Here is a 57,671-nt window from a genome sequence, read left to right as displayed (position 1 = left end):
GTTACCGCTTTAACGAGTAATATCAAGCCACAATTTTCGGCGATATGGTACGAGGCTAGCTCACAGGTTTACCGTTACTGAAAGTAAACAGAGATTAATCTGTATTCAAGGATTATCTACCAAAATTTCCTAATTTGTTGTTAAATAAACCAATCAATATTATTCCTTTATAAAAATATGGTTATTTATAAATAACTTAGCACCTGTCAAGAGAACAAGCAAAAATTTATTCGTTGACCTTTTACCAAAAGCACACTATCTTGTAATTTTTTTATATAAAAACACAAGATGTTGTGTTTTGTAGGGTATTTTTAGAAGGGCTAATAATTATGAATAAGAGTTTAATGGTAAAAAAGCGTGATGGTACACGTGAGCAACTCAGCTTGGATAAAATTCATCGAGTGATCACTTGGGCAGCAGATGGATTAGAGAATGTCTCAGTTTCACAAGTAGAACTACGTTCTCACATTCAATTTTATGAAGGTATTCGAACCACTGATATTCACGAAACAATTATTAAGGCAGCAGCTGATTTAATCAGCAAGGAAACGCCAGATTACCAATATTTGGCAGCACGGTTGGCGATTTTTCATCTACGCAAAAAAGCTTATGGGCAGTTTGAACCACCGCATTTATATGCACACGTTAAAAAATTAGTTGCTCTAGGTAGATATGATGCGGATTTGCTGAGTGACTACACACCCGAAGAATGGGAGACAATGAATGGTTTTATTGATCATGGGCGGGATATGATGTTTTCCTATGCTGCTGTAAAACAGTTGGAAGGGAAGTATTTAGTACAGAACCGTGTTACTGGAGAGATCTACGAATCTGCTCAGTTCTTGTATTTATTGGTGGCCGCCTGTTTATTTTCCAAATATCCGACAGAAAGTAGATTAGATTATATTCGCCGTTTTTATGATGCGACTTCCACTTTTAAAATTTCTTTGCCAACACCGATTATGGCTGGGGTAAGAACACCTACCCGTCAATTTAGTTCCTGTGTATTGATTGAATGTGATGACAGTTTAGATTCTATCAATGCAACCTCTGCAGCAATCGTTAAATATGTTTCACAGCGTGCTGGGATCGGTGTTAATGCCGGTGCAATTCGGGCATTAGGTAGCCCAATCCGTGGTGGGGAAGCATTTCATACTGGTTGTATTCCCTTTTATAAACATTTTCAAACTGCGGTAAAATCTTGCTCTCAAGGTGGTGTTCGCGGTGGGGCTGCTACAGTGTATTTCCCAATTTGGCATTTGGAAGCAGAAAATTTAATGGTATTAAAAAATAACCGTGGTGTGGAAGAGAACCGTGCTCGCCATATGGATTACGGGGTACAGATTAATAAAATGATGTATCAACGTTTAATTAAAGGCGGTGAGATTAGCTTATTTAGCCCGTCAGATGTACCGGGGTTATATGAAGCGTTTTTTGCTGATCAAGCTAAATTTGAGCAACTTTATTTGCAATATGAGCAAGACCTGAGCATTCGGCAACGTAAAGTTAAAGCTGTAGAATTGTTTTCATTACTGATGCAAGAACGAGCTTCAACAGGACGAATTTATATTCAGAATGTTGATCACTGTAACACTCATAGTCCATTTGACCCTCGTGTTGCACCGATACGCCAATCGAATCTCTGCTTAGAAATTGCCTTGCCAACTAAGCCGCTCGCACATTTTTATGATGAACAAGGGGAAATCGCATTATGTACATTATCGGCATTTAATTTAGGTACACTCAGTGATTTAGATGAGTTAGAAGAATTGGCTGATTTGGTTGTTCGTGCACTAGATGCTCTATTAGATTATCAAGATTATCCGGTATTTGCTGCACGTAACAGCTCATTAAATCGTCGCGCATTAGGTGTAGGCGTGATTAACTATGCTTACTATTTAGCTAAAAATCAGGTGCGTTATTCCGATGGCAGTGCCAATAATTTAACTCACCGCACTTTTGAAGCGATTCAATATTATTTATTAAAAGCTTCAATGAATTTAGCCAAAGAACGGGGGCGTTGTAGCTATTTTGACCAAACCACCTACGCCAAAGGGCTGTTACCTATTGATACTTATAAGAAAGAACTAGATGAATTAACCCGAGAGCCGCTTCATTATGATTGGGATCAGCTACGTCAGGATATTCTGCAATTTGGTTTGCGCAATTCCACTTTAACTGCCTTAATGCCATCGGAAACTTCCTCGCAAATTTCAAATGCCACCAACGGGATTGAGCCACCTCGAGGCTATATTAGTGTTAAAGCTTCAAAAGACGGAATTTTAAAACAAGTAGTGCCGGAGTATGAACGTTTGAAAACACATTATGAACTGCTTTGGGATATTCCAAATATGGATGGCTATTTACATTTGGTTGGTATTATGCAGAAATTTGTTGACCAAGCGATTTCTGCGAATACTAATTATGACCCAACCCGTTTTGCAGATGGCAAAGTGCCGATGAAGGTATTATTAAAAGATCTATTAACAGCGTATAAATATGGATTAAAAACCCTTTATTACCAAAATACCCGTGATGGAGCAGAAGATGCACAAGACGATCTAGATGAAGGCTGTGCTGGTGGTGCTTGTAAAATTTAATAAGAATAGAAATAAAGGAGAATAGCATGGCATATACTACGTTTTCACAACATAAAAATGATCAACTAAAAGAACCCATGTTTTTTGGACAAAATGTGAATGTGGCACGTTATGATCAACAAAAATATGAAATTTTTGAAAAACTGATTGAGAAACAACTCTCATTTTTCTGGCGACCGGAAGAAGTAGATGTATCGCAAGACCGTATTGATTATGCCCAACTTCCTGAACATGAAAAGCACATTTTTATTAGCAATTTAAAATACCAAACTTTGTTAGATTCTATTCAAGGAAGAAGCCCGAATGTGGCGCTTTTGCCGTTAGTTTCTATTCCTGAGCTGGAAACTTGGATTGAAACTTGGACATTTAGCGAAACAATTCACAGCCGTTCTTATACTCATATTATCCGCAATATTGTAAATGACCCTTCGATAGTGTTTGATGATATTGTCACCAATGAAGAAATTATTAAGCGTGCGAAGGATATTTCTGCGTATTATGATGATTTGATTCGTGACAGCCAACTCTATAGCCTATATGGTGAAGGCCGTTATGAAGTAGATGGTAAAACTTGCGAGGTAAGTTTACGCAGCCTAAAAAAACAGCTTTATCTTTGTATGATGAGCGTGAATGCACTTGAAGCAATTCGTTTTTATGTCTCTTTTGCTTGCTCATTTGCCTTTGCAGAACGGCAATTAATGGAAGGGAATGCTAAAATTATCAAGTTTATCGCGCGTGATGAAGCTTTGCATCTTACCGGTACGCAGCATATTTTAAATATTATGGCGTATGGAAATGATGATCCGGAAATGGCAGAAATTGCACGCGAGTGCCGACAAGAGGCCTATGAGCTGTTTTTAAGCGCTGCAGAGCAAGAAAAAGCTTGGGCAGATTATCTGTTTAAAGATGGCTCGATGATTGGGCTGAATCGCGATATTTTGGTGCAATATGTTGAATATATCACCAATATTCGAATGCAAGCTGTTGGGCTACCGTTGCCATTTAAAGCACGCTCTAACCCCATTCCGTGGATCAATGCGTGGTTAGTTTCAGATAATGTACAAGTAGCAGCACAAGAAGTGGAAGTTAGCTCTTATTTGGTTGGTCAGATTGATGCTAAAGTAGATAGCAGTGATTTTGGCGATTTTGAACTCTAGATTATGAATAAACAAGCGGTTGATTTTAAGTAATTTTTTGCAAATTGCAAAAAATAGGCAAATATGACCGCTTGTTGCTTCTTTAAGAAGTTAGTAAACTACGCTGGATTATCAATATCAATAAATTCTACGTCTAATCCATATTGCTGAGCAAGCCATTCGCCGAGAGCTTTTACGCCGTCTCGTTCGGTTGCGTGGTGTCCACAAGCGAAATAGTAAATGCCTTGTTCACGGGCAGAATGGGTAGTCTGTTCGGAAATTTCACCGCTAATAAACGCATCGCAGCCTTTTTCAAAAGCGAGATCAATATAGCCTTGTCCGCCACCTGAACAGATACCGATTTTTTTAATCAATTTTTGTGGCGATGAAGTAAACTCATCACACAAAATAACGGTGCGTTGTAACGTTTTTTCAAGTTTCTGTTTTAGTTCTTCGGCAGAAATTGGTGTTTCTAATTCGCCACACATTGGAATAGAGTTTTGGTTCTCTTCTAAACCTTGTAAATTGATTACGCCCAGATGCTTCGCTAGCTGAGCGTTATTGCCTAATTCTGGGTGGATATCAAGTGGTAAATGGTAGCCGAATAAGTTAATTTCATTCACTAATAATTGTTTAATTCGCTTGCCTTTCATACCTCGAATGCACGGGTTTTCACTTTTCCAAAAATAACCGTGATGGACTAAAATTGCATCTGCATTTTTCTTAATCGCTTTTTCAATCAGAGGGAGTGAGGCAGTTACGCCGGTAATGATTTTTTTGATTTCTTTTTTGCCTTCAACTTGTAAGCCGTTTGGGGCGTAGTCATTAATTGCAGAGCTATTTAGTTTTGTGTTGAGAATGTGTTCTAGTTCAATGTTGGTTATTGTCATTGGTTTTTCCTTTTTATTCTGTAAATAAGCGGTAAAATTTTACAAAAATCTTACCGCTTGTGAAATTATTTATTACTCTTGAGCAAGAGCTGTAATCGGATTGAGCCTTGAAGCATTGCGAGCAGGAATATAGCCAAATACAATGCCGATAAGGGTCGAGCAGAGTACTGCAATAATAACGGATTCGGGTGAGAGAATCATTTTAAAGTTTGAGCCTAAACTATTGAATGCCCAAATAATGCCACCTGCCAATAAAATACCAATTACGCCACCAATCAAGCAAATTACTACGGCTTCAATTAAAAATTGTTGCAAAATATTGCGTTGTTTGGCTCCAATTGCCATTCTCACGCCGATTTCTCGGGTACGTTCCGTCACTGAGACTAACATAATATTCATTACACCAATACCGCCTACAATCAATGAAATAAGGGCAATAGAAGAAATCAGTAATGTCATCGTATTCGTGGTATCAGTAATGGTTTGTTTAATGCTATCACTGTTAATAATAAAGAAATCTTTTTTGCCATGTCGGGCTATGAGCAGTTCGGTAATGCTTTTTTCTGCGGTTTGGCTTTCGACATTATCTTTAATTTTAACCGTGAGAGAATCAATCTGCTTCGCCCCTGAAACACGTTGCATAATCGTACTATAAGGCGACCAAAGGGTCAGGCTGGTTTGATTCATTGCATTGGCTTGTTGAGCCACGCCAATAATCTGAAGCGGTTTTTTATCCACTAAAATAATTTCACCTTCCACCGGATTAGGTAAGCCTAAATCTTTTTGTGTGTTAGGGTCGATCACAATCACTTGAGCAACATTTTTCACCTCTTCAGCCGTGAAAAAACGCCCTGAAATAAGTTTCAGCCCTTTTACGTCCATAAACTCTTCACCAACACCTCGCACAGAGCCAGTTACCGCAGTATTGCCATAAATTAAGGTTGCATTCACATTACTTGATGGTGTTGTGCTTTCAACATAATTTTGTCGGCTTAATGCTAACGCATCACTAATCGTTAGGTTTTTAGTGAGATTTGCTCGTCGGTCGCCAAAGCCTGTGCCGTTGAGAATATCCATTGTATTTGTACCTAAATTATTGATATTCGCTAAAATTTGCTGCTGTGAGCCTTGCCCTAATGCAACAACGGAAATAACAGAGGCAATGCCGATAATAATGCCAAGCATTGTGAGCAACGCTCGCATTTTATGAGCTAAGATAGCACTGCTTGCCATTTTGAAAGACTCAATTAATTGGTCAAAAAAACGAGGCTGTTGATGGGGCGTTTTATTAAGTTTAAGCTCGGTTGAGTAAGGTTTTTGGCGTTCATCTCGAATAATTTCACCATCTTTAATTTCAACCACACGACTGGCTTGAGCGGCAATGTTAGGGTCGTGTGTAACCATAATAATGGTATGACCTTCTTGGTGCAGATCCCGTAAAATTTCCAGCACTGTTTCACCACTTTTGGAATCTAATGCTCCTGTAGGTTCATCGGCTAGAATAATTTCGCCACCGTTCATTAATGCACGGGCAATACTCACACGTTGCTGTTGTCCGCCTGATAGTTCATTGGGACGATTGCGTGTTTTATCATCTAATCCCAGTTTAGTGAGTAAATTATCGGCACGTTGTTTACGAGAGCTGGTATCCATTCCTGCATAAATGGCGGGTAGAGCTACATTTTCATTGGCTGTAAGAGCAGACAATAGATTATAGCGTTGGAAAATAAAACCGAATTTTCGTTGGCGTAAATCAGAGAGTTCATCAGCACTCATTTGCTGAGTTTCTTTACCATCAATACGGCAAATACCTGAACTTGCGGTATCTAAACAACCGATGATATTCATCAAAGTGGATTTGCCGGAGCCTGAAGCTCCAATAATTGCAATAAAATCGCCTTGTTCTATGGTTAGGTTGATATTTTTTAAAATATGGGCTTGGTTTTCCCCCAAGCCAAAATATTTATTTAGGTTTTCAATTTCAATTAATATCATACAAAAGGTCGTTTTCCCATTATTATTACAATTAATGATTAGTGGATTGAGGTATACCATAAAGGCAATTTCATCTCAACTTTTAGGCCTCCCATGTTGCTTTTACCTAACATAATTGTACCTTGATGTTGTTCTACTGCATTTTGTACAATGGCTAATCCTAACCCTGTACCACCTGTTTCTCTCGCTCTTGCCTCATCTATCCGGTAAAAAGGTTTTAGAATATTTTCATATTCATGTTCTGGCACACCTTTTCCATCATCCTCAACAATAAGTATTAGATGTTCTGCCTCAATATTCATTTCAACTGAGAGCATTGTTTGAGCATATTTTTGCCCGTTTCGAATTAAATTTTCTAAGGCACTAGCAAGTAAATCAATAGTACCATTGATAAAACAACTTTCTGGATTTTTTATATTTTGTTTAATTACCAAAATAATATCTTTTTGTGAAGTCTCAAATTTTGCATCTTCTAATACGGATGTCCAAATTTCAGATATAGCAAAGACTCTTTTATTGGTTTGATAATTTAACTGCTGGCGAGAAATAGTCAGTAAATCTTTAATCATTTGATTTAATTTCCCCACTTCTGCTTCAATACGATTAATTTCAGGGAATTCGCCTGTTTTTCTACGTAAAATCCCTGTGGCTAATTGAAGTCGTGCAAGAGGTGTTTTTAATTCATGAGAAATATCTGAAATCATTCGTTGTTGTTGTTGAGTTAAATCTTTCAGGCTTTTCACCATATGGTTAAAGCTTTTTCCTACCTCTCTAATTTCATAGATCCCTTCAGTTTCTAATTTAGGATTAGTCTCTAAATTACCTGTTGCTACTGAATTTGCGGAGATTGTAAGGGCTTCAATAGGACGGGTAATTGTAAGTGCTAACCAAATCAAAATTGGTGTTCCCATAAGCATAAGGATCAATATCATAAGAATAGGAGAATCCAAAATAGTATTTAGCCACTCATCCTGAGCATCTGTTGCCCTAATAAAATATTGATTATAAGTATTGATATCCGAATGAACTATGAAAGGACCATAAATTTGAATATTTTCAAATCTCTTCTGTAGTGGCTCTGTTGACTGTTGAGCCTGATAAATAAACACTTGTAATGCTTTCATATTACTTTGGTTCACACCACTTAGCATACCTGTGGATTTTTCTTCTAAAATGACATCATAACCATTAGAGGTTTCAACAGATAAATTTCTCTCGAAAATTTCATCAAGATTCAAACTTCTTTCTGTCGCTAAACTTTCCTCCTGGAAATAAGTCTGTTCTTTTAATGGAATAGGAGAAAACTTACGTGCATCGAATTTATCAAAATTAAATGCTAGAGCCATAAATAAAATAAATAGTAAGCCATAATAAACCATCAGTTTATAAGCTAAACGTTTTTTGATATCTAAATATTTTTGAAATAACTGTTTCATAGGTACTATAAATGTAAAAATCCCTAAAATATTTTTGCTATTTAGGGATTTGAGTAAATTATTCATCTGTTACTAATAAGTAACCTTTACCTCGTAAAGTTTTAAACCAGGGTAATCCGTCCTCTCGTTCAGGTAATTTTTTACGCAAGTTAGAAATATGCATATCAATAGCCCGATCATAAGGTGTTAACTGTTTCCCTAGAATCTCTAGGCTTAATAAGTCTCGAGATAAAACTTCACCGGGATTCCGCATTAATAAAAATAATAAAGCAAATTCTGTACCAGTTAAATCCAAAATATTACCTTGATAAGAAACCTCCTGCCTACCTGGATGCAGTTGTACTCCAGCAAAATTTAGTAACTTAGAAGAGTTTTCATTTTTGTTTAGTTTGGAATTTTTATTTATTGGGTCTGGTAATCTTGCAGTTCTTCTTAAAATAGCTTTAATTCTTGCAACTAACTCACGGTCATTAAATGGCTTAGGTAAATAATCGTCTGCACCTAGTTCTAATCCTAAAATACGATCGATTTGATCATCCCTAGCACTTAACATTAGTACTGGTACTAAATACTTTTGCCTTATCTGTTTTAAAGTTTCAAGACCATTTAATACAGGCATCATGACATCTAATAAAACTAGGTCATAGAAATTAGATTCTAGTTTATTTAGTCCTTCCTGCCCATTATGCACTACTGTTATATTAAATCCCTCTAGAGAAAGTAATTCAATTAGTAGTTCTGTAAATTCAACATCATCATCTATTAATAATATTTGGGGCATAATGTAATTCCTACATGAATTTTATACTTTCCATTTCGATTATATATCAAGCCCAATCAATTGAGCTACTTCCCATATTTTTGCTTATATTTATTTACTTGAGCCTAATTTACATTAATTTACAAAACGGAAAGAGCTTTTGACTATTTAGTATATAAATAAGGAGGGATTTCTAATACATAGATAAAATATGCAAATTTATAGTTTATCAACCCAAAAATAAATTTACATAAATTTACATATAGAGGTGGATTTTATTTGTGTAATTATAATTCAATGTAAGTCTTACGGTACTATCTTTTATATCTATCTAAATGATAGATATTATCTATTTTATTTTCTCCCATATTTTATTTAACTCTTTCAGAGTATAATCAGTTATAGTTTTATTATTACTTTTAGCTATATGTTCAACTCTTTTAAAACGTTTCTCAAATTTCAGATTGGCGTTTCGTAGGTTTTCCTCAGCATCTGTATGATAATGACGGCATAAATTTACAACTGCAAACAACAAATCGCCTAATTCTTCAGCAAGTTCAGCTGAACGCTCTGGATATAGAGCTATTTCTGCTTTCACTTCATCAAGTTCTTCTTCTACTTTAGCTAATACATCTTGTGGGTTATCCCAATCAAAACCGACTTTTGAACAACGCTTTTGTAATTTATTGGCACGAGTAAGAGCGGGTAAAGCAAAAGGGAGATCATCTAATATAGATTCTTGGTTACGATGTTTTTCATCATTCGCTTTTTGTGCTTCCCAGCTTTTTAACGCCTCTTCACTATTTTCTGCTTTTACATCACCAAAAACGTGAGGATGGCGGTAAATCAGTTTATCGTGAATATCGTTTACAACATCATCAAAGGTAAAAGAGCCTTCTTCTTTTGCTAGTTGGCTTAAGAAAACAACTTGCAGTAATAAATCGCCCAATTCTTCTCTTAGAGCAGAACGATCTTGAGTATGGATAGCTTCAGCAACTTCATAGGTTTCTTCTAATAAATGGGGAAGCATAGTGTCGAAGTTCTGCTTTAAATCCCACGGGCAGCCGTGTTCTGGGTGGCGAAGTTGGTTCACGACTTCAAGAAATTGTTCGATAGTAGCCATATTTTTCCTTATTACAAGCGATCGATTTTTACCCAAATTTTACAAATTCTAGCATAATAACCTTCTTTTCGCTTATAATATGACGATTTTTTAGCAACCAAGGATATAAAATGGCAGTGGAAAAATTAACCAAAAAACGTTTGATTCAAATTGTTATAATGCTTGTTATTCTTATGATTGCGTTTTTTTATCGTACTTATGCACACAGTTAGTGATCTGATATGTCAATAAAACATATCAAAAAGCCATAAATTGTGCTTTAATAGCAAGAATTTTATTTATCCCACAACTCAATCCAGAAGGACTAAAAATGAGCTGGTTAGACAGAATTTTAGGTAGAGATTCATCTTCATCAAGTACTGCAAAATCAAAGATCCCTGAAGGGGTTTGGACGAAATGTGCAAGTTGTGAACAGGTTCTCTATAGTGAAGAATTACAACGTAATCAATATGTATGTCCGAAATGTGATCATCATATGCGTATTGATGCACGCACCCGTTTATTGAATTTATTAGACAAAGATTCAGCAGTTGAACTTGCCGCCGATTTAGAACCGCAAGATGTGTTGAAGTTTAAAGATCTGAAAAAATATAAAGATCGTTTAACCGCTGCTCAAAAACAGACAGGCGAGAAAGACTCTTTCATCGTCCTTTCCGGCACGTTACACAATATGCCGGTGGTAACTGCGTCATTCAACTTTGAATTTATGGGTGGCTCAATGGGTTCTGTGGTTGGGGCGAAATTTGTGAAAGCGGCAGAAAAAGCGTTAGCGGAAAAAATTCCGTTTATCTGTTTCTCGGCATCTGGCGGTGCTCGTATGCAAGAGGCTTTGTTCTCGTTAATGCAAATGGCAAAAACCAGTGCGATTTTGGCAAAAATGAAAGAGCAGGGCGTGCCGTTTATTTCCGTATTAACCGACCCAACTTTAGGCGGTGTTTCTGCAAGTCTTGCAATGTTGGGCGATATTAATATCGCTGAGCCAAAAGCGTTAATCGGCTTTGCGGGCCCTCGTGTTATTGAGCAAACCGTGCGTGAAAAATTGCCGGAAGGCTTCCAACGTGCTGAGTTTTTATTAGAGCACGGAGCGATTGATATGATCGTACCTCGTAAAGAGATGCGTGATACCTTAGCTCGCCTTTGTGCGAAATTAACCAATCAACCAACACCGTTTAAAGTAGCGGAATTAGTGGTTGAAGACGTTGCATAACCTTGAATAATGAAGTTTTAATGAACACATTAATAACCCCTAAAGCCACGGATTCTTTGGAAACGTGGCTTTCCTATTTAGAAAATGCCCATTCCAAACCGATTGATATGGGCTTGGAACGCATCACCCAAGTGGCAAAAGAGCTAGACTTGCTTAATCCTGCCCCTTATGTCATCACAGTTGCCGGCACAAACGGCAAAGGTTCAACCTGCCGATTGCTGGAAGTGGCTCTGCTAAAAGCCGGTTTTAAAGTCGGCGTATTTTCCTCACCACATTTAATCCGCTACAACGAGCGTGTGCGAGTGAATGGCGAATTGTTACCTGATGCAGAGCACATTCGTTCATTTGCAAAAATTAACGAAAAAAAGACCGCTTCACTCAGCTATTTTGAGTTCAGCACGCTCTCAGGCTTGGATTTATTCAAGCAAAATAATCTTGATATTGTGATTTTGGAAGTGGGCTTAGGCGGTCGCTTAGATGCCACTAACATTGTTGAGCCAAACTTGGCGATTATTACCTCCATCGACATCGACCACGTCGCATTTCTTGGCGATAACCGTGAAGATATCGGGCGGGAAAAAGCAGGCATTTTCCGTGCGAATATTCCTGTCATTATCGGTGAACCGGATTGCCCAAATTCGATTAAAGAAATCGTCAATTCGTTAAATTGTCACGCTTTTTATCGAGGTAAGGATTGGTATTTTGACATTCAAAATAATCTGTTCCAATGGCGTTCTGAAGCCAAATCTTTCGTGGATTTACCGTTGCCGTTAATTCCGATTCCCAATGCTGGCACAGCATTGGCAGCGTTAATGCAACTGCCGTTTGAAATTGATGAGCAAATTATTCGAGAAGCCTTTCTTGAAGCTCAAATGACCGCTCGTTTCCAAACGCTAACAGACAAAGATTTTGCAAATTTTTCAAAAAATAGACCGCTTGCCAAAGTGATTATTGATGTGGGGCATAATCCGCACGCTGCACGTTATTTGGCGGAACGCTTAAATGAGTTAAAACGCCCAAATCAGCACATTTATGCGGTGTTTAGTGCCTTAGAAGATAAGGATTTATCCGGTATTGTGGTGCCGTTGGAAAGCGTGATTGATGAATGGCATTGTGCCGGTTTGGATTGTTGGCGAGGGCAGAGTGGCGAGGCTGTATTAGAAAAATTGGTAAAAGTTTTGCCAAATTCGACCGCTTGTAGTTATGAAACCGTATCTGAAGCCAGCCTTGTGTTGTTTGAAAAAGCAACCGAGCAAGATATTGTGCTGGTCTTTGGTTCATTCCATACTGTCGCGGATTTTATGCTTTGGTTAGACAAATAATCAAATTTGAAGCAAAAATAAAGGCGAACCGAATGTTCACCTTTTGTTTTTTACTCAATTAAAGCACTTTCACAATCGCATCTGCTAATGCTTCAATATTTTTGCTGGTGATGCCTGCCACGTTAATTCGACCTGAACGCACCGCATAAATTGCGAATTCATCTTTTAGTCTGTCCACTTGCTCCGGTGTTAAACCGCTGAAAGAGAACATACCGTTTTGTTCGTTGATGAATGAGAAATCTTTGTTTGCGCTTTTCTCTTTCAATAATTGCACCAACTTCGCACGCATCTCTTTAATGCGGTTACGCATTTCGTCTAACTCTCCAATCCATAATGCTTTCAGTTCAGGATCAGCTAACGCCACCGCAACCGCACTTGCACCGTGGGCAGATGGGTTAGAGTAAAGCACACGAATAATTGATTTAATTTGCGTAAATGCACGGTTTGCGTCATCCGCGTTATCTGCAATTAAGGTAAATGCCCCAACACGCTCGTTATATAAACCGAAGTTTTTCGAGAATGAGCTTGCCACCAATAATTCACGGTTGTTTTTCACGAATGCACGTAAGCCGTAAGCATCTTCTTCCAAACCGTTTGCGAAGCCTTGGTAAGCGAAGTCGAATAACGGTAACCAGCCTTTTTCTGCCGATAATGCGGCTAATTGCTCCCATTGTGCAGGGGTTGGGTCGATACCGGTCGGGTTGTGGCAGCAGCCGTGGAGTAATACCACATCGCCAGCTTCCGCTTGGCTTAAGTCTGCGATTAAGTTATCCCAATCTAAACCGTTGGTCTCTTTATCGTAGTAGCGGTAGCCTTTCACATCAATGCCGACCGCTTCAAAAATAGCGTTGTGGTTCGGCCACGTTGGGGTGGAGATCCAAACATTTTTCGCTGCCGTGTGACGTTTTACAAATTCTGCCGCAATACGTAATGCCCCTGTACCACCTAAACTTTGAGCGGTTTTCGCACGCCCAGAGGTAATGACTTCCGCATTTTCGCCGAATAATAACGCTTGTGTTGCGGCATTAAAGGCTTGCACACCGTCAATGGTTAGATAGGTTTTGGTGGTTTCGTTTTCTAATAAGCGTTTTTCTGCTTCTTTTACCGCTTTAACGATAGGGGTTTTTCCTTCATCGGTCATATAAACACCGATACCTAAATTAATTTTACCTTCGCGGGTATCTGCTTTGAAAGCCTCGCCTAAACCTAAAATCGGATCGGCAGGAGCTGCTTGAATATGGCTAAACATTGGCATAGGGAATCCTCCTTAAAATTTAAAAATAAACGGTGAATTTATAAGGCTAAATGGAAAAATTAGCAAGAGGTAAACATAAAAAATTTAATTTATTCGCATAAATTATTTTTATGGCTTTATATGCTCTCGCACAATTTGCCGGTATTTTGCAATTTCGGCTTTGTCGGCGTTAGCTTGTAGCGTAATTTCCGGCAAATTCAATCGTTTCAAACTGACATAAACTGCCGATAATGCACGTTTCCCTTCAGCAAAAGCGGTTAAGTTTTGCCAATCTTTTTCGTTTAATTTGCTCTCTGCAAGCGGTTGAAATTGGCGGAAATTTGGCAAATCTTCGCTGATTTCGGCAAAAAACGGCTGCAAGGCAAAATCTCGGGCAAAGGCGTGTTTCGCTTGTTCGCAGAACGCTTTGCCTTGTGCGGAAATTGGGTAAATCATCATCGCACTGCGATAGCCGCTGCTGGCTTCTTTGTTGGGGGTGATTTGCACCAGTTCAAAGCCGCAATCTGCCCAAAATTGATAGAGCGGAGCAGTGATCCCAAAGCTGACGGAAATAAAATCAAGCAGTGGATTTTGGGTAGAAATTTGCAAAATAAAACGAGAAATCAACCGCTTACCAATGCCTTGACGTTGCTTTTCAGCTGCCACCGCAATGCGAGAAATCCGCACGGAATGAAGCTCACAAGCCTGTGGCAAATTACCCTGAAAGCAGAGATATTGAGCCACCAAATTGCCCTGTGGACGGCGTTCACCACGCCAAATCGTTTGGGTAAGAGCCTCATCTAAACCACCCTCATTCACCGCCCAAATGCCAGCGATAAGTTGCTCGTTTTCGATATCGTGCAGGGTAATTTGCTGCTCGCCATCAAACAAACGGCGTAAATCGGTCGGCGTGGTTTTGTAATGGGCAGAGGCAAGTAGATGATAAAATTGCACCTGTAGGGGCGTATTGCATACACCCATTTTCGGTTGCAATAACAGCAATTCATTCACGAAATTTTCCAACGGATCATTCTCCCCCCAGCGTAACGGTTCGGACAACGTCCAATGCTTGAACGGTTTATTCAACATTTTCGGCAATTTCAGCCCAAACCCTCGCCCCGTGCCCTCGTAATTTTGCGTGGTGGTGGTTAAAACAACTTTGTCAAAATGCTCACAACATTGCTGCAACATTGGCAACGGCAAGCTCGCTGCTTCATCAATAAACAGCCAGGTTTTTGCAAATTTTTCGCCGTTTTCCACCGCTTGTATCAACCGATCTGGAGCAAAAAAACGGACATTCTCACCCTCCACTTGCTTCCAAAAATTAGGCAGAGCAGAGTGGGAACGAGCAGTAATCACAACAGGATTTGCTTGAGAAATGGTTTCTGCTAATTTGCCTTCAAGGGTTGATTTCCCACGCCCACGGGGGGCTGTGATAAGGTGGATAGATGCGGGATCAGATGGGAGGTTTTCAAAAATAAATTGCTGTTCCGCATTAAATTGTAGGGGCGTGCGTCGCACGCCCATTTCCATTTTGGGCGTATGACATACGCCCCTACATTCGAGGCAGATTTCAAAACCATATTTTCCAACCAATGCTTTGAAATATCGATAAAAATTCGGCGTTGCAACCGCTTTGCCATCATTCCAACGCAGGCTGTCAAAATCGGTTAGATGTTCCACATTTTCCCAATCAGAGCAAAGCAGATAGAGCGTACCGTTTTCTTGAATCGTACCGGCAACAATCGCAAAGGCATCAAGGTTGAAATTCACACCATTTTCCGCACGCATATCGTAAATGGCGAAAGGGTATTCATTGCCGAGTAGAGATTTGGCATTAGAAAAAGGGATAGGCTCAAAGGTCGGAGGAATGAGAATAGAGGGTTGTAGGAGCGTACTGCGTATGCCCATTTCTGCTAAAAATGAAGGCGTATGCAATACGCCCCTACAATTAATGATAGCTAATTTTCGCATTATTCAGGCAATTTCTCGCTTAAATATGGATCTTTATACCCCAACGCAATCATAATTTCCGTTTCAAGGCTTTCCATTTCCACCGCTTCTGCTTCTTCGATGTGGTCGTAGCCGAGCAGGTGTAGCGTGCCGTGGACGCTTAAATGAGCCCAGTGGCTTTCTTCACTGATTTGTTGCTCTTTGGCTTCTTTTTCCATCACCTGACGGCAGATCACCAAATCGCCCAATAGCGGTATTTCAATGCCTTCAGGCACTTCAAACGGGAAAGAAAGCACGTTGGTTGGTTTGTCTTTGCCACGGTAGGTTAAATTCAGCTCGTGGCTTTCCGCTTCATCTACAATGCGAATGGTGATTTCCGTTTCGGGGAAATCTTCGGTTTTTGCTTGCATCGCAAGGGCTTTGTGCACCCAAGTGTAGAATTGTGCTTCGCTCGGTAAGTTTTCGCTATTTTTGCAGGCGATTTGTAAGTCGATGTATAAATTTTCCATTGGGTTACCTTTTGCACATTATTTCCATTTTTCAGCCGCTTGTTGGTCGCTATCACGCCCTTCAATCCAGCGTTCGCCCTCTTGGGTCTGTTCTCGTTTCCAAAAAGGGGCTCGGGTTTTGAGGTAATCCATAATAAATTCGTTGGCGTGGTAGGCATCACCACGGTGGGCGGAGCTGACCCCAACCAGCACGATTTCATCACCTGTATTAAGCTGGCCAATTCGATGAACAACGGCAACACGTTGCAAATCCCAACGTTGGCGTGCTTCATCCACAATAGCTTGCAGGGCTTTTTTCGTCATTGCAGGGTAGTGTTCGAGGAACAAGCCAGAAACGTTATCACCCAAATTTATCTCACGTACTTTACCGATAAAAAGGGTCGTTGCCCCAACGCTATGGTATTCGCTTAACCAGCGGTAGATTTGGTTTTGGTCAAACTCCGCTTCTTGCACTTCAATCAACGTGGAACGCATTTAGCCCCCTGTTACCGGTGGGAAAAACGCCACTTCATCACCGTCTTTAATTTCGGTATCGAGCGGGCAAATAGTTTGGTTAATTGCCATCAACAGCTTGCCTTTTTCTAAGGCTAACTGCCATTTTTTCCCTTGCTGGCTCAAATGCTCACGCAGCTCTTCGGCGGTCGCAAAGGTTGGCTCAACTTCTAACATATCCGTTGCCACAAGTTCACGCACTTGGGCGAAAAATAAGACCTTAATCAACGTTGAAATCTCCCGATTTACCGCCGCTTTTGTGTAACAGGCGGACATTTTCAATAATCATATCTTTCTGCACTGCTTTGCACATATCGTAAATCGTCAGTGCAGCCACGCTTGCCGCCGTAAGGGCTTCCATTTCCACCCCGGTTTTGCCGGTGAGTTTGCAAAGGCTTTCGATACGAACCTGATTGGTTTCCGGCAAGGCTTCAAGCTGAACCTCCACCTTAGAAAGCAACAGAGGGTGGCAAAGCGGAATAAGCTCCCACGTTCTTTTCGCCGCTTGAATCCCAGCGATGCGAGCGGTGGCGAACACATCGCCTTTGTGGTGATTGCCGTTTACGATCATTTGCAGCGTTTCGGCATTCATACGCACAAACGCCTCAGCCCGAGCAATGCGGACGGTTTCTTGTTTCATTGAAACATCAACCATATTGGCTTCGCCGTGTTGGTTGATGTGGGTGAAGTTGGTCATTTATTTTGTCTCTTTAAATTTAGGTAAAAAATTAATATCGTAGGTTTTTCTGTTACTTTCTTTGGCGAAGCAAAGAAAGTAGGGTAATTTTACCCACCAATCGAAGAAAGATTATTCCTCACCCCACTATCCCCAATATGCAAATAGTGGTGTTCTCTCTTGCCTTGTAATGCCGCTTTTAATCTTGCTTCAAGTTGTAGCTGCTGTTCATCTGATTGCAGCAGATCCCGAATATCAATCCCTTCTTCGCCGAATAGGCATAAGTGCAGTTTGCCGAGGGCGGAAACACGTAGGCGGTTGCAGCTTTGGCAGAAGTTTTTTTCATAGGGCATAATCAAGCCGATTTCGCCTTGGTAATCAGGATGAGAAAGCACTTTTGCTGGGCCGTCTGACATCGCTTTTTGTTGGAGCTGCCAGCCCTCACGCATTAAACGCTCCATTATGGATTGCCCTGAAAGATGCTGAGCCTTGAAAAAATCGTCCATTTCGCCGGTTTCCATTAGCTCGATAAAACGCATTTGGATTGGCTTGTCTTTAATCCACGCTAAAAATTTGTCCAGCTCGTGGGCGGTGTATTGCTTCATCAGAACCGCATTCACTTTCACTTTTTTGTAACCGATTTCAAAGGCTTTATCAATGCCGTTTAAAATGGATTGCAGCTTGTTTTCGCCGGTAATTAGTTGGAATTGACGAGTATCGAGGCTATCCACGCTAACATTAATGTCGGTAATGCCGGCTTGTTGCCAGAGTTCGACATCACGCTCCATACGATAGCCGTTGGTTGTGAGAGCCACCTTGCGAATGCCTGCGGTTTGGGAAAGCGTGTGGGCAATTTCAACGAAATCTTTACGCAAAGTCGGCTCGCCGCCGGTAATGCGGATTTTTTCCGTGCCAAGATTAGCAAAGGCGTTGGCGATGCGTTGGATTTCGTCCACTTTGAGAAATGTCTGCTTGTGGGCAGGCGGTTTGTAGCCGTCCGGTAAGCAGTAATTACAACGGAAATTACAAACATCGGTAATGGAGAGCCGTAAATAGGTGTATTGACGTTGAAAACGATCAACCAACCCGGAAACGACATCATTACCCACGTTTTTCACTGGGATAATAGATTGCATTTGACACCTTTCTAAACACGAGAGGACAACCCATTTCTAAGTTATCCTTTGAACAGCTTTGCTGTTACTGGCATAAATTCCATATCAAAAATTTGTCTTTAATTTTTAGAGTTAGGAAATAATGCTCGGAGTCTTGTAAAAAATTAGTTTTATTTTAGGGGGAGAAAGCGGATTAAGCAAGAGGTAGATAATAGTATATTTAAAACGGAGGCCATAACTAAATTAGGTTGGTTTGATTTATATCATTTTTTTGAATAGGTAATTTTGTTATTTTAATTCTGATAATCTTTATATTTAGGGAAAAGAATGATTGAAAATAGTCAATGGTCTTGCTTAATTAATAAGCAAGGCGAGGTTTTAGAATGGGAAAATAAAACAGGGGCAGAGTATTTAACTCAGTTAAAACAACTCTGCCTCTATGCTCAAGCCTTTCTCTATTCAGATCAGACATCATCGTCTTTTTTCTATTGTTTGTCTAACCAGTATTGGCTGAAGGTTCTGTTAAAACGCCATCAAGAGTTCACATTAATACATGCAGAGCAGAGCAAATTACCATTTGAACTGAGCAAGCGAGAAATTGAGTTATTAACGTTAGTCAGCAGTGGGCTTAGCAATGAAGAAATTGCCAATGAACTGAATATTAGTAAGCGTACTGTTGATAAACATATTGAAAATATTTTCTCTAAAACGAAAACAGAAAGTCGAACTTTGCTGGCTGTTTTTGCCATTACAGAACACTTAATCTGCTTACCAACACCAGGCAAGCTAGAAAAATCTATTCTTGCTACCTTTAAAATCGAACAACTCGCCTTGCAAATTGCAAACGAAAAACGACCGCTTGTAATGGATGAACTTGCAACTTTTTCGATTAATCGTTATAACTATCGCCCTATTATTCTTGGTGTGCCTTATGTAGAACAGGGGATAGGTCAAATTGATACTAGAGAGTTGCTCAATGGTACGCAACTTGCGGTAGAAAATATAAATCGGCAAGGCGGTATTAATGGGCGAGAAGTGCAAATTGCCACAGCCGGTTTTTGTGTAGAGGATAAACCCAGCATATTAAATGCTTATAATGCGTTGTTGGATCAAGAAGTTGATGCGATTTCTACCGCCTATGCTTGTTATTTGCCCGAAGTTCACGAACTCATTGCAACCGAAAGCATCCCTTATTTACATATTGCCACTCATAGCGGTTCAAATAAACTTGCACAAAATTTGCCAAATAAGCGAATTGAAAATATGTTCCAAGTGTGTGCAAGTGATGTTACTTATAGCTTGGGTATTTTAAATTTTCTGCAATATTACCGTTATTATTATGCAGATTTTATGCAAAATAAAACGGTGATGATTGTAAGTGTAAAATGGCAAAAAGTGGATATTGGTATCGATAATTTATCGCACAATTTGCATAAACAAGGTTGGAATATTGAATATGTAGAGCTGGAACAAGAGCCGACGGCTTATCAACATTTGATGACGCAAATTCATAATGTGTCGCCCTCTATTATCGTACTTGCTTCTTATTTTGCGGAAGATATTGTTCATTTTCATCAAGCCTTTATTGAAAATCCGACTAATGCAATTATTTACAGTATTTATGCGCCTTCTGCATTTTTGCCACACGAACAACCTTGCGAAGGAGTATTGTGGAGTACCAATAGCGGCTTAAGCGATAACTTTTTAGGACGCCAATTTTGCCAGTGTTATGAGCAGTTATTCGAGCGAAAACCAACCTATTCACAAGCCAGTATTGCTTATGATCAAGTAAATATTTTAGCGAATGCTTGGAAACAAAGTGTTTCCCCTCGCCATTTTAAGGCGGTTTCAAATATTATTCGTCAGCAACCGCATTATGGTGTAAACGGTACTTATTATTTTAATACCGATAGCCAAATCGGTTTAACTTATCCAGAAACAAAAGACTTATCTATTAGCTTGCCACAGCTTATTTACCAAATCCAGCAAGGCAGAAGTGCGGTAATTGCACCAGAGTTATTTGCGGATTCGCAATTTGTATTACCTACGTGGTTTTCTTATAAATAATATTGAGGGAGAGTTTTCTCCCTTTTTTATTTGCTATTTTTTGCCTTAAATCAAACTTTATTAACTCTTTTGAGTTAATACGTATTTTTACTTATTGTTTATAACTCTAGTGAGTTAATAGAATGCCTTCGTCTTTAATTTTTAGCGTTTTTTAGTGGGGTAGTTATATGTCTAAGATGAAAAAAATAGCCGCTTTTATTGGCATTATGGGGCTCGGCGCTGCCGTTTTAGGTGGTTCACAATATGCGATGAAAACCACGAATTCAACTGATTTTTGTGTCAGCTGCCATTCAATGACTCACCCGCAAGCAGAATGGGAGGGAAGTGTGCATTTCTCCAACCGAAAAGGGATTCGTGCGGAGTGTTCAGATTGCCACGTACCGCAAGATGGCTTGCACTATTTCAAAGCAAAAGTGGTTGCTTTAAAAGATGTTTGGCATACCTTTGTTACCAACAAATTGCCTGACCAAGAAGCCTATGAGGCTCACCGTTTAGAGATGGCTCAACGTGTGTGGGAGGATATGAAAGAAACAGATTCCGCGACTTGCCGTTCTTGCCATAGTTTTGATGCAATGGTGCTTTCAGAGCAAAAAGAAGCCGCACAGAAAATGCATAAACTTGCTCAAGAAACAAATCAAACCTGTATTGATTGCCATAAAGGTATAGCTCATTTTATGCCAGACATTCAAGTGGACAATGCAGCTGCTGCAGGTGAATTAGCAAAACACGGTGCAGAGTTTACCGCAAATGATAAAAAGCTTTATTCTCTTGCAATGACAGCCGTTCAGCTAACACAAAGTGGCGAGATTCGCTTATTGCCTTATGCTGAATTGCATCAATGGAAAGAAGATGGCGAACAGGTAAAAGCAACTATTAATGGTTGGCAACAAGAAGGGGCAGAGTCTGTTGTGTATATGGATTTAGGCAAACGCATTATGGTTGCATTATTACCTGATGAAGCACAAAGTAAAGTTAATGTCGTAAAAACGGTTTTCGATAATGTAACTAACTCTAATTGGAAAGAAGTGAATTTTGAAGTTACTGTTCCAAAAAACGCAGTAACTGCAAATATTGCTGCCTTAAATCAATTTGGCAATAACTTAAACCAAACGCATTGTAGTGGTTGTCACGCAGCAATAGGAGCTGATCACTATACCGCTAACCAGTGGATCGGTGTAGTGAATTCAATGAAAGATCGTACTTCAATGTCTGCGGATGATGTACGTGCAGTAACAATTTATTTACAACGTAACGCCAAAGATATTGCAGGCAGTTCACATTAATTTTTAACTTAGAGGATACCGAGCTTGTGAACCTAAGTCTCTAGGTGAGATATGGTAGCAAGCCGTAAAGAAGCTGAACAAGCGGTCGTTTTTTGCGAAAATTTTGCAAAAAAACCGAGCAACTTTACCAATGGATAAGCGAGAAATGGTTTATCCACTCGACTTCAGAAAGGTGTCTATTTTTAACTTAACTTCAAATGAGGTTTATTATGAAAAAGCAAGACAATATTGACGTAAGTCGTCGTGGTTTTCTAAAAAAATCATCACTTAGCTTAGCTGCCGGTGCAGGTTTTTCAACCAGTAGCACAGGGGTAGTGGGTGCATTAGCATCAACCAGTGCAAAAGCTGCTGAAATGAATGCGGTTCTAACTGCCGCTCACTGGGGACCATTAGCCGTTGTGGTTGAGAATGGAAAAGTGGTTAAATCTGATTCGGCTATTGATATTTCTGTGCCAAATGAACTGCAGCACGTTGTGGCAGATCAAGTTCACGGCGAAGCTCGTGTGAAATATCCGATGGTGCGTAAAGGCTACTTAGAAGGTAATAAAGATACAACCTTACGTGGACGTGATGAATGGGTACGAGTTTCTTGGGAGAAAGCCTTTGAATTAGTTCACGGAGGAATAAAATCAGCCCGCGATACACACGGTGCAACCAGTATTTTTGCAGGTTCTTATGGTTGGTATAGCTCTGGTTCATTACACGCAGCTCGTACATTATTACATCGCTATATGAACTTAACCGGTGGTTTTGTTGGAGTAAAAGGAGATTATTCGACCGGTGCAGCTCAAGTTATTATGCCACACGTGCTTGGTACTATTGAGGTATATGAGCAACAAACCAGCTGGGAGGTTTTACTTGAAAGTAGCGATATTATCGTGCTTTGGTCAGCAAACCCATTAACAACACTACGCAATGCGTGGACATCAACCGATCAACAAGGTATTGAATATTTCAAAAAATTCAAAGAAACAGGTAAACGCATTATCTGTATTACCCCTGAACGTAATGAATCGGCTCAATATCTAAATGCAGAATGGATACCGGTGAATACAGGTACTGACGTTGCATTAATGTTAGGTATTGCACATACTTTAGTAAGTGAAGATAAACACGATAAAGCGTTTTTGAAAAAATACACTGCCGGCTATGATAAATTCGAAGAGTATTTACTAGGTAAAAACGATAACCAACCGAAAGATGCCGAATGGGCTGCCAAAATTTGTGGTGTATCCGCAGAAAAAATTAAACAATTAGCCACTGATTTCTCATCAAAACGCACGATGTTAATGGGTGGTTGGGGTATGCAACGCCAAAGACACGGTGAACAAACTCACTGGATGTTAGTTACTCTTGCTTCAATGTTAGGGCAAATCGGATTACCGGGAGGCGGTTTCGGTTTAAGTTACCACTATGCAAATGGCGGTGTGCCAACAGCAACCGGTGGTATTGTTGGGGCAATTTCAGCTAATGCAGGCGGCGATGTGGGCGAAAAAACGTGGTTAGATGATACTTCAAAAGCCTCTTTCCCATTAGCTCGTATTTCTGATGCGTTACTGAACCCGGGTAAAACCATTCAATATAACGGAACAGAAATTACTTATCCGGATATCAAAGTCATTTACTGGGCAGGTGGTAATCCATTAGTTCATCATCAAGATACGAATACGATGGTAAAAGCGTGGCAAAAACCGGATTTGATTGTCGTAAATGAATGTTATTGGACACCAACCGCTCGTATGGCAGATATCTTATTACCGGCAACAACAAGTTACGAACGTAATGACTTAACAATGTCGGGCGACTATTCAATGATGAATATTTTCCCAATGAAACAGGTGGTTGAACCACAATTTGAAGCGAAAAGTGATTACGATATTTTTGCAGAGCTTTCTAAACGTGCCGGTGTAGAAGATAAATTTACCGAAGGTAAATCGGAAATGGATTGGCTCAAAGGTTTCTACCAATCTGCCTTTGATGCAGCCCGCAAAAACAGAGTTATTATGCCGAATTTCGATAAATTCTGGACAGAAAATAAACCTGTTACCTTTAAAGTAAGTGATAAAGCGAAAAAATGGGTACGTTATGAAGAATTCCGCAACGATCCATTACTCAATCCACTCGGTACACCGTCAGGTAAAATTGAGATCTTCTCTGATGTTGTTGCAAAAATGAACTATGATGACTGTAAAGGACACCCAACTTGGATGGAACCGGAAGAGTATGCAGGTAATGTAACCGCTGAAGCACCGTTGGCGTTAGTTACACCACACCCATACTACCGTTTACACAGTCAGCTGGCTCATACCTCTCTGCGTAGTAAATATACGGTAAATGATCGTGAGCCTGTTTTAATTCACAAAGATGATGCAGCAGCTCGAGGCATTGCTGATGGCGATATTGTGCGTGTATTTAACGCTCGCGGTCAGGTTCTTGCCGGGGCAGTCGTAACCGACGGTATTATCAAAGGAACAGTTGCTATTCACGAAGGGGCTTGGTATGACCCGACAGATGCAGGTCAAAGCGAAAAACCATTATGTAAGTTTGGTTGCCCTAACGTGCTAACTCGTGATGAAGGCACATCAAAACTGGCACAGGGTAACTCTCCAAATACTGCAATAGTGCAAGTTGAGAAATTCACCGGCGAAGCACCGGAAGTAACAGTCTTTAAAGAGCCTAAATATACAGAGGCTTAATAGCGAAAAAAAGCACAGAGTTTAAACTCTGTGCTTTTTTGCTTACAAGCGGTGATATTTCTTCAATTTTTTGCAAATCTTTCTATTTTTTTGACCGCTTGTTACAATAATGCACTTTTATTTTTTCAGGTGTATTTTATGACAACCCTTACTTGGTACGGCAAAGAAGAAGCCGTAAAAAAAGCCAAACAAACCCCATATTGTCTATTGCGTGAGTTGCCGGATTTTTCGCATAATATTGCCCGACAGCCGACAGCCGACAGCCGACAGCCGACAGCCGACAGCCGACAGCCGACAGCCGACAGCCGACAGCCGACAGCCGACAGCTCAGCTTCTGCTGAAACCTTATCTAATGTCAAGCAAAATTTAATTATTCAAGGCGATAATTTATCGGCTTTGAAAGCCCTTTTGCCCTTTTATGCCGGGCAAGTCAAATGTATTTTTATTGATCCTCCCTATAATACAAAATCTGCCTTTACCCACTACGATGATAATTTAGAGCATTCCGTTTGGCTTTCAATGATGTATCCACGCCTTGAAATTCTGCGAGAGTTACTTGCCGAAGATGGCTCAATTTGGATCACCCTTGATGATAACGAAAGCCACTATTTAAAAATTATGCTTGATGAAATTTTTGGACGAAAAAATTTTGTAGCGAATGTGGTGTGGCAGAAGAAATCTTCTCCATCAAATGATGCAAGATGGATATCTGATAATCACGACCATATTTTATGCTTCGCTAAGAATAAAGAAAGATGGAGACCAATCAAACTGGAAAGAACTGAGGAGCAGAATTCTATTTATAATAAATCAGATGAATTTGACGGAATAGATAGCGATGGAAATATTTATGGTCGTGGAACGTGGTTTGCAGGAGATATGACTGTTAAAACGGTTAGTGAAAATTCTTTATATGAGATTACAACACCATCGGGTAAGAAAGTTAAACCTGCTGCAGGCAGAGCTTGGGTTTATTCGGAAGAAAAATTTTTAGAATTATTAGCTGATCATAGAATTACATTTGGTAAAAGTGGTAGTAATAAACCTTGTATCAAACGGTTTTTATGTGAAGTAGAGGAATCAAAAATTGTTCCAAAATCCGTTTGGTTATATGAAGAAGTAGGTGAAAATCGTAATGCTAGACAAGAAGTGAAGAAATTTAACCTTGAAGATCCGTTTTCTACCCCAAAACCTGAAGCACTCTTACAAAGAATCCTATATCTAGCCACTAACGAAAACGATCTCGTCCTCGATAGTTTTCTTGGCTCAGGTACAACCGCAGCGGTTGCTCATAAAATGAACCGTCGTTATATCGGTATTGAGATTGGCGAACACGCTAAAACCCACGTAGTACCTCGTTTGAAAAAAGTGATTGAGGGAGAACAAGGTGGTATTTCAAAAGCGGTAGGTTGGCAAGGTGGCGGATCGTTTCGCTTTTGTGAATTAGGCGAGGAAGTATTTGATGCATTCGGTTCACTTAATCCGAACATTCGTTTTGAAGATTTAGCTGCTCATATTTGGTACTTGGAAAATCATTTCCCTTTGCAAAAAAATACCGAAAAATCACCGCTTGTCGGTACTTTCAACGGTAAAGCCTACTATTTGTTATATAACGGAATTTTAGGCGATAAACGTCCGCAGAGCGGTAATGTGCTGACACGGAAATTAATGGCAGAGTTGCCATACTTTGCTGAATTTATGCAACAGGGAATGGATATTGTGGTATATGGTGAAGCGTGTCGTTTAGGAGAGGCACAGTTAGCTGAAAAGAAAATTACATTTAAACAAATTCCGTATGATGTAACGGCTCGTTAATAGTGGGAGAAAAAATGAAATTAAAAAATTACCAAAATGAGGCATTAAACCGTGTCAGCCACTATTTTTCGGCTTGCTTGCAATCTGATGCAAAAACTGCTTTTAGCCAAATCCAACCTGAATATAGTTATAAAATCCCAAGTGAGCACAATAATTTGCGTGATGTACCTTATGTTTGTGTACGAATTCCAACGGGTGGCGGTAAAACATTGTTAGCCTCGCATAGTATTGCCCGTATTGCAAAGCAGTATTTGGATTGCGATTTTCCTGTTACTTTGTGGCTAGTGCCTTCTCGCACCATTAAAACCCAAACTGCAGAAGCGTTGAAAAATCCGCAACACCCTTACCGTGCGGCACTTGATAAAACCTTTAACCGAGAAGTTATTGTTATTGAGTCTGAAGATTTTGATTTACTTCGCCCACAAGATTTTGGCAATAAGGCGATTGTAATCGTTTCTACTATTCAAAACTTTCGAGTAGAAAATCAAGATGGGCGAAAAATTTATGCCTTTAATGAAAAATTAACGGCTCATTTTGAGCGTTTACCAATCCATATTCAGACAAATTTAGAAAAAATTTCAATAACAGATCTACAAGAAAACGGTTTAACTGCCAAACAAGCGGGCAAAATTAAGTGTTCTTTTGCAAATTTGTTGCGAGCTTATCAACCTTTAGTCATTGTTGATGAAGCTCATAACGCTCGGACTTCGCTCTCTTTTGATGTGTTATCTCAACTTTCCCCGGCGGCTATTTTAGAATTTACTGCTACACCAAACACGGATAGAAAAACAGGGAGTAATGTGTTGTATCACGTTTCGGCAAGTCATCTAAAAGCAGAAGAGATGATCAAATTACCGATTGTGCTGACCGAACATCACAACTGGCAACAAGCAATAGATGGAGCAGTAATTAACAGAGGGGCATTAGCACAAAAAGCACAGTATGAGAGCGATTATGTTCGTCCGCTCGTGTTATTTCAAGCTGAGCCGAAAAACGGCAAAATGGGGTTTGAAGCATTAGAAGTAGCTGAAATGCTGCGGATTCCGCAACAAGAAAATTGGATTAGTGAAAATGAAGGGGATTTATTCTATACACCGACAACGGTTTTAGCATTAACGCAACTTCCTATAATGACGGATTTAAGTGAAGCAGAACGATCTCAACTCAAAATTACCGAGCAAGAAGGTAGCATTTTAGTGCAAGTAAAAGGTAATTTAAGTGAAAAGTTAGAAAAAGCGTTGATCCAAACTGCAACCGGTAAGAAAAAAGAACAAATTGAGCAACAATTACAAATTCACCAAAATAGAGTTGAAATATTGGCTTCTCCTGCCGAAAAAGGTGAAATATTTAAAGTAATACCTCAACTTTGTATGAATATTCAAGGCGAGTTAGATTTAGCTGATTCACAAGTTCTATTAGATTACCAAAGTTGGAATTTATTGGATTACCCAGCTAAACTTGATGGTTTTAGATTACAAGAGAATAGCCAAAGTTTTGAAATTGATGTGGAAGATAAACGGGTTTCTTACCATTTTAATCAACAACAACTTAGTTTTTCTGATGATTGGCTGGAACTAACCGAGCAAGATTTTATCCGTTGGTTGGATAAACAAGTGCGTTTAACTGATATTCCTCAACCTATAATGTTAAGATTTTTGCAATTATTGATTTCAGATTTACTGAAAAATGTAGAAATCACTTTAACTCAGTTAGTTCAACATAAATTTGCACTGGCTCGTGCGATTTCCGATTTGATTAATCGTTATCGGGCATTAGCTCAAAAAAATTGCTATCAACAAACGCTATTTGGTGATAATGAAGAAGTAGAAATCTGCTTAAATGAGCAGTATCAATTTAGTTTTACACCAGAAAAACTAGCACCACAACCGCCTTTTTATGTAGGACGTTACAAATTCAACAAACACTATTTTGCTCAAATTGAAGATTTGAAAGCAAGCGGGGAAGAATTTGATTGTGCTGTTGCAATTGACTCGTTGCCTCAAGTGAAATATTGGGTAAGAAATCCAGTAAAAAGAGGGTTTTCTTTACCATTAGCTCATCAGAATTTTTATCCTGATTTTATTGTAGAGCTTATTGATGGTCGAATTTTAATTGTGGAATATAAAGGGGAACAATTAAAAAGTAATGAAGATTCTAAAGAAAAAGCCTTAATTGGCAATCTTTGGGAGAAATTAAGTCAAAGAAAAGGCTTATTTATTATGGCTGTAAAAAGCGATGAAAATGGTCAAGATGTTAGAACACAGCTGCTAAATAAATTAGCCTGATTTGCAAATTTTATGCAAAATATAACCGCTTGTAGAAACAAGCGGTTAAAATTTCTCAATTTTTCGCAAATCTTATGATTTATCCATTGCTTCAAAATCACGTTTGGTTTCGCCTGTATAGATTTGGCGAGGGCGGACAATCTTGATATTGCCTTGTAGATACATCTCTTTCCAGTGAGCAATCCAACCAACGGTTCTTGCCAACGCAAACATTACGGTAAACATTGAGGTTGGAATACCGATTGCTTTGAGTACGATACCGGAGTAGAAGTCCACATTCGGATAAAGTTTATGTTCGATAAAGTACGGATCACTTAACGCAATACGCTCTAACTCCAATGCCACTTCAAACAATGGATTATCAATATTGAGTTCTTTCAATACTTCGTGGCAGGTTTCACGCATCACTTTCGCACGCGGGTCGTAGTTTTTATATACGCGATGCCCAAAGCCCATTAAACGGAATGGATCGTTTTTATCTTTCGCACGGGCAATAAATTCAGGAATACGATCAACTGTACCAATTTCTTCTAACATATTGATACAGGCTTCATTCGCCCCACCGTGTGCAGGTCCCCAAAGTGAAGCGATACCGGCTGCAATACAAGCAAACGGGTTTGCACCGGAAGATGCAGCGGTACGCACTGTAGAGGTAGATGCATTTTGTTCGTGGTCAGCATGTAAAATGAAAATTCGGTCTAACGCACGTTCTAATACAGGATTTACTTCATAAGGTTCACAAGGGGTTGCAAACATCATATATAAGAAGTTGCCTGCATAAGATAAGTGGTTTTGTGGGAACATAAACGGCTGACCGATGGAATATTTATAACACATCGCAGCAAGGGTTGGGATTTTAGCTAACAGACGAACTGCGGTGAGTTCACGGTGGGCTTGATTATTAACATCGATAGAGTCGTGGTAGAAGGCGGCTAATGCACCACTTACCCCGCACATGACGGCCATTGGGTGAGAATCTCGACGGAAACCTGAGAAGAATTTGGTAAGCTGCTCGTGTACCAGAGTATGTTTTTTGATAAGTTGAACAAAGTCTTTATATTCTTCTTTAGTTGGACGCTCGCCAAATAAGAGCATATAACCTACTTCTAAATAGTCAGAATGTTTTACCAGTTGGTCAATCGGGTAGCCTCGATAAAGTAAAACCCCTTCATCGCCATCTACATAGGTAATATTTGATTCACAAACGGCAGTTGAAACTAAACCAGGATCGTAAGCAAATAGTCTATGCTTTAAAAAAGGCTGAATATCAACGTTTTGATATCCCAGCGATCCTTTTTTCATCTCGAGTTCAATTTTTTCACCAGTCTCTAATGTTAATGTTGCTGTTGACATATATGCTCCTTTTTTATTTAGGTTTGCCAATAAACTAGATGATTTTTAACAGAATAACAATATTTTTTTATAATTCATTCACAAAATGTGCGTTGGATCACAAATCTTAATTTAGAGAAATTCTCTTTATTTACATTTATATATTTACTGTTTATAGTTGATTTGTTATTAAACTGTAAATTTCATTTTTCGTCATTCGAGGGGGAGAAAATGCCTACACAAGTCCAAATTCCACAAGGCGAAACCATTCAACTGAACCAAGACGGTTCTTTGCAAGTTCCTGATAATCCTATTATTCCTTTTATTGAAGGCGACGGCATTGGCATTGATGTTACCCCTGCAATGAAAGCTGTGTTAGATGCTGCGGTTGAAAAAGCCTATCAAGGCAAGCGTAAAATTTCATGGATGGAGATTTATGCAGGGGAAAAAGCAAACAAACTTTATGGCGAAAATACCTGGTTACCTGATGAAACAATGGAGTTGATCCGTGAATATCATGTCGCCATCAAAGGCCCACTAATGACCCCGGTTGGCGGTGGTATTCGTTCATTAAATGTGGCAATGCGTCAAGGTTTAGATTTATACAACTGCTTACGCCCAATTCGTTATTATGACGGCACGCCAAGCCCGGTGAAGCATCCAGAACTGATCGACATGGTGATTTTCCGTGAAAACTCGGAAGATATTTACGCTGGTGTTGAATGGAAAGCCGGTTCGCCTGAAGCTGAAAAAGTGATTCAATTCTTACAACAAGAAATGGGCGTGAAGAAAATCCGCTTTACCGAAGATTGTGGTATCGGCATCAAACCTGTTTCGAAAGAAGGCACGCAGCGTTTAGTGCGTGCAGCGTTGCAATATGTAATTGATAATAACCGTAAATCGCTCACCCTTGTGCATAAAGGTAACATTATGAAATTTACCGAAGGGGCATTTAAAGAGTGGGGTTATCAAGTGGCTCAAGAGTTTGGGGCAGAACTGATTGATAACGGCCCTTGGATGCGGTTAAAACACCCGAAAACAGGCGAAGAGATCATTATTAAAGATTCTATCGCAGACGCATTTTTACAAGAAATTTTATTACACCCGGCCGAATATGATGTGATTGCTACACTCAACTTAAACGGCGACTACATTTCAGACGCCTTAGCAGCACAAGTTGGCGGCATTGGGATTTCACCGGGGGCAAATATTGGTTTGGAAGCGGCAATTTTTGAGGCAACACACGGTACGGCTCCAAAAATCGCAGGTCAAAACAAAGGCAATCCGGGTTCTTTAATTTTAAGTGGGGAAATGATGTTACGTCATTTAGGTTGGACTGAAGCGGCAGACTTAGTGGTGAATGCGGTTTCCAAAACCATCGCTAACAAAACCGTCACCTTTGACTTTGCGGAAATGCTGGAGGGGGCCACCTTACGCTCAACTTCAGAATTTGCTCAAGACATTATTGCCAATATGTAAACACACAACTACAAAAGAGGCAAATTATGGCTGACTTTCTACAATCCTATCAACAACACGTTGATGAGCGTGCGGCACAAGGTGTCGCACCGCAACCGTTAAACGCAGAGCAGACCGCTCAACTGGTTGAATTATTAAAAAATCCGGCACCTGAACAAGCGGTCTTTTTATTGGAACTTTTTGAAAATCGTATTCCTGCAGGGGTAGATGAAGCGGCTTATGTAAAAGCGGCATTTCTTGCGGATCTCGCCAAAGGCAGCAGTTCATCACCGGTTATTTCAGCTGCTCACGCTGTGAAATTATTAGGCACAATGCAAGGCGGTTATAATATTGAACCGCTACTTGAAGCGTTAGATAACCCAGAGCTTGCCCCGATTGCGGTGGATGCCTTATCCAAAACTCTGTTAATGTTTGATAATTTCCACGATGTGAAAGAGCGGGCAGACAACGGAAACGCCTTTGCTAAACAGGTGTTGGAATCGTGGGCGAATGCCGAGTGGTTTATTTCTCGCCCGAAATTAGCGGAAAAAATTACGGTTACCGTATTTAAAGTGACCGGTGAAACTAACACAGATGACCTTTCTCCAGCCCAAGATGCTTGGTCTCGCCCAGACATTCCACTCCACGCCCTCGCAATGCTCAAAAATGAGCGTGAAGGCATCTCCCCAGACCAAAACGGTCATATTGGCCCGATTAAACAGCTTGAAGCATTAAAAGAAAAAGGTTTCCCATTAGCTTATGTGGGTGATGTAGTCGGCACTGGCTCGTCTCGAAAATCGGCAACCAACTCCGTGCTTTGGTTTATGGGCGAAGATATTCCATACATTCCAAACAAACGTGCTGGCGGTATTGTGTTAGGCGGAAAAATCGCACCGATTTTCTTCAACACCCTTGAAGATGCGGGTTCTTTGCCAATTGAAGTGGATGTGACCAACCTCAATATGGGCGATGTGATCGATATTTACCCATATCAAGGCAAAATTTGTAAGCACAATTCTGACGAAGTATTAGCGGAATTTAGCTTGAAAACCGATGTATTACTTGATGAAGTGCGAGCAGGCGGCCGTATTCCATTGATTATCGGGCGTGGTTTAACCCACAAAGCAAGAGTTGCACTAGGCTTGCCTGAAAGCGATGTATTTGTGAAACCGGTTTCCGTATCAGAAAGCGACAAAGGCTACACCTTGGCTCAAAAAATGGTAGGGCATGCGTGCGGCGTTGAGGGGGTTCGTCCGGGGCAATATTGCGAACCGATTATGACCTCTGTCGGCTCACAAGACACCACCGGCCCGATGACCCGTGATGAATTGAAAGATCTTGCCTGCTTGGGCTTCTCGGCAGATTTAGTCATGCAATCTTTCTGTCACACGGCGGCGTATCCAAAACCGATTGACGTTGTGACTCACCACACCTTGCCGGATTTCATTATGAACCGTGGCGGTATTTCGCTTCGTCCGGGCGATGGCGTAATCCACTCGTGGTTAAACCGTATGCTATTACCTGATACCGTTGGAACCGGTGGCGATTCCCACACTCGCTTCCCAATTGGTATTTCATTCCCGGCAGGTTCCGGCTTGGTTGCCTTTGCTGCGGCAACGGGCGTAATGCCGCTGGATATGCCGGAATCGGTGCTGGTTCGCTTCTCAGGTACAATGCAACCGGGCATTACCTTGCGTGATTTAGTCCACGCTATTCCTTATTATGCCATCCAACAAGGCTTATTAACCGTTGAGAAAAAAGGCAAGAAAAACATTTTCTCAGGGCGTATTTTAGAGATTGAAGGCTTAGAAAATCTCAAAATTGAACAAGCCTTTGAGCTTTCCGATGCCTCAGCTGAACGTTCTGCAGCGGCGTGTACGATTAAACTTAACAAAGAGCCGATTATTGAATACCTCAACTCAAACATTACCTTGTTGAAATGGATGATTGCAGAGGGCTATGGCGACAAACGTACTCTTGAACGCCGCATTAGCGGAATGCAAGCGTGGTTGGATAATCCACAATTGTTGGAAGCCGATGCAAATGCAGAATATGCAGCGGTGATCGACATCAATTTAGACGAGATCAAAGAGCCGATTTTATGTGCTCCGAACGACCCTGACGATGCCCGCTTACTTTCTGAAGTGCAAGGCGATAAAATCGATGAAGTCTTTATCGGTTCTTGTATGACCAACATCGGACATTTCCGTGCGGCAGGGAAATTATTAAGCCAAGCAAAAGGGGAGATTCCAACCAAATTATGGATTGCCCCACCAACCAAAATGGACGCAGGTTTGCTCACTGAAGAGGGCTACTACGGCATTTACGGCAAGAGCGGTGCAAGGGTAGAAATGCCGGGCTGCTCACTCTGTATGGGCAACCAAGCCCGAGTTGCAAACAACGCAACGGTGGTTTCAACTTCAACCCGAAACTTCCCGAACCGTTTAGGACAAGGGGCAAACGTCTATTTGGCTTCAGCCGAGTTAGCGGCAGTTTCTGCATTACTAGGCAAACTCCCAACACCGGCAGAATACCTCGAATATGCGAATAACCTGCAAGCTAACAAAGATGACATCTACCGCTATATGAACTTTGACCAAATCAACAGTTATGTGAAAAAAGCGGACAATGTGATTGTACAAACTGCGGTATAATCCCTTCATTAAAGTAATAATCCGACCCTATGGTCGGATTATTTTTACTTCCCAAACACCCTTTTGCAAAATTCCTCACAAATTTAACCGCTTGTCAGACCTCAACCCGTTTTCCGATGTCTTTTAGCTCGGAGAATTTTTCCACTAATCTTGGCATATCATCGAGTGAAAAGGCGAAAGCCCAAAGGTAAGTCAGCACCGCATAAATATGGCCTGCGGAGACATTTTCTCGCAAGCTGAGCATTGCCAGCGTTTAGCCAAAAGCACGCAAAGTGAAATGCCGATAAGCAGGAAACTCAAGGCTTCACGGTTAGAAATAGCGATGCGTAACTTTGCTAGCAAGCCGTAATGCTTGACGAGCCGTTGACTTTCTCCGTATTCAATCACGGCAACTTCATTTTCCAAGCGATTATTGAGCTTGAAATAGAGGTGGTCATTCATTCGCATATAGTGAGGCAGAATGGCAACCCAGCCAAGCAAAATGCCTAGAGCCAATAGCCCAGACCAAAATTCAATCACCAATAACATCACCACCGAACCGACAATATTAAAAACAGCGGTAATCAGCATTGGTAAATGTTCCTCAAAGAAATCGACAAATTGCCGTGCTAGAGCAGCGTGAGCCGTAGCAGAAGAGGTGCTGCCTTTTAAGTAGCGCATTCACCGCAAGATCGGCGTAAATCCGCACAAATACCCGAGTATCCACCGCTCGCCGAGCTGATCCCACCGACCAAATGGCAAACACCATCACCGCATAGAGCAACGCCAGCCAAACATTGTGGTTCATCACGGCATTTACCGCCAGCCCACCGACTAACGGATAGAGCAACAGCAGCAAATTCTCCACGCCCACAAGGGAAAAGTACCAGATAATTTTTTGCGATTTTCTAACGCAATTTGTTTTAATGTCCCGAATACGTTCTGGGAAAAAGAGTTTTCGGTTGTTATTTTTACTTTGTATGAGAAAAATAGCGAATTCTAATCACTTAAATAGAGAAGGCAAGACAAGCGGTCAAATTTTTGCAAAACATTGCAATTTTTCTACCGCTTGTCGTTGCAAGTTCTGCTGCAATCCAGTAAATTCCGCTCTAATTTAGCAAACACAAAGGCGATTTAAATGAATACACAATTTGAGAAAGGGAAGTTTGTTTTCCTTGATAAACCTGACAATACGATTACCACCGCAGCCCACTGGGGAGCGTTGAATGTGACGGTGGAAAACGGCAGAGTAACAAAATCGGAGGGCAGTTTAGCGAAAAATCATCAAAACGAACTGCAAGATGTGGTGGCGGATCAGCTTTATAGCTCGGTTCGAGTGAAGTATCCGATGGTGCGTAAAGGCTACTTAGAGGGCAACCCTGACACCACCTTGCGTGGGCGTGATGAGTGGGTGCGAATCTCTTGGAACAAAGCCTTTGATTTGGTTGCAAACGACATTCAGCGAATACGTGAGCAATATGGCAGCGAGGCGATTTTCGGTGGCTCTTACGGCTGGTATAGTTGTGGCTATCTGCACGCTTCTCGCACGCTTTTGCAACGCTATTTGAACGTGACCGGCGGTTTTATCAACACAAGAGGCGATTATTCCACCGGTGCGGTGCAGGTGATTATGCCGCACGTTTTGGGCAATATTGAGGTTTACTCCCAGCAAACCAGTTGGCACACCATTGTGGAAAGTACCGAATTGTTGGTGATTTGGTCATCTAATCCGCTCAATACGCTTCGTATTGCGTGGACTTCCGCCGACCCGGAAGGTATTGATTACCTCGCCAAGCTCAAAGCCAGCGGTAAACGCATTATCTGCATTGACCCGGTGAAGAGCGAAACCTGCCAATTTTTGGAAGCAGAGTGGTTGCCGATTAACACTGGCACGGACGTTGCCTTGATGTTGGGGATTGCCCATACATTAATTAGCGAAAACCTGCACGATCACGACTTTTTAGCGAAATATACTGTCGGTTTCGAGACATTTAGCGACTATGTGCTTGGTAAAACCGACAACCAGCCAAAAACGGCTGAATGGGCGAGCCAAATTTGCGGCATTTCAACAGACACAATCCAAGCATTAGCCCACGCTTTTGTGGCAAACCGCACAATGTTAATGTCAGGCTGGGGCTTGCAACGTTTACAACACGGTGAGCAGAGCCATTGGGCATTAGTGACGTTGGCCGCAATGCTTGGGCAAATCGGCTTACCGGGCGGTGGCTTTGGGCTGAATTATCGCTATTCCACGGACGGCTTAGATCTCAATTCAGGCGTGCGAATGGGGATGATCAACGCTGGTAAACCAAACCCCGCAATGCCGTTTTTTCCGGTAGCTCGCATTGCCGATGCCTTGCTCAAGCCAAATCAGCCGTTTGAATACAACGGACAGATGTTGCATTACCCGAACATAAAATTAGTCTATTGGGCGGGCGGTAATCCATTCGCCCACCACCCAGATACCAACTATTTAGTTAAAGCATGGCAGCAGCCTGAAACCGTAATCGTAAACGAATGTTTTTGGACGCCAACCGCCCGAATGGCGGATATTGTGTTGCCTGCGACCACAAGTTACGAACGTAACGATGTCACGGTTTCTGGCGATTATGTGGTGAAAAATATCATTCCGATGAAGCAAGTTGTGCCACCGCAATTTGAAGCGAAAAATGATTACGATATTTTTGCAGAACTGGCAAAACGAGCAGGCAAAGAAGCCGAATTTACCGAAAACAAAAGCGAAATGGATTGGTTGAAAGAGTTCTACCAAATCGGCTTTGAGGCAGGGCAGAAAGCCGGCACTCCATTACCGACTTTTGAGGAGTTTTGGGCGAAAAATAGCGTATTAGCCTTTAAAGCAGAAGGGGAGAACGGCAACAACTTCGTGCGTTATCAAGGCTACCGAGCAGACCCAATCACCCACAAACTGGCTACGCCATCGGGCAAAATCGAGATTTTCTCCGAAACCGTAGCGAAAATGGGTTATGACGACTGCAAAGGCCACCCAACGTGGTTCGAGCATCAGGAATATTCAGGCAAAACCACGGTAGCCGAACCTCTGGCGTTAGTCACTCCGCACATTAAATATCGTTTGCATAGCCAGCTTGCGTACTCTTCGCTTCGCCAATATTACGAGGTCAATGGCAGAGAACCGCTGCTTATTCACACCCAAGATGCCGCTGAACGTAGCATTACAAGCGGTGATATTGTGCGAATTTTTAACAAACGAGGGCAAGTGCTGGCAGGAGCAGTGGTAACAGAGGGTATTATTCAAGGCACGGTCGCCCTTTACGAAGGCGGTTGGTATGACCCACAAGATCTCGGTTCAGACTCACCGCTGTGCAAAAACGGCAACCCGAATGTGCTGACGAGAAACGAAGGTTCTTCCAAACTTGGACAAGGCAACGCCCCAAATACCACTACTGTACAAGTTGAAAAATTTGAGGGAGAAGCTCCTAAAGTGACGGTGTTTGAAGAGCCCGTATTTAGTAGGTGTTAATACTTTCAAGCGGTGATATTTTGTAAACTTTTTGCAAAATTCCACCGCTTGTTTGTTTACATATTGTGGTATAGTAAAGCCATTTTTAATTACATTCATTTTGTCTTATGAAAAACAAATTTATCACCATTGCCGCATTCAGTGGCTTATTTACTGTGGCATTTGGGGCATTTGCCAGCCACGCATTATCTCACCAGTTAGAACCTAAAGCCTTAGAGTGGATCGACATCGGCATTAAATACCAAATGTTCCACACCCTTGCTATTCTTGCTTTGGGCTTATTCCAAATTGTAAATTCGGTGCAAAATCCGCCCGCTTGCAGAGCAAAAGCGTTCGATATCATTGGCGGTAGCTGGGCGTTAGGCATTCTACTTTTCAGCGGAAATCTATATTTGAGAGCCTTAGATGTGCCGACAATTCATTGGCTAACTCCAATCGGTGGGCTGAGCTTTATGCTAGGCTGGGCAGCGTTAATTTATATCAGTGTGAGAAGTCGAAATGTTCAATAAATTAGCCTTATATTGCCGTGCCGGTTTTGAAAAAGAGGTGGCTGGCGAAATCAGCGATAAAGCCGCTCAACTTGGAATTTTTGGTTTTGCTAACCTCAAAGAAAACAGCGGTTATGTGATTTTTGAATGCTACCAAGCAGGGGAGGCGGATAAATTAGCCCAAGAGTTAAAATTTGAGCAGTTGATCTTTGTTCGCCAAATGGTTGTAGTAGGCGATTTGCTACAAAGTTTACCCGAAAATGACCGAATTTCGCCGATATTAGCACGATATGCCGAGTTAAACCCTCGCAACAGTTCAGACATTTTTGTGGAAACACCAGATACAAATGAAGCCAAAGAATTACTCACGTTCTGCCGAAAATTTACTGTTCCGCTGCGTTCTGCGTTGAAAAAGCAAGGTTGGCTAGGTAAATCTGAAACCGCAAAGGGCAGTGTGAGCTTGCATATTCTGTTTGTTCGCTCAGGGGCGTGCTATGTGGGTTACGCCTATAATCACAACAAATCGCCGTTTTTTATGGGAATCCCTCGTTTAAAATTCCCAGCAGAAGCCCCAAGCCGTTCAACCCTAAAACTGGAAGAAGCAATTTTGACCTTTATTCCGCAAGCAGAGGAGAAAAAACGCTTTAACGACACAATGACCGGTGTCGATCTCGGGGCTTGCCCGGGCGGTTGGACCTATCAGCTCGTGAAACGAGGCGTATTTGTGTATGCGGTCGATCACGGCAAAATGGCAGCGAGTTTGCACGATACCGGGCGAATTGAACATTGCCCCGAAGATGGTTTTAAATTCCAACCACCCAAACGCAAGCAAGTGGATTGGCTGGTGTGTGATATGGTAGAGCAGCCAATTCGTATTGCTAAATTAATCGCCAAATGGCTGATTAACGGCTGGTGTCGGGAAACGATTTTCAACCTAAAATTGCCGATGAAAAAGCGTTATCAAGAAGTGCAGTTGTGCTTAAATTTCTTAGAAGAAGAGCTGGCAAAACACGGTTTTTGGTTCAAAATTCAAGCTAAACATTTATACCACGATAGGGAAGAGATCACTGTACATATTGTAGTGATGGGAAAATCGGAAAAACATCATTAGAAAAATCACCTGACAAGCGGTAAAATTTGCACAATTTTTTGCAAATTTCTTGTAAAATCAGACCGCTTGTAGCAGTCACACAAACACAACAAAGGAAAAAATATGACATTAAAAATTGGAATCGTAGGGGCTGGTGGCAGAATGGGTCGCCAATTAATTCAAGCTGTGAATAATGCGGAAGGCGTTGAATTGGGGGCGGCGTTTGAGCGTAAAGGCTCATCATTGGTCGGTAGCGATGCCGGCGAATTAGCCGGTGTGGGGGCGTTGGGCGTGATCGTTTCTGACGATGTGGCGAAAAATGTAGCGAATTTCGATTTGTTAATTGATTTCACACGCCCTGAAGGCACGTTAGAGCATATTGCTATTTGTGTCGAGCATAAAAAACAGATGGTAATCGGCACAACAGGTTTTGGTGATGCTGGTAAAGCAGCGATTAAAGCGGCCTCTGAAAAAATCGGTATCGTGTTTGCTTCAAACTACAGCGTGGGCGTGAATTTGGTGTTCAAACTGTTAGAAAAAGCCGCGAAAGTGATGGGCGATTATTGCGATATCGAAGTGATTGAAGCTCACCATCGCTACAAAGTGGATGCCCCGTCCGGCACAGCGTTATCAATGGGCGAACATATTGCGAAAACCCTTGGGCGTGATCTGAAAACCCACGGCGTGTTTGAGCGTAACGGCATTACCGGCGAACGTAAACGTGATGAAATTGGCTTTGCCACCATTCGTGCCGGCGATGTGGTGGGCGAGCATAGTGTTTGGTTTGCCGATGAGGGCGAGCGTGTGGAGATTGCTCACAAAGCCTCTAGCCGTATGACGTTTGCCAACGGTGCCGTGCGTGCAGCGAAATGGCTCAACAGCAAGCAAAATGGCTTGTTTGATATGACGGATGTTTTAGATTTAAATAACTTATAATTGAAGGATAATAAAAATGACAAGATTCAATAATATCGAAACCACGTTAGTGCAAATTGGCAATCGTACCGATCCTCGCACCGGTGCAGTGGCAATGCCGATCATTTTATCGACCGCTTACGGGCGTGACGGTTTGGGCGAATCGACGGGTTGGGATTACACCCGCACCAAAAACCCAACCCGTGCCGTGTTAGAGCAGGGGATTGCGGACTTGGAGGGCGGTGATGCAGGGTTCGCAATGGCATCGGGAATGGCAGCAATTCAGCTTGTAATGTCGCTTTTCAAAGCTCCAGATGAGTGGATTATTTCTAGCGATGTGTACGGTGGTTCTTACCGTTTGTTTGATTTCAGCCACAAAAACCACAGCACATTAAAGCCTGTTTATGTGAATACCGCAGATTTAGCCGCAATTGAATCAGCAATTACTCCTAATACCAAAGCCATTTTTGTGGAAACACCATCTAATCCGTTAATGGAAGAGTGCGACGTGGCAGCCATTTCTAAAATTGCGAAAAAGCACAATTTAATGTTGATTGTGGATAATACGTTCTTAACGCCGGCCTTATTCCGCCCGATTGAACACGGTGCAGATATTGTGGTGCATAGTGCAACCAAATACCTTTCAGGACATAACGATGTGTTGGCAGGTTTGATTGTGGCGAAAGATTCGGAAGCGACCAAAGTAAACGGTCAGAACTTAACTGAGCGTCTGTTCTATTTCCAAAACTGTGCCGGAGCGGTACTTTCGCCGTTCGATTCTTACCTTGCGGTGCGTGGAATGAAAACTTTGGCGTTGCGTATGGAACGCCATCAACACAATGCAGCGGAATTAGCGAAATTCTTGGCAGAGCAGCCGGAAATCGACAGCGTGTTATATTCAGGCAAAAGCGGTATGTTGTCGTTCCGCTTACAAAAAGAAGAATGGGTGCCAAAATTCTTAAAAGCGATTAAATTAATTACCTTTGCGGAAAGTTTAGGCGGTGCAGAGAGTTTCATCACTTACCCGGCAACCCAAACCCATATGGATATTCCAGAAGCCGAACGTATCGCACGAGGCATTACTAATACCTTATTACGTTTTTCTGTTGGTTTAGAACACGTGGAAGATATTAAAGCCGATTTATTACAAGCTTTCAAACAGCTAGGTTAATAGATTGAAAACAAGCGGTCATATTCTTTGTAAAATTTGCAAATGAATATGACCGTTTTGTTTTTATGAATTCTGAAAAAATAAGGTAAGTGAGTTCACAGAGTTATAGATTTCGTTATTTTAATACTTTATTTAACATAATATACGTTATGCGAATTTATTACTAAAAATTATTATCTTTGATTTATTCTTGTTTTGTAATAAATACTTTCCATTTTCAACTATGTTATGTTAGTCTTTGGCAATTTAAAATAACATAAGGAATTTGCTAAATGAACAGCATATTAGATAAAAAAATCAAATCTACTGCAATCCCATCACTATTATGTGATTTTTATAAAACTTCTCATAGAATACAATACCCTGAAGGTTCTCAATTTTTATACAGTACCTTTACACCTCGCAGTAATGCAAAAGCACTTTTTCTTCATCGTGTTGTTTCATTTGGTTTCCAAGCTTTTATCATGAAATATCTAATCCATTATTTTAATGATAACTTTTTCTCTCGTTCAGAGTTCGAAGTTGTTACTGAATATACAAGATTTATTGCAGATACATTACAAATTGAAGATTCTGGCGAACATATTGCACAATTACATCAATTAGGCTATTTACCAATTAGAATTAAAGCTATCCCTGAAGGTAAATCGGTTGCAATCAAAGTGCCGATGATGACTATCGAAAACACGCATCCTGATTTTTTCTGGCTCACCAATTATTTGGAAACCTTGATTAATGTTTCTCTATGGCAACCTATAACATCGGCATCTATTGCTTTTGCTTATCGTAAAGCATTAATGCAGTTTTCTGAGCAAACTTGCGATGATAATAGCCATCTACCCTTCCAATCTCACGATTTTTCAATGCGTGGAATGGGTTCTTTAGAATCAGCTGAAACCTCTGGAGCCGGACATTTAACCTCATTTTTAGGCACAGATACTATTCCTGCTATTTCATTTGTGGAAGCCTATTATGGTTCGAAAAATCTCATCGGTACGTCTATTCCTGCCTCCGAACATTCTGTAATGAGTTCGCACGGGGTTGATGAATTACCAACATTTCGCTATTTAATGAGTAAATACCCGAATAATATGCTCTCTATTGTGGCAGATACCACCGATTTTTGGCATAACATCACGGTAAATTTACCATTGCTTAAGGCGGAAATTCTAGCTCGTCCAGAATCAGCAAAAATTGTCATTCGCCCTGATAGTGGTGACTTTTTTGCCATTATTTGTGGTGATGCAACAGCTGAAACCGAACACGAACGTAAAGGCTTAATTGAATGTTTATGGGATATTTTCGGTGGAAAAATCAATAACAAAGGCTATAAAGTCCTTAATCCGCATATTGGGGCTATTTATGGCGACGGTGTAACCTATGAAAAAATGGTTAAAATTTTAGGAGGGCTAGAAGCAAAAGGTTTTGCTTCTAGCAATATTGTGTTTGGTGTAGGGGCTCAAACCTATCAACGTAATACAAGAGATACGCTTGGTTTTGCAATTAAAGCCACTTCTATCACAATTAATGGCGTTGAGAAAGCCATTTTCAAAGCCCCAAAAACTGATGATGGTTTGAAAAAATCGCAAAAAGGTCGAGTAAAAGTGATTACTTTGGAGAATTATGTTGATGGCTTAACTGCCCTTGATGATTTTTCTGATGATCTTTTAGAGGTGGTTTTTGAAAACGGTAAATTGGTTAAAGAGACCAATTTTGATGAAATCCGTCAAAATATTTCTGTTCAATTTTAACTAAAGCAAGCGGTTGAATTTTTTAAATTTTTTGCAAAATTTCTATAAATTTCAACCGCTTGTTATTTACTATTTACTTAGTTAAATCAATACGATACACCGCAAAGCCGGTTTCATCGTTTTCGATATATTCCATCGGATATTGTGCATTGTCTTTAATAAAGGCTTTTGCTTTTTCCGTTGGAGACGTTTCAAAACGAATATCCATTTTTACTGTTGAATTGATTGGTGCAATTCTCCAGTTGTTATCAGCTTTTGGACTGACTTGTCCGTGGGCTTTACTTTCTGAGCTAATATAATTTGCTAACACTTGGCGATTTTCATCAGGGGCAGCAAACACAATATGTTTATCGCCTGTACCTGGAAACTTACCGCCATAAGCTCGGTAGTTGTTAGTTACAATCAAAAACTCTTGATTTGGTTCAACAGGTTTGCCTTCAAAAGTAAGATTTACTACACGGTGTGAATTTTCGTTGATTAACTTGCATTCACCGTCATAACGAGCAGGTTGGGTTAAATCAAATTGATAATTTACGCCATCAATTACATCAAAATTGTAGGTGCGGAAGCCTGTCCAATCAAGTAAAGATTGTGGCTTATCACTCGTTGTATCAATTTGTTTGAACATTCCTGCACTGCATTCTAACCACTCTTTTAATTCTGTACCGCTGGCTTTAACCACAACTAATGTGTTTGGATAAAGGTATAAATCTGCCGCATTACGGAATGTTAATTCGCCTTTATCAACTTCTGTATAGCCTGTTGGATCATTTTTACGACCTCCCACTTTAAATGGTGCACCGGCACTTAAAATCGGCAATCCAACAAATTCTGGCAAGCCTTTTACTACATTTTCAACATAGGATTTTTGAGCTTGGTTTACAATTTGAATGGTTGGATCATCTTGAACTAACGCAAGATAGCTGTACATATTATCTGTTGCTTTACCAATCGGTTGAGCCACAAATTTACGGGTTTCTTCGTGTGTTTCTTTTAATAACGCCGCAATTTCTGGGTGGTTTTCGACCGTCGCTTTTTTCACCTCGGCGTCATAAATCGGGCGTAACTCTGCTCTGCCGTCCACAACGTCCCATTTGCCATTATGTTGAGCTAAACTTAAATCAATTACACTGATATTATTTGCCCAATAGCCTGCCATACTTTGAGGAACATTTTTCATCGTACCTTTTTCAATGTCTGCATTCGGCGATTGTGCGAATTCTTTATTTGGGAATAAACGGTGTGAATGCCCGAAAATTACTGCATCAATACCTTTTACATCAGCAAGATAAAAGGCTGAATTTTCCGCACCTTCTTGATAAGGCTCATCAGATGGCCCCGTGTGAGCAAGAGCAATAATCACATCTGCACCAGCATCTTTTAATTGAGGGACATATTTTTGTGCGGTTTTAACAATATCTCTTGCCTCAACCTGCCCTTCCAAATTTGCTTTATCCCAAACCATTACTTGAGGTGGTACAAAACCGATATAGCCGATTTTGATAGTTTGTTCTTTACCATTTTCGTCAATGACTTTTTTCTCTTGAATAAGATAAGGTGTAAAAAATGGTGAGTCTGTACCAGGCTTAACAATATTGGCATTGATGATTGGAAATTTTGCTTGTTTAATTGCATTGTCTAAATAAGCAAGTCCGTAATTAAATTCATGATTGCCAAGTGTACCTGCGTCATATTGCATTGCATTTAATGCCATAATAGAAGGCTCTGCTCTGCCTTCTTTTGAACCTTTAGTAGATTGGTAATCTGCGATCGGATTGCCTTGAATCAAATCGCCATTATCCACCAGCACACTATTTTTCACTTCTTCTCTAGCTTGCTTAATTAAAGTTGCAGCTCGAGTAAAACCAAACTTTTCGGTTGGAGCATCCTTATAATAGTCAAAATCGGTTAAAAAACTGTGGATGTCTGTTGTTGCAATTACACGTAATGCAACTTTATTTTGCGCAGTTTTTGCAAGCGTAGAAGGTTGAGTACCTAAAATAAGCATTACGCTTGCACTAAGTTGAATAAACTTTCTTCTATTTAGCATAAATAAATCTCCAAAATGAAATAACACAAAAATGGCAAAACATTTTAAAAAAATAACCGCTTGATCGCTATCGCTTTTCAATTTTATGTCTTGTTATATCAAAATTTAGGCATATTTTTGTCTTTCTTTAAGTTCAAGCATTTATTTTAATGGCTGAAAGGTGTATCCTGTAGAGCTGTAAATACAGATGTAAAATTGTATTTTTTATTCAACGTCATTTCAAAAATAAGGTAATTTGACCATGTCTAAAAATTTAATCCTAATCCTTAACTGCGGTAGTTCATCTCTTAAATTCGCTATTTTAGATCCTAAAACTGGTGATGAGAAATTATCCGGACTTGCGGAAGCTTTTCATTTAGAAGATGCACGTATCAAATGGAAGTTAAACGGAGAAAAGGGTAATGCCGATTTAGGTGCTGGGGCAGCTCATAGCGAAGCACTTACATTTATTGCTGAAAAATTATTGTCTGATGAGTTAAAAGCAGGTATTGGCGCAATTGGCCACCGTATCGTTCACGGTGGTGAGAAATTTACATCTTCTGTTGTAATTACAGATGAAGTGATTAAAGGTATTGAAGAAGCTATTCAGTTCGCTCCATTACATAACCCGGCTCATTTAATCGGAATCAAAGAATCCTTCCGTATTTTCCCAGAATTGAAAGATAAGAATGTAGCTGTGTTTGATACAGCTTTCCACCAGACTATGCCAGAGCAAGCATATTTATATGCTCTTCCATATAATTTATATAAAGAAAATGGTATTCGCCGCTATGGTGCTCACGGTACTAGCCATTTATTTATTACATCACAAGTTGCAGAATTTGCAGGTAAATCTGTAGATGAAACTAATGTTATTGTTTGCCACTTAGGCAACGGTGGTTCAGTTTCTGTTGTGCGTAATGGTAAATGTATTGATACGTCAATGGGCTTAACGCCATTAGAAGGTTTAGTAATGGGAACTCGTTCTGGTGATCTTGATCCTGCTATTATCTTCTATCTATATAAAAATTTAGGTATGTCTATTGATCAAATTGAAGAGACGTTAGTGAAAAAATCAGGTCTTTTAGGTTTAACTCAAGTAACAAGTGATTGCCGTTACTCTGAAGACAGTTATTACGATGAGTCTAAACCTGAAGCAAAACGTGCTTTAGATGTTTATAGCTATCGTTTAGCGAAATATATCGGTTCGTATATGGCAATTTTAGGTGCAGATCACTTAGATGCTATCGCATTCACAGGTGGTATTGGCGAAAATTCAGGTCTAGTGCGTGAATTAACCTTAAATCACTTAAAATTATTTGGTATCAAATTGGATAAAGAGCGTAACCTAGCAGCTCGCTTTGGTAAAGATGGGGTAATTACAACTGATGACTCAGCATTCAAAGCTGTTGTAATCCCAACTAACGAAGAATTAGTCATTGCACAAGATACCGCTAAATTAGCACTATAATGATTTACAGGGGCAGAGTTTCTGCCCTTTCACTTTAATAAAACTGGAAATAATTATGTCTAGAACTATTATTCTTATTCCTATTTCAACAGGTGTAGGCTTAACCAGCGTCAGCTTGGGCTTAGTTCACGCACTAGAACAAAAAGGCTCTAAAGTCGGTTTCTTAAAACCTATTGCTCAGCCTATTAGTGGCGAAGATACTTTAGACCGCTCAACTACAATTATTCGGGCAGATCAAACCACTGAAGTTGGCGAACCATTTATGCTAAGCGAAGCAGAAGCATTGATTGGTCAGAACCAAACGGATGTGTTATTGGAAAAAGTAGTAGAACGCCATCAAAAACTGTCTAAAAATAATGAAATTATCATTATTGAAGGTTTAATTCCAACCCGGAAAAATTCCTATGCAAACAGCATTAACTATGAAATGGCACAAGCACTTGATGCCGAGATTGTATTAGTTGCAGCCCCAGCTTCAGATACTCCTTCACAATTAAAAGAGCGTGTTGAAGCAGCTGCATCATTATTTGGTGGTCGTAGCAATCCAAATCTACTTGGTGTTATTATCAATAAATTCAATGCACCAGTTGACGATTCTGGCAGAACTCGCCCAGATTTAACAGAAATCTTCGATTCATTCCAACATTCTAATAATAATGTTGCGGAAGTAGAAAATCTCTTTACAAAAAGCCCTATTAAATTATTAGGTTGTATTGGTTGGAAAGCAGAGCTTATTGCAACTCGTGCGATTGATGTTTCAAAACATCTAGGTGCATCCATCATTAATGAAGGTGAAATCAGAACTCGCCGTATTCGTGGTGTTACATTTTGCGCTCGTAGTCTACCAAATATGGTTGACCATTTTAAAGCAGGTAGCTTATTAGTTACTTCAGCAGACCGCCCGGAAGTATTAGTTGCTGCATCATTAGCCGTTATGAACGGTGTGAAAATCGGCGCAGTGTTATTAACTGGTGGCTATAAAATTGATAGTTCTATTGCAAAACTTTGCCAACAAGCCTTTGAAACAGGCGTGCCTGTCTTCCGCATTGAAGGTAATACTTGGCAAACAGCCCTTAGCTTACAAAGCTTTAGCCTAGAAGTGCCTGTGGACGATAAAGAGCGCATTGCCGCAATCAAAGAATATATGGCAAGCCAATTCAACACAGGCTTTATTGATGAAGTATCGAAAGCGGCAACTCGTGCACGACGCCTATCCCCTGCGGCATTCCGTTATCAATTAACTGAATACGCCCGCCAAGCGAAAAAACGCATTGTATTACCAGAAGGTGATGAACCTCGTACCGTAAAAGCAGCCGCATTATGTGCGGAGCGCGGTATCGCAGAATGTGTGCTTTTAGCGAATCCAACCGATGTACAACGTGTAGCAGAAGCCCAAGGCGTGGTATTAGGTAAAGGCGTTGTGGTGATTGACCCTGCAAGCATTCGTGACAACTATGTGGATCGCTTAGTTGAGCTACGTAAAGCGAAAGGTATGACGGAAGTCGTTGCTCGTGAGCAATTATTAGACACCGTTGTTCTTGGTACAATGATGTTAGAAGCAGGCGAAGTGGACGGCTTAGTTTCGGGTGCAGTTCACACGACGGCAAATACGATTCGTCCACCAATGCAGATCATCAAAACCGCACCGGGTAGCTCGATTGTATCTTCAATCTTCTTTATGCTATTACCAGACCAAGTGCTTGTGTACGGTGACTGTGCAGTAAACCCAGATCCAACCGCAGAACAATTAGCAGAAATTGCGATTCAATCGGCAGAATCAGCGAAAGCATTTGGCATTGAGCCTCGTGTTGCGATGATCTCTTACTCAACTGGTACTTCAGGTTCAGGGGCAGACGTTGAGAAAGTGAAGGAGGCAACTCGCATTGCTCAAGAAAAACGCCCAGACTTAATCATTGATGGTCCGTTACAATACGATGCGGCGGTAATGGAAGATGTGGCCCGCTCTAAAGCACCAAATTCCCCTGTTGCTGGTAAAGCGACCGTGTTCGTGTTCCCAGACTTAAATACTGGTAATACCACCTACAAAGCAGTACAACGTTCGGCGGATTTAGTCTCTATCGGTCCAATGCTACAAGGTATGCGTAAGCCAGTGAATGACTTATCTCGTGGGGCTTTAGTGGATGACATTGTTTACACAATCGCATTAACCGCAATCCAAGCAACACAATAATTCAATGAAATTTAAGAAAATGCCCTTTGTTAAGGGCATTTTTATTTTGGACGACTGCTCTATTTTCATCATATAATCGGCGTCTAGAAATTAAAAGGGAGAATCTATGCAACAAATCGAACGCCTGTTTGCGAATAACCACGCTTGGGCAACCAAGATGAAAGATGAGCAATCAGACTATTTCAAAGAGTTAGCCGAACACCAAAAACCGACCTATTTGTGGATTGGCTGTTCTGACAGCCGAGTGCCTGCCGAAAAATTAACTGGGCTAGGGCCGGGGGAACTTTTCGTACACCGAAACGTGGCAAATATGGTGATTCACACCGACTTAAACTGTATGTCTGTTGTGCAATATGCGGTTGAGGTGTTGGGCATTGAGCATATCATTATTTGCGGACACACCAACTGTGGTGGCATTAATGCGGCGATGGCAGAAACTGACCTTGGTTTAATCAATAACTGGCTGTTACACATTCGTGATATTTGGTTCAAGCACGGGCACCTGCTTGGTAAATTACCACAAGAAGAACGCTCCAGTGTCTTAACTCGCCTTAACGTTGCCGAACAGGTTTACAACTTAGGTCGTTCTTCTATCGTGAGAAGTGCGTGGGCAAACGGCAAAAACCTCTCACTCCACGGCTGGGTTTACGATGTGAAAGATGGATTTTTAAATGACCAAGGGGTAATCGCCACCAGCCGAGAAACCCTTGAAATCACCTACCGTAATGCGATTGCAAAAATCACAACTGAGGCTGATGAATGCTTTGCAGAAACTGAAGCTTTAACACTCTCAGAATAATGTAGAATGACAAGCGGTTAAATTTGATGATTTTTTTGCAAAAAATAAAAAATTTGATCGCTTGTATCTTTTTCTTTTCAAATAAAAAATCAAATTTATTTAAAAGTATAAAATATTCATTTTTCACTTTTAAAAATCAAATTTAACCAAAATCACTAAATTAAATTCTGATAAATTAAAAAATAACAGTATTTAAAACTAATTACGTTAAGATTTTGTCCAATTTTACCTATAGACAAGCAGAAAGATTTACTGCAAAATCCATTCATCTTTAAAAGAAATTGACTTTATGTTGTTGGAGGATTTAATGAAAAAACTTTCCGGTGCAGAAATGATCGTACAGTCCCTAAAAGACGAAGGCGTGGAATACGTTTTCGGCTACCCGGGCGGTTCGGTGCTTGATATTTATGATGCGATTCACACTCACGGTTTAAACCACGTTTTAGTCCGTCACGAGCAAGGCGCGGTGCACATGGCAGACGGCTATGCTCGCTCAACAGGTAAAGTAGGCTGCGTGCTGGTGACTTCCGGCCCGGGGGCAACCAATACCATTACTGGGATTTTAACGGCCTATACCGATTCCGTGCCACTTGTAATCCTATCAGGACAAGTTCCATCAAGCCTTATCGGTAGTGATGCATTCCAAGAGTGCGATATGATCGGCATCTCTCGCCCGGTGGTGAAACATAGCTTTTTGGTGAAACGAGCGGAAGATATTCCAGAAATCATCAAAAAAGCGTTCTATATTGCTTCAACTGGTCGCCCAGGCCCAGTGGTGATTGATATTCCAAAAGATGTGGTGAATCCGCTCAACAAATATCCGTATGAATACCCGAAAGCGGTTTCAATGCGTTCATACAGCCCAACCGTGCAAGGCCATAAAGGGCAAATCAAAAAAGCATTAAAAGCATTATTAGTGGCAAAACGCCCAGTGCTTTATGTGGGCGGTGGCGTAATCAGTGCCGAATGCTCTGCTGAAGTGACCGAATTTGCTCAAAAACTTAACCTACCGGTAACCACTTCATTAATGGGCTTAGGTGCCTACCCTGCTTCTGACAAGCAGTGCTTGGGAATGCTCGGAATGCACGGCACTTACGAAGCCAACAACGCAATGCACGAAAGTGATTTGATTTTAGGTATCGGCGTGCGTTTTGATGATCGTACCACCAATAATTTGGCGAAATATTGCCCGAATGCGAAGGTAATCCACGTGGATATTGACCCTGCTTCCATCTCAAAAACAGTTCCGGCGTATATTCCGATTGTGGGCAGTGCGAAAAATGTGGTGGACGAATTTTTATCGCTATTAGATGAAGAAAATCTTGCAAAAAGTCAGGTAGATCTAACCGCTTGGTGGCAACAAATTGATGCGTGGAAAGCTCGCAACTGCTTAGCATTTGAAGAAAGCACGGAAGTAATCAAGCCGCAACAAGTTATTAAGATGGTTCACAAACTCACGAATGGCGAGGCTTATGTAGCTTCTGATGTTGGACAACACCAAATGTTCGCCGCTCTTCACTACGGCTTTGACAAACCACGCCGCTGGATCAACTCAGGCGGCGCCGGCACAATGGGCTTCGGCTTACCGGCGGCTATGGGCGTGAAATTCGCTCACCCAGATGCAACTGTTGTGTGCGTAACCGGTGACGGCAGTATTCAGATGAATATTCAAGAGCTTTCAACAGCCAAACAGTACGACACCCCTGTTGTAATTATTAGCCTTAATAACCGCTTCTTGGGTATGGTGAAACAGTGGCAGGATATTATCTACTCAGGTCGCCATTCGCAGGTGTATATGAACTCGCTGCCGAATTTCGCTAAATTAGCGGAAGCTTATGGACACGTTGGGATTCAAATCGACCACCCCTCTGAGTTGGAAGAGAAACTGACCCAAGCCTTTGCGATTAAAGACAAATTAGTGTTTGTGGACATTCTGGTTGATGAAACCGAGCACGTTTACCCAATGCAAGTGCGTGGCGGTGCGATGAATGAAATGATGTTAAGTAAAACGGAGAGAACAGATGCGTAGAACATTATCAGTATTATTAGAGAATGAATCCGGTGCGTTATCCCGTGTGGTGGCACTCTTCTCACAACGTGGCTTTAACATCGAAAGTTTAACCGTTGCCCCAACCGATGATGCCAGCCTCTCTCGTATGACCATTGTGGCACAAGGCGAAGAACAGGTTTTAGAGCAGATTGAAAAACAGCTGCACAAACTGATTGATGTGTTCAAAGTCAGCAATTTAAGTGCTTACGAACACGTTGAGCGTGAAGTGCTTTTAGTAAAAGTGCGTGCGACAGGTTCATCTCGTGATGAATTAAAACGAATGGTCGATATTTACCGTGGACAAATCGTGGATCTCACCCCGAAACTCTACACCATTCAACTTTCCGGCTCGAGCGAAAAACTCAACGCTTTTATCGAAGCCGTGAAAGAAGAAACTAGCATCGTTGAAATCGTCCGCTCAGGCGTCATCAGCCTCTCGCGTGGTGACAAAAATACGCTGTAAGTAGTCAGGTTTTTCTAAAAATTTGCAAAATGAAAAAACCTTTATTGAAAGATAAAGGTTTTTTCTATTTAAAGTATCACAACGGCAATATCAACACCTTTGACCTGCGTTGGTAGTTATAATTCTCTCGCTTATAACTTGGAAGATCTTGTGCATCAGCTAATCTAAAGCCTCGCTCTTGAAACCATTGAGTGGTTCGGGTGGTAAGTACAAAGAGCTTTTCTATACCTAACTGCTCTGCCCGTTTACGGATATTTTCTAATAAAATATCGCCTCTTGAGGAGTCTCGATAGTCAGGATGAACCGCTACGCAGGCCATTTCTGCCATTTTTTCTTCTGGATAGACATTCAATGCCGCACAAGCAATAACCACTCCATCACGCTCAATAATGGTATAGTTAGCAATTTCCATCTCTAACTGTTCACGAGAGCGTTTAACCAGAATGCCCTGTTGTTCAAGTGGGCGAATTAAATCAAGTAATCCTGGAATATCACTTGAGTTTGCAATACGAATATTTTCAGAGCTTTCCATTGAGAACTGTGTACCAATACCGTCACGAGAGAATAATTCTTGTAGTAGCGAACCATCTGCTTTGTAGCTCAGTAAATGTGAACGTTTTACCCCTTCTCGGCAAACACTAATTGCTGCATGTAAAAAGCGGGCTTTTGCCGTATGATATTGCCCTTGCTCAATTAAATTATTCAGTACTTTTTGTGCATCTTGTGGCAAGATATCAGAAATAACATTGCCTGTTTCATCTAAAATACCCTGTTCTTCACAAAAGCCAATTAATTTATCCGCTCGTAGTTTAATTGATACTTGGGTGGCAATATCTTCAAACGGCAAATTAAACATCTCGCCCGTTACTGAAGGAGCGATAGGCCCTAGCAATACAATGGAATTTTGTGCAAGCTGTTGCTTAATACTTTCTACATTAATACGACGAATTTTGCCACTTAAGGCATAGTCTACGCCATCAACCACGCCGATTGGCTGAGCTAAAATCATATTACCGCTGACAACATTAATCACTTCTGAATGTGGTAAACGCAGAGAAAGACGGGCGAATAAGTCGTAATGGACTTTCCCTACCGCTTGCTTAACGTATTCTAGCGATTGCGGATTTGTAATTCGGATATTGTTGTAATACTCCGGTTCAATGTTATTTTGAGTTAAAAGCTGATTAATTTGCGGTCTTGCTCCAAATACAATCACTAACTTGATATTCAAACTATGTAATAAGCTAATATCATTGATAATATTGACGAAATTGGAGCTTTCAATCACATCCCCGTCAAGCATTATGACAAAGGTTTTTCCTCTGTGCATATTGACATACGGTGTAGATTGTCTAAACCATTGGGCTAAAGCTAATTCTGTGTTGTGCATAATTTCCTCGTAATAATAGCCACTATATTAGCTTTTTTAGAAAAATCCGCAACTATTAAATGAATAGTTAATCATTTTTTTTGCATAAATAACAAAGCCCTAATGTTCAAAATATTAGGGCTTTATTTATTATGCTTCTGCTTTAGTTAAATCTTTAACTTCTGTTTCTGCAGTTACTTTTTTAACGGCCTCAATACCTTTTTGGCAACCCTGTTTGGTTTTATACGCTTCGCCTGTTGCAACTACTTCGTGGTTAGCTGCTTTTAAACGCCAGCGGTATTCGCCTTTAGCATCTTGATAAATTTCAAAATACATATATTACTCCTTAATGTGCTAACCCCAAACACTGTGTTTGGTTAAGTTAGCTTAAGCGAAATTCAGAAAAATATCAAAGCAAGCGGTCATTTCTTTACAAAAAATTGCAAATTTATTGTGTCGATTGCATCAACTGCTCAATATCAGCAATTTCTTTCGGGCAACCACTGGTTAAATTTTTATTACCATAATCGGTAATCAGCAGGTTATCTTCAATACGGATTCCAATGCCTTTATATTGCTCCGGTACATCTGCTTCTTTCGGAATATAGATACCCGGCTCAACTGTCAGCACCATACCAATTTGTAATGGACGATCCCGCTCTGTGTCATAATCGCCAACATCGTGCACATCTAATCCTAACCAATGCCCTAAGCCGTGCATATAAAATTGACGATATGCCTTTTGCTCAATCAATTCGTCCACATTTCCAGTCAAAATACCTAAACGAACCAAACCTTCGGTGAGAATTTGCACTGCTTTGTCGTTAGCGATTTTAATCGAGCTATTCGGTACCAGTAATGCGGCTGCCTCTTTAAGCATCGTTAGTGTTAATTCATACAGCTCTTTTTGCGGCTCGGAAAATTTGCCGTTAATGGGGAAAGTACGAGTAATGTCGCCAGCGTAATAAGCAAATTCCGCACCGGCATCAATCAGTAATAAATCACCCTCTTTTAGCACCTGATCGTTTTCGTTGTAGTGCAAAATGCAAGCATTTTCACCACCGGCGACAATCGAGTTGTAAGCCGGAAATCTCGCCCCAAAACGGCTAAATTCATGCTGAATTTCACCCTCAATTTCCAGTTCATAACGATTTGGGCGAGTTTGCTTCATCGCCCGAATATGAGCCATTGCCGAAATATGACAAGCCTGTTGAATTAACGCCACCTCGAGATCGGATTTAATCAAACGCATTTCAGACAGCATTGGCTGCCAGTCAATTAATGTCGGCGGTGTTTTTTGGCGAGCCGCTTTGATTTTGTCAAATACAGAGAACAGTAGCGTGTCACCCCATTCCTGCCAGCCCATTGCGTAGTAACAAGCGGTCAAATTTGCCAATTTTTTTACAAGAATGGCTTCAATTTCTTCAATATCGAAGGCTTCGTTAAACTGTAACGTTTTTGGAGCATTTTCAACGCCTAATCGTCTGCCATTCCAAGTTTCCATCAGCGGGTCTTTTTTCCGCAGGAAAATAATGCTCTCTTGCTTACCCTCTTTTTTAATTAGCAATGCGGCCGATTTTGGCTCGGCAAAGCCGGACAAATACCAAAAGTAGCTGTCCGGTCTGAATAGATATTCAGAGTCGCTATTTCGGCGTTTTTCGGTTTCAGTAAAAATCAACAATGCGGAATTGTCCTGCATTTGCTCAAACACTCGCTCACGACGAGCGGTAAATTCTTCTTGTGGCATTTTAGCTAAATAAGCGAGATCCATAACTTCCTTCTTTCTCTGTTCGTTTTAATTACCGCTATTTTAGCATAGATAACCTTGCCTAACTGATTTTTAAGGTGGTTTATATTTGAGTTCTTGAATATCACAACAAAAGCCATTAAGATTAAATATAATCTTTGAGGTTTATTTTTAATCCTTAAAAAGAAAAATAGAAACCAGAAAGCTCAAAAATAAAAATAGGAAGCAAAAAATGAAAATCTCAGCCGAATTACAAAATCAAATAAATCAGCTTAATCAGCTCAGAAAACTAGCCTTAAAACAGGAACAAGAAGAACAGAAATTATTTGAACGGAACAAAATTAGCGAGTTGAGTGAGTTTGGAAAACAGTTGAATGCTCAGCGGAAAGCATTAGGAATTGAATTAACCACGTTAGAAATGCAAACCGGCATTTCCAGCTCTACCCTTAAACGCCTGTTTAAACACCCAAGCCAAGTGAAATTTCAGACTATCTGCACCGTGGCAGAAACATTAGGCTTTAATTTGTGTGCAATAAATACGCACAAACCAGAATAAACGTGACAATGTTGCGTAAAATGAAGGAAAGCATAAAAAAATCGGGCAATTTTGCCCGATTTGTACGATGAAATAGAAATTATAAATCCATTAACGACAGCAATTCGTTATCTTTGCGGTCAATATAATGTTCTGATTGGATTTTACGAATGGTACGAGACTTGCCACGAATGAGCAATGTTTCGGTGCTAGCAATATTGCCCTTGCGGCGGATACCTTTCAATAAATCCCCGGTTGTAATGCCGGTTGCCACAAAAACAAGGTTGTCATCACGTACCAAATCTTCTAATTTCAGTACCGTATTTACCGGCACATTCATTTCATTACAACGAGAAAGCTCTTTTTCGGTCGCGGTTAGATTTTCAGGACTGTTGCCTTTTACTTGATTGCGAGGAATCAGGCGAGCGTTCATATCACCGCCCAAAGCACGCACCGCAGCCCCTGCCACGACACCTTCCGGAGCTCCGCCAATGCCATAAAGCAGATCTAATTCGCTCTCAGGCAAACAACACTGCACTGCCGCAGCCACATCGCCGTCAGGAATGGCAATCACTCTAACACCAAGTTTTTGCACTTCCGCAATAATCTGCTCGTGGCGAGGTTTGGCAAGAATGGCAATGGTAAGCTGCGAAAGCAACTTCCCTTTTTTTGAGGCAACTCGGCGAAGATTCTGCTCCAAAGGCAAATTCAGGTCGATCATTCCCTTACACTCTGCCCCAACCACCAATTTTTCCATATACATATCAGGGGCTTTTAAAAAGGTATCTTTACCACCTGCCGCCAACACCGACAACGCATTTGCCTGCCCCATTGCGGTCATTCTTGTGCCGTCAATCGGATCAACCGCAATGCTGATTTCTTCATCTTCAAGGCGAGATAGTCCAATTTTTTCGCCGATATACAGCATTGGGGCTTCATCAATTTCGCCTTCACCAATCACGACTTCACCACGGATTTCCATTTGATTCAGCATAAAACGCATAGCTTTTACAGCGGCATCATCGGCGGCATTTTTATCGCCACGACCAAGCCAAGAATAGGCAGCCAACGCAGCAGCCTCAGTGACACGAGAAAATTCAAAAGAGAGGGTTCGTTTCATTTTTTGTTCCTTAGTTTCTTGAAAGAAAAACTTTAAAAGAAGTAAGGCTATATTTTAACAGTAACTTTCGGGCGGTGTTACTAAAAAATCAGCATTTGCATAAAAATTCAAAAATAAGCAAACTTTTTTGTGAAAATGAAGTCAGATTTAGAGTATAATCTTTGCCAGTTTTACACCATTTTAGAGGGAATTTATTATGTCATTATCGGTTTTAGACCAATTAGAAGAAAAAATTAAACAAGCTGTTGAAACTATTCAATTACTTCAATTAGAAGTTGAAGAATTAAAAGGCAAAAACGATGCAGCAAAACAAGAAAACGAAACGTTACGCAACGAATACGAACAATTAAAAGTGGAACAACAAAACTTCCAAGAGCGTTTACGTTCACTTTTAGGTCAAATCGACAACGTTTAATCCTAAACCCAAACGGCTAATTTGTTAGCCGTTTTTATTTTATTTCAAATATGGCAAAGCTCTATTTTTATTACTCTTCAATGAATGCAGGGAAATCGACGACTCTACTGCAATCTTCCTACAACTACCACGAACGTGGAATGAATACGCTGGTTTACACAGCGGCAATTGATGACCGTTTTGGTGTAGGGAAAGTCAGCTCTCGCATCGGCATTTCACAAACGGCTCAATTATTCAATGCAGAAACCGATTTATTTACGGAAATCCAATCTGCGCATGGCGAAAAAGCGTTACACTGCATCCTTATTGACGAAGCCCAATTCCTCACTAAAGCCCAAGTTTATCAATTAAGCGATGTGGTGGATAAACTCAAAATCCCCGTGCTATGCTACGGACTGCGCACCGATTTCCAAGCAGAACTTTTTGAAGGTAGCCAATATTTATTGGCGTGGGCAGATGAATTGGAAGAGCTCAAAACCATCTGCGACTGTGGCAGAAAAGCCCACTTCGTGGTTCGCCTAAACGAAAAAGGTGAAGCGATCAAAGACGGC

The 57,671-nt window shown here is 40.7% G+C and carries 43 protein-coding genes, 2 pseudogenes and 2 riboswitches (2 of these 47 only partly in view); of the genes and pseudogenes, 26 read left to right on the top strand and 19 right to left on the bottom strand.

From position 1 onward, the window contains the following. The 3 genes and pseudogenes from A6B40_RS10170 to nrdB all read left to right on the top strand — a co-directional run. Positions 1 to 95: pseudogene (locus tag A6B40_RS10170) on the top strand (TonB-dependent receptor); its annotated part reaches 306 nt to the left of the window's first position; the annotation flags it as partial. A 234-nt stretch (positions 96 to 329) separates the two neighbouring features. Then, complete coding sequence (gene nrdA / locus A6B40_RS01470) at positions 330 to 2,600, top strand: class 1a ribonucleoside-diphosphate reductase subunit alpha (RefSeq protein WP_176671342.1); 2,271 nt, start codon at positions 330 to 332, stop codon at positions 2,598 to 2,600. 26 nt (positions 2,601 to 2,626) lie between these two features. Next, positions 2,627 to 3,757 (top strand): class Ia ribonucleoside-diphosphate reductase subunit beta, encoded by a 1,131-nt coding sequence (gene nrdB, locus A6B40_RS01465; RefSeq protein WP_176671341.1) that lies wholly within the window; start codon positions 2,627 to 2,629, stop codon positions 3,755 to 3,757. A 98-nt stretch (positions 3,758 to 3,855) separates the two neighbouring features. On the opposite strand, the gene A6B40_RS01460 is transcribed toward nrdB, so the two are convergent. The 5 genes from A6B40_RS01460 to mazG form a co-directional block, all read right to left on the bottom strand. Then, the gene (locus A6B40_RS01460; RefSeq protein WP_176671340.1) at positions 3,856 to 4,626 is read right to left on the bottom strand and encodes a Nif3-like dinuclear metal center hexameric protein; all 771 of its coding nucleotides are present in this window, start codon (positions 4,624 to 4,626) and stop codon (positions 3,856 to 3,858) included. 72 nt (positions 4,627 to 4,698) lie between these two features. Further along, the gene (locus A6B40_RS01455; protein ID WP_176671339.1) at positions 4,699 to 6,621 is read right to left on the bottom strand and encodes a MacB family efflux pump subunit; all 1,923 of its coding nucleotides are present in this window, start codon (positions 6,619 to 6,621) and stop codon (positions 4,699 to 4,701) included. 38 nt (positions 6,622 to 6,659) lie between these two features. Then, positions 6,660 to 8,123 (bottom strand): envelope stress sensor histidine kinase CpxA, encoded by a 1,464-nt coding sequence (cpxA, locus tag A6B40_RS01450; protein WP_236966872.1) that lies wholly within the window; start codon positions 8,121 to 8,123, stop codon positions 6,660 to 6,662. Continuing rightward, positions 8,116 to 8,838: a response regulator gene (locus A6B40_RS01445; protein ID WP_025217322.1), complete on the bottom strand. Its 723-nt coding sequence runs from the start codon at positions 8,836 to 8,838 to the stop codon at positions 8,116 to 8,118. The genes cpxA and A6B40_RS01445 overlap by 8 nt, the downstream gene beginning before the upstream one ends. Before the next feature lie 328 nt (positions 8,839 to 9,166). Then, on the bottom strand, positions 9,167 to 9,940 hold the full coding sequence (gene mazG / locus A6B40_RS01440; RefSeq protein WP_112110958.1) for a nucleoside triphosphate pyrophosphohydrolase: 774 nt from the start codon (positions 9,938 to 9,940) through the stop codon (positions 9,167 to 9,169). 310 nt (positions 9,941 to 10,250) lie between these two features. Here mazG and accD point away from each other — a divergent pair, with 310 nt between their 5' ends. Both accD and folC read left to right on the top strand, forming a co-directional pair. After that, positions 10,251 to 11,147, top strand: coding sequence for an acetyl-CoA carboxylase, carboxyltransferase subunit beta (gene accD, locus A6B40_RS01435; RefSeq protein WP_025217321.1), 897 nt, complete (start codon positions 10,251 to 10,253; stop codon positions 11,145 to 11,147). A gap of 20 nt (positions 11,148 to 11,167) precedes the next feature. Beyond that, entirely contained in the window at positions 11,168 to 12,469 is a 1,302-nt protein-coding gene (folC, locus tag A6B40_RS01430; protein ID WP_176671338.1) for a bifunctional tetrahydrofolate synthase/dihydrofolate synthase, read from the top strand. 58 nt (positions 12,470 to 12,527) lie between these two features. On the opposite strand, the gene A6B40_RS01425 is transcribed toward folC, so the two are convergent. From A6B40_RS01425 to moaA, 7 genes are all read right to left on the bottom strand, one after another. Continuing rightward, on the bottom strand, positions 12,528 to 13,724 hold the full coding sequence (locus tag A6B40_RS01425) for an amino acid aminotransferase (RefSeq protein ID WP_269467700.1): 1,197 nt from the start codon (positions 13,722 to 13,724) through the stop codon (positions 12,528 to 12,530). A gap of 108 nt (positions 13,725 to 13,832) precedes the next feature. After that, complete coding sequence (locus tag A6B40_RS01420; protein ID WP_176672300.1) at positions 13,833 to 15,614, bottom strand: tRNA(Met) cytidine acetyltransferase TmcA domain-containing protein; 1,782 nt, start codon at positions 15,612 to 15,614, stop codon at positions 13,833 to 13,835. A gap of 62 nt (positions 15,615 to 15,676) precedes the next feature. Beyond that, complete coding sequence (ybeY, locus tag A6B40_RS01415) at positions 15,677 to 16,165, bottom strand: rRNA maturation RNase YbeY (RefSeq protein WP_176671337.1); 489 nt, start codon at positions 16,163 to 16,165, stop codon at positions 15,677 to 15,679. Between the two features lie 18 nt (positions 16,166 to 16,183). Continuing rightward, a complete protein-coding gene (gene moaE, locus A6B40_RS01410; RefSeq protein WP_025217316.1) occupies positions 16,184 to 16,639 on the bottom strand; it encodes a molybdopterin synthase catalytic subunit MoaE in 456 nt (151 codons plus the stop codon). Beyond that, positions 16,640 to 16,885, bottom strand: a complete 246-nt coding sequence (gene moaD / locus A6B40_RS01405; protein ID WP_176671336.1) for a molybdopterin synthase sulfur carrier subunit — start codon at positions 16,883 to 16,885, stop codon at positions 16,640 to 16,642. Beyond that, on the bottom strand, positions 16,878 to 17,354 hold the full coding sequence (moaC, locus tag A6B40_RS01400; protein ID WP_025247708.1) for a cyclic pyranopterin monophosphate synthase MoaC: 477 nt from the start codon (positions 17,352 to 17,354) through the stop codon (positions 16,878 to 16,880). Before moaC ends, moaD begins: the two co-directional genes overlap by 8 nt. Positions 17,355 to 17,443: 89 nt before the next feature. Beyond that, complete coding sequence (moaA, locus tag A6B40_RS01395) at positions 17,444 to 18,469, bottom strand: GTP 3',8-cyclase MoaA (RefSeq protein ID WP_176671335.1); 1,026 nt, start codon at positions 18,467 to 18,469, stop codon at positions 17,444 to 17,446. Beyond that, positions 18,458 to 18,612, bottom strand: a riboswitch (molybdenum cofactor riboswitch). It overlaps the preceding gene by 12 nt. A 163-nt stretch (positions 18,613 to 18,775) precedes the next feature. On the opposite strand from moaA, the gene A6B40_RS01390 reads away from it, so the two are divergent. From A6B40_RS01390 to A6B40_RS10125, 5 genes are all read left to right on the top strand, one after another. After that, positions 18,776 to 20,515 (top strand): LuxR C-terminal-related transcriptional regulator, encoded by a 1,740-nt coding sequence (locus A6B40_RS01390; protein ID WP_176671334.1) that lies wholly within the window; start codon positions 18,776 to 18,778, stop codon positions 20,513 to 20,515. A 167-nt stretch (positions 20,516 to 20,682) separates the two neighbouring features. Then, complete coding sequence (locus A6B40_RS01385) at positions 20,683 to 21,798, top strand: NapC/NirT family cytochrome c (RefSeq protein ID WP_176671333.1); 1,116 nt, start codon at positions 20,683 to 20,685, stop codon at positions 21,796 to 21,798. Between the two features lie 4 nt (positions 21,799 to 21,802). Further along, a riboswitch (molybdenum cofactor riboswitch) is annotated at positions 21,803 to 21,989 on the top strand. An 18-nt stretch (positions 21,990 to 22,007) separates the two neighbouring features. Continuing rightward, positions 22,008 to 24,494, top strand: coding sequence for a trimethylamine-N-oxide reductase TorA (gene torA / locus A6B40_RS01380; protein WP_176671332.1), 2,487 nt, complete (start codon positions 22,008 to 22,010; stop codon positions 24,492 to 24,494). Positions 24,495 to 24,632: 138 nt separating this feature from the next. Next, complete coding sequence (locus A6B40_RS01375) at positions 24,633 to 26,309, top strand: site-specific DNA-methyltransferase (protein ID WP_218064530.1); 1,677 nt, start codon at positions 24,633 to 24,635, stop codon at positions 26,307 to 26,309. Between the two features lie 14 nt (positions 26,310 to 26,323). Then, positions 26,324 to 28,594, top strand: coding sequence for a DEAD/DEAH box helicase family protein (locus A6B40_RS10125; protein ID WP_176671331.1), 2,271 nt, complete (start codon positions 26,324 to 26,326; stop codon positions 28,592 to 28,594). Positions 28,595 to 28,666: 72 nt separating this feature from the next. Here the strand turns inward: A6B40_RS10125 and A6B40_RS01365 are convergent, their stop codons facing one another. After that, positions 28,667 to 29,947, bottom strand: coding sequence for a citrate synthase (locus A6B40_RS01365; RefSeq protein ID WP_176671330.1), 1,281 nt, complete (start codon positions 29,945 to 29,947; stop codon positions 28,667 to 28,669). 210 nt (positions 29,948 to 30,157) lie between these two features. Between A6B40_RS01365 and icd the strand changes: the two genes are divergently transcribed. Together icd and acnB are read left to right on the top strand one after the other, a co-directional pair. After that, complete coding sequence (icd, locus tag A6B40_RS01360) at positions 30,158 to 31,405, top strand: NADP-dependent isocitrate dehydrogenase (RefSeq protein WP_176671329.1); 1,248 nt, start codon at positions 30,158 to 30,160, stop codon at positions 31,403 to 31,405. 26 nt (positions 31,406 to 31,431) lie between these two features. After that, positions 31,432 to 34,038, top strand: coding sequence for a bifunctional aconitate hydratase 2/2-methylisocitrate dehydratase (acnB, locus tag A6B40_RS01355; protein ID WP_176671328.1), 2,607 nt, complete (start codon positions 31,432 to 31,434; stop codon positions 34,036 to 34,038). Between the two features lie 192 nt (positions 34,039 to 34,230). Here the strand turns inward: acnB and A6B40_RS01350 are convergent. Beyond that, positions 34,231 to 34,885: pseudogene (locus A6B40_RS01350) on the bottom strand (ABC transporter six-transmembrane domain-containing protein). 270 nt (positions 34,886 to 35,155) lie between these two features. On the opposite strand from A6B40_RS01350, the gene A6B40_RS01345 reads away from it, so the two are divergent. The 6 genes from A6B40_RS01345 to A6B40_RS01320 all read left to right on the top strand — a co-directional run bounded on the left by A6B40_RS01345 (position 35,156) and on the right by A6B40_RS01320 (position 42,931). After that, positions 35,156 to 37,516, top strand: coding sequence for a molybdopterin guanine dinucleotide-containing S/N-oxide reductase (locus A6B40_RS01345; RefSeq protein ID WP_176671327.1), 2,361 nt, complete (start codon positions 35,156 to 35,158; stop codon positions 37,514 to 37,516). A 107-nt stretch (positions 37,517 to 37,623) separates the two neighbouring features. Further along, positions 37,624 to 38,025, top strand: a complete 402-nt coding sequence (locus A6B40_RS01340) for a DUF423 domain-containing protein (RefSeq protein WP_176671326.1) — start codon at positions 37,624 to 37,626, stop codon at positions 38,023 to 38,025. Further along, entirely contained in the window at positions 38,015 to 39,115 is a 1,101-nt protein-coding gene (gene rlmM, locus A6B40_RS01335; RefSeq protein WP_176671325.1) for a 23S rRNA (cytidine(2498)-2'-O)-methyltransferase RlmM, read from the top strand. Before A6B40_RS01340 ends, rlmM begins: the two co-directional genes overlap by 11 nt. A 102-nt stretch (positions 39,116 to 39,217) precedes the next feature. Beyond that, complete coding sequence (dapB, locus tag A6B40_RS01330; protein WP_176671324.1) at positions 39,218 to 40,030, top strand: 4-hydroxy-tetrahydrodipicolinate reductase; 813 nt, start codon at positions 39,218 to 39,220, stop codon at positions 40,028 to 40,030. Between the two features lie 16 nt (positions 40,031 to 40,046). Further along, on the top strand, positions 40,047 to 41,180 hold the full coding sequence (locus A6B40_RS01325) for a methionine biosynthesis PLP-dependent protein (RefSeq protein WP_176671323.1): 1,134 nt from the start codon (positions 40,047 to 40,049) through the stop codon (positions 41,178 to 41,180). A gap of 272 nt (positions 41,181 to 41,452) precedes the next feature. Next, complete coding sequence (locus tag A6B40_RS01320) at positions 41,453 to 42,931, top strand: nicotinate phosphoribosyltransferase (protein ID WP_176671322.1); 1,479 nt, start codon at positions 41,453 to 41,455, stop codon at positions 42,929 to 42,931. Positions 42,932 to 43,004: 73 nt separating this feature from the next. Here A6B40_RS01320 and cpdB read toward each other — a convergent pair whose 3' ends face one another. After that, on the bottom strand, positions 43,005 to 44,981 hold the full coding sequence (gene cpdB, locus A6B40_RS01315) for a 2',3'-cyclic-nucleotide 2'-phosphodiesterase (protein WP_176671321.1): 1,977 nt from the start codon (positions 44,979 to 44,981) through the stop codon (positions 43,005 to 43,007). A gap of 241 nt (positions 44,982 to 45,222) precedes the next feature. Between cpdB and A6B40_RS01310 the strand changes: the two genes are divergently transcribed. From A6B40_RS01310 to ilvN, 5 genes are all read left to right on the top strand, one after another. Continuing rightward, positions 45,223 to 46,431 carry an acetate kinase gene (locus A6B40_RS01310; RefSeq protein ID WP_025217287.1) on the top strand — a complete coding sequence of 403 codons (1,209 nt, stop codon included), beginning with the start codon at positions 45,223 to 45,225 and terminating at the stop codon, positions 46,429 to 46,431. Positions 46,432 to 46,486: 55 nt separating this feature from the next. Beyond that, positions 46,487 to 48,622, top strand: a complete 2,136-nt coding sequence (gene pta, locus A6B40_RS01305) for a phosphate acetyltransferase (protein WP_025217286.1) — start codon at positions 46,487 to 46,489, stop codon at positions 48,620 to 48,622. A gap of 106 nt (positions 48,623 to 48,728) precedes the next feature. Next, entirely contained in the window at positions 48,729 to 49,421 is a 693-nt protein-coding gene (gene can / locus A6B40_RS01300; protein ID WP_025217285.1) for a carbonate dehydratase, read from the top strand. A 307-nt stretch (positions 49,422 to 49,728) separates the two neighbouring features. Beyond that, the gene (locus A6B40_RS01295; RefSeq protein WP_025342635.1) at positions 49,729 to 51,450 is read left to right on the top strand and encodes an acetolactate synthase 3 large subunit; all 1,722 of its coding nucleotides are present in this window, start codon (positions 49,729 to 49,731) and stop codon (positions 51,448 to 51,450) included. Further along, positions 51,443 to 51,934, top strand: a complete 492-nt coding sequence (gene ilvN, locus A6B40_RS01290; protein WP_025217283.1) for an acetolactate synthase small subunit — start codon at positions 51,443 to 51,445, stop codon at positions 51,932 to 51,934. Before A6B40_RS01295 ends, ilvN begins: the two co-directional genes overlap by 8 nt. 76 nt (positions 51,935 to 52,010) lie before the next feature. On the opposite strand, the gene argA is transcribed toward ilvN, so the two are convergent. The 3 genes from argA to pepP form a co-directional block, all read right to left on the bottom strand. After that, positions 52,011 to 53,324: an amino-acid N-acetyltransferase gene (gene argA / locus A6B40_RS01285; protein WP_025247686.1), complete on the bottom strand. Its 1,314-nt coding sequence runs from the start codon at positions 53,322 to 53,324 to the stop codon at positions 52,011 to 52,013. 129 nt (positions 53,325 to 53,453) lie between these two features. Continuing rightward, positions 53,454 to 53,639: a YegP family protein gene (locus A6B40_RS01280; RefSeq protein WP_176671320.1), complete on the bottom strand. Its 186-nt coding sequence runs from the start codon at positions 53,637 to 53,639 to the stop codon at positions 53,454 to 53,456. A 112-nt stretch (positions 53,640 to 53,751) separates the two neighbouring features. Further along, complete coding sequence (gene pepP / locus A6B40_RS01275) at positions 53,752 to 55,074, bottom strand: Xaa-Pro aminopeptidase (protein ID WP_176671319.1); 1,323 nt, start codon at positions 55,072 to 55,074, stop codon at positions 53,752 to 53,754. 208 nt (positions 55,075 to 55,282) lie between these two features. On the opposite strand from pepP, the gene A6B40_RS01270 reads away from it, so the two are divergent. Then, positions 55,283 to 55,606 carry a helix-turn-helix domain-containing protein gene (locus tag A6B40_RS01270; protein ID WP_112110938.1) on the top strand — a complete coding sequence of 108 codons (324 nt, stop codon included), beginning with the start codon at positions 55,283 to 55,285 and terminating at the stop codon, positions 55,604 to 55,606. A gap of 79 nt (positions 55,607 to 55,685) precedes the next feature. On the opposite strand, the gene glpX is transcribed toward A6B40_RS01270, so the two are convergent. Beyond that, a complete protein-coding gene (gene glpX, locus A6B40_RS01265; protein ID WP_176671318.1) occupies positions 55,686 to 56,705 on the bottom strand; it encodes a class II fructose-bisphosphatase in 1,020 nt (339 codons plus the stop codon). 196 nt (positions 56,706 to 56,901) lie between these two features. On the opposite strand from glpX, the gene zapB reads away from it, so the two are divergent. Continuing rightward, positions 56,902 to 57,120: a cell division protein ZapB gene (zapB, locus tag A6B40_RS01260; RefSeq protein ID WP_025217277.1), complete on the top strand. Its 219-nt coding sequence runs from the start codon at positions 56,902 to 56,904 to the stop codon at positions 57,118 to 57,120. A gap of 50 nt (positions 57,121 to 57,170) precedes the next feature. Next, positions 57,171 to 57,671, top strand: partial view of a thymidine kinase gene (locus tag A6B40_RS01255; RefSeq protein WP_025247682.1) — the 5' portion only. It continues 81 nt past the right edge of the window; only the first 501 of its 582 coding nucleotides appear in the window; the start codon lies at positions 57,171 to 57,173; its stop codon lies off the right edge, out of view.

The organism is Mannheimia varigena, from assembly GCF_013377235.1.
Classification (GTDB): domain Bacteria; phylum Pseudomonadota; class Gammaproteobacteria; order Enterobacterales; family Pasteurellaceae; genus Mannheimia; species Mannheimia varigena.
The sequence above is the reverse complement of the archived record's forward strand: the minus strand, read 5'-3'. Positions and strand labels throughout refer to the sequence as shown.

Bases quoted from the DNA above. Each gene is read 5' to 3' on its own strand.
- nrdA (WP_176671342.1), top strand. From the start codon at position 330: ATGAATAAGAGTTTAATGGTAAAAAAGCGTGATGGTACACGTGAGCAA.
- nrdB (WP_176671341.1), top strand. From the start codon at position 2,627: ATGGCATATACTACGTTTTCACAACATAAAAATGATCAACTAAAAGAA.
- A6B40_RS01460 (WP_176671340.1), bottom strand. From the start codon at position 4,626: ATGACAATAACCAACATTGAACTAGAACACATTCTCAACACAAAACTA.
- A6B40_RS01455 (WP_176671339.1), bottom strand. From the start codon at position 6,621: ATGATATTAATTGAAATTGAAAACCTAAATAAATATTTTGGCTTGGGG.
- cpxA (WP_236966872.1), bottom strand. From the start codon at position 8,123: ATGAATAATTTACTCAAATCCCTAAATAGCAAAAATATTTTAGGGATT.
- A6B40_RS01445 (WP_025217322.1), bottom strand. From the start codon at position 8,838: ATGCCCCAAATATTATTAATAGATGATGATGTTGAATTTACAGAACTA.
- mazG (WP_112110958.1), bottom strand. From the start codon at position 9,940: ATGGCTACTATCGAACAATTTCTTGAAGTCGTGAACCAACTTCGCCAC.
- accD (WP_025217321.1), top strand. From the start codon at position 10,251: ATGAGCTGGTTAGACAGAATTTTAGGTAGAGATTCATCTTCATCAAGT.
- folC (WP_176671338.1), top strand. From the start codon at position 11,168: ATGAACACATTAATAACCCCTAAAGCCACGGATTCTTTGGAAACGTGG.
- A6B40_RS01425 (WP_269467700.1), bottom strand. From the start codon at position 13,724: ATGCCAATGTTTAGCCATATTCAAGCAGCTCCTGCCGATCCGATTTTA.
- A6B40_RS01420 (WP_176672300.1), bottom strand. From the start codon at position 15,614: ATGGGCATACGCAGTACGCTCCTACAACCCTCTATTCTCATTCCTCCG.
- ybeY (WP_176671337.1), bottom strand. From the start codon at position 16,165: ATGGAAAATTTATACATCGACTTACAAATCGCCTGCAAAAATAGCGAA.
- moaE (WP_025217316.1), bottom strand. From the start codon at position 16,639: ATGCGTTCCACGTTGATTGAAGTGCAAGAAGCGGAGTTTGACCAAAAC.
- moaC (WP_025247708.1), bottom strand. From the start codon at position 17,354: ATGACCAACTTCACCCACATCAACCAACACGGCGAAGCCAATATGGTT.
- moaA (WP_176671335.1), bottom strand. From the start codon at position 18,469: ATGCAATCTATTATCCCAGTGAAAAACGTGGGTAATGATGTCGTTTCC.
- A6B40_RS01390 (WP_176671334.1), top strand. From the start codon at position 18,776: ATGATTGAAAATAGTCAATGGTCTTGCTTAATTAATAAGCAAGGCGAG.
- A6B40_RS01385 (WP_176671333.1), top strand. From the start codon at position 20,683: ATGTCTAAGATGAAAAAAATAGCCGCTTTTATTGGCATTATGGGGCTC.
- torA (WP_176671332.1), top strand. From the start codon at position 22,008: ATGAAAAAGCAAGACAATATTGACGTAAGTCGTCGTGGTTTTCTAAAA.
- A6B40_RS01375 (WP_218064530.1), top strand. From the start codon at position 24,633: ATGACAACCCTTACTTGGTACGGCAAAGAAGAAGCCGTAAAAAAAGCC.
- A6B40_RS10125 (WP_176671331.1), top strand. From the start codon at position 26,324: ATGAAATTAAAAAATTACCAAAATGAGGCATTAAACCGTGTCAGCCAC.
- A6B40_RS01365 (WP_176671330.1), bottom strand. From the start codon at position 29,947: ATGTCAACAGCAACATTAACATTAGAGACTGGTGAAAAAATTGAACTC.
- icd (WP_176671329.1), top strand. From the start codon at position 30,158: ATGCCTACACAAGTCCAAATTCCACAAGGCGAAACCATTCAACTGAAC.
- acnB (WP_176671328.1), top strand. From the start codon at position 31,432: ATGGCTGACTTTCTACAATCCTATCAACAACACGTTGATGAGCGTGCG.
- A6B40_RS01345 (WP_176671327.1), top strand. From the start codon at position 35,156: ATGAATACACAATTTGAGAAAGGGAAGTTTGTTTTCCTTGATAAACCT.
- A6B40_RS01340 (WP_176671326.1), top strand. From the start codon at position 37,624: ATGAAAAACAAATTTATCACCATTGCCGCATTCAGTGGCTTATTTACT.
- rlmM (WP_176671325.1), top strand. From the start codon at position 38,015: ATGTTCAATAAATTAGCCTTATATTGCCGTGCCGGTTTTGAAAAAGAG.
- dapB (WP_176671324.1), top strand. From the start codon at position 39,218: ATGACATTAAAAATTGGAATCGTAGGGGCTGGTGGCAGAATGGGTCGC.
- A6B40_RS01325 (WP_176671323.1), top strand. From the start codon at position 40,047: ATGACAAGATTCAATAATATCGAAACCACGTTAGTGCAAATTGGCAAT.
- A6B40_RS01320 (WP_176671322.1), top strand. From the start codon at position 41,453: ATGAACAGCATATTAGATAAAAAAATCAAATCTACTGCAATCCCATCA.
- cpdB (WP_176671321.1), bottom strand. From the start codon at position 44,981: ATGCTAAATAGAAGAAAGTTTATTCAACTTAGTGCAAGCGTAATGCTT.
- A6B40_RS01310 (WP_025217287.1), top strand. From the start codon at position 45,223: ATGTCTAAAAATTTAATCCTAATCCTTAACTGCGGTAGTTCATCTCTT.
- pta (WP_025217286.1), top strand. From the start codon at position 46,487: ATGTCTAGAACTATTATTCTTATTCCTATTTCAACAGGTGTAGGCTTA.
- can (WP_025217285.1), top strand. From the start codon at position 48,729: ATGCAACAAATCGAACGCCTGTTTGCGAATAACCACGCTTGGGCAACC.
- A6B40_RS01295 (WP_025342635.1), top strand. From the start codon at position 49,729: ATGAAAAAACTTTCCGGTGCAGAAATGATCGTACAGTCCCTAAAAGAC.
- ilvN (WP_025217283.1), top strand. From the start codon at position 51,443: ATGCGTAGAACATTATCAGTATTATTAGAGAATGAATCCGGTGCGTTA.
- argA (WP_025247686.1), bottom strand. From the start codon at position 53,324: ATGCACAACACAGAATTAGCTTTAGCCCAATGGTTTAGACAATCTACA.
- A6B40_RS01280 (WP_176671320.1), bottom strand. From the start codon at position 53,639: ATGTATTTTGAAATTTATCAAGATGCTAAAGGCGAATACCGCTGGCGT.
- pepP (WP_176671319.1), bottom strand. From the start codon at position 55,074: ATGGATCTCGCTTATTTAGCTAAAATGCCACAAGAAGAATTTACCGCT.
- A6B40_RS01270 (WP_112110938.1), top strand. From the start codon at position 55,283: ATGAAAATCTCAGCCGAATTACAAAATCAAATAAATCAGCTTAATCAG.
- glpX (WP_176671318.1), bottom strand. From the start codon at position 56,705: ATGAAACGAACCCTCTCTTTTGAATTTTCTCGTGTCACTGAGGCTGCT.
- zapB (WP_025217277.1), top strand. From the start codon at position 56,902: ATGTCATTATCGGTTTTAGACCAATTAGAAGAAAAAATTAAACAAGCT.